49 protein-coding genes and 1 tRNA gene (1 of these 50 only partly in view) are annotated in these 57,671 nt (G+C 67.4%); 25 read left to right on the plus strand and 25 right to left on the minus strand.

Translation table 11 applies throughout. From position 1 onward, the window contains the following. Positions 1–240: 240 nt before the first annotated feature. From cas2e to W5W_RS0114080, 9 genes are all read right to left on the minus strand, one after another. A complete protein-coding gene (cas2e, locus tag W5W_RS0114045) occupies positions 241–633 on the minus strand; it encodes a type I-E CRISPR-associated endoribonuclease Cas2e (RefSeq protein ID WP_017195865.1) in 393 nt (130 codons plus the stop codon). Further along, entirely contained in the window at positions 627–1,565 is a 939-nt protein-coding gene (gene cas1e, locus W5W_RS0114050) for a type I-E CRISPR-associated endonuclease Cas1e (RefSeq protein WP_017195866.1), read from the minus strand. Before cas1e ends, cas2e begins: the two co-directional genes overlap by 7 nt. A 5-nt stretch (positions 1,566–1,570) precedes the next feature. Beyond that, the gene (cas6e, locus tag W5W_RS15885; RefSeq protein WP_081486258.1) at positions 1,571–2,272 is read right to left on the minus strand and encodes a type I-E CRISPR-associated protein Cas6/Cse3/CasE; all 702 of its coding nucleotides are present in this window, start codon (positions 2,270–2,272) and stop codon (positions 1,571–1,573) included. Beyond that, positions 2,263–2,985 (minus strand): type I-E CRISPR-associated protein Cas5/CasD, encoded by a 723-nt coding sequence (cas5e, locus tag W5W_RS0114055; RefSeq protein WP_017195867.1) that lies wholly within the window; start codon positions 2,983–2,985, stop codon positions 2,263–2,265. The genes cas6e and cas5e overlap by 10 nt, the downstream gene beginning before the upstream one ends. Beyond that, positions 2,985–4,112, minus strand: coding sequence for a type I-E CRISPR-associated protein Cas7/Cse4/CasC (gene cas7e, locus W5W_RS0114060; RefSeq protein ID WP_017195868.1), 1,128 nt, complete (start codon positions 4,110–4,112; stop codon positions 2,985–2,987). Before cas7e ends, cas5e begins: the two co-directional genes overlap by 1 nt. A gap of 2 nt (positions 4,113–4,114) precedes the next feature. After that, entirely contained in the window at positions 4,115–4,801 is a 687-nt protein-coding gene (gene casB, locus W5W_RS0114065) for a type I-E CRISPR-associated protein Cse2/CasB (protein ID WP_029574358.1), read from the minus strand. Further along, positions 4,798–6,465, minus strand: a complete 1,668-nt coding sequence (gene casA, locus W5W_RS0114070) for a type I-E CRISPR-associated protein Cse1/CasA (RefSeq protein ID WP_017195870.1) — start codon at positions 6,463–6,465, stop codon at positions 4,798–4,800. The genes casB and casA overlap by 4 nt, the downstream gene beginning before the upstream one ends. Beyond that, positions 6,462–9,413, minus strand: coding sequence for a CRISPR-associated helicase/endonuclease Cas3 (locus W5W_RS0114075; protein WP_017195871.1), 2,952 nt, complete (start codon positions 9,411–9,413; stop codon positions 6,462–6,464). The genes casA and W5W_RS0114075 overlap by 4 nt, the downstream gene beginning before the upstream one ends. Positions 9,414–9,542: 129 nt before the next feature. After that, positions 9,543–10,793 (minus strand): cysteine desulfurase family protein, encoded by a 1,251-nt coding sequence (locus W5W_RS0114080; protein ID WP_017195872.1) that lies wholly within the window; start codon positions 10,791–10,793, stop codon positions 9,543–9,545. Positions 10,794–10,945: 152 nt separating this feature from the next. Here W5W_RS0114080 and nudC point away from each other — a divergent pair, with 152 nt between their 5' ends. Both nudC and W5W_RS0114090 read left to right on the plus strand, forming a co-directional pair. Beyond that, positions 10,946–12,148 carry an NAD(+) diphosphatase gene (nudC, locus tag W5W_RS0114085; protein ID WP_017195873.1) on the plus strand — a complete coding sequence of 401 codons (1,203 nt, stop codon included), beginning with the start codon at positions 10,946–10,948 and terminating at the stop codon, positions 12,146–12,148. A 120-nt stretch (positions 12,149–12,268) separates the two neighbouring features. Further along, a complete protein-coding gene (locus W5W_RS0114090; RefSeq protein ID WP_017195874.1) occupies positions 12,269–14,410 on the plus strand; it encodes an ATP-dependent helicase in 2,142 nt (713 codons plus the stop codon). Here W5W_RS0114090 and W5W_RS0114095 read toward each other — a convergent pair. Both W5W_RS0114095 and W5W_RS0114100 read right to left on the minus strand, forming a co-directional pair. Beyond that, positions 14,407–15,354 carry a thiamine biosynthesis protein ThiF gene (locus tag W5W_RS0114095; RefSeq protein ID WP_008729783.1) on the minus strand — a complete coding sequence of 316 codons (948 nt, stop codon included), beginning with the start codon at positions 15,352–15,354 and terminating at the stop codon, positions 14,407–14,409. The two genes, W5W_RS0114090 and W5W_RS0114095, sit on opposite strands and share 4 nt — an antisense overlap. A 240-nt stretch (positions 15,355–15,594) precedes the next feature. Further along, complete coding sequence (locus W5W_RS0114100; RefSeq protein WP_017195875.1) at positions 15,595–16,869, minus strand: YlbL family protein; 1,275 nt, start codon at positions 16,867–16,869, stop codon at positions 15,595–15,597. Between the two features lie 224 nt (positions 16,870–17,093). Between W5W_RS0114100 and W5W_RS0114105 the strand changes: the two genes are divergently transcribed. After that, positions 17,094–18,533, plus strand: a complete 1,440-nt coding sequence (locus W5W_RS0114105) for a zinc-dependent metalloprotease (protein ID WP_017195876.1) — start codon at positions 17,094–17,096, stop codon at positions 18,531–18,533. A gap of 69 nt (positions 18,534–18,602) precedes the next feature. On the opposite strand, the gene W5W_RS0114110 is transcribed toward W5W_RS0114105, so the two are convergent. Next, a complete protein-coding gene (locus W5W_RS0114110; protein ID WP_017195877.1) occupies positions 18,603–19,187 on the minus strand; it encodes a PPA1309 family protein in 585 nt (194 codons plus the stop codon). A 164-nt stretch (positions 19,188–19,351) separates the two neighbouring features. On the opposite strand from W5W_RS0114110, the gene W5W_RS0114115 reads away from it, so the two are divergent. The 3 genes from W5W_RS0114115 (at position 19,352) to W5W_RS0114125 (ending at position 25,061) form a co-directional block, all read left to right on the plus strand. Continuing rightward, complete coding sequence (locus tag W5W_RS0114115; protein ID WP_017195878.1) at positions 19,352–22,768, plus strand: UPF0182 family membrane protein; 3,417 nt, start codon at positions 19,352–19,354, stop codon at positions 22,766–22,768. Between the two features lie 289 nt (positions 22,769–23,057). Further along, positions 23,058–23,131 (plus strand) — tRNA-Met (locus W5W_RS0114120). Between the two features lie 151 nt (positions 23,132–23,282). Beyond that, positions 23,283–25,061, plus strand: coding sequence for an alpha/beta hydrolase (locus W5W_RS0114125; protein WP_017195879.1), 1,779 nt, complete (start codon positions 23,283–23,285; stop codon positions 25,059–25,061). A 117-nt stretch (positions 25,062–25,178) separates the two neighbouring features. Here the strand turns inward: W5W_RS0114125 and W5W_RS0114130 are convergent, their stop codons facing one another. After that, positions 25,179–26,111: a CPBP family intramembrane glutamic endopeptidase gene (locus tag W5W_RS0114130; protein ID WP_029574360.1), complete on the minus strand. Its 933-nt coding sequence runs from the start codon at positions 26,109–26,111 to the stop codon at positions 25,179–25,181. Positions 26,112–26,229: 118 nt separating this feature from the next. On the opposite strand from W5W_RS0114130, the gene W5W_RS16450 reads away from it, so the two are divergent. From W5W_RS16450 to W5W_RS0114140, 3 genes are read left to right on the plus strand one after another with little or no spacing between them, the layout of a single operon-like run. Then, positions 26,230–26,982, plus strand: coding sequence for a sensor histidine kinase (locus W5W_RS16450; protein WP_202947017.1), 753 nt, complete (start codon positions 26,230–26,232; stop codon positions 26,980–26,982). Beyond that, positions 26,963–27,529, plus strand: a complete 567-nt coding sequence (locus W5W_RS16455) for a sensor histidine kinase (protein ID WP_202947018.1) — start codon at positions 26,963–26,965, stop codon at positions 27,527–27,529. The genes W5W_RS16450 and W5W_RS16455 overlap by 20 nt, the downstream gene beginning before the upstream one ends. Continuing rightward, positions 27,526–28,182: a response regulator gene (locus tag W5W_RS0114140; protein ID WP_017195881.1), complete on the plus strand. Its 657-nt coding sequence runs from the start codon at positions 27,526–27,528 to the stop codon at positions 28,180–28,182. Before W5W_RS16455 ends, W5W_RS0114140 begins: the two co-directional genes overlap by 4 nt. 122 nt (positions 28,183–28,304) lie before the next feature. On the opposite strand, the gene W5W_RS0114145 is transcribed toward W5W_RS0114140, so the two are convergent. Continuing rightward, entirely contained in the window at positions 28,305–28,493 is a 189-nt protein-coding gene (locus W5W_RS0114145; protein ID WP_008729812.1) for a CsbD family protein, read from the minus strand. Positions 28,494–28,610: 117 nt separating this feature from the next. On the opposite strand from W5W_RS0114145, the gene W5W_RS0114150 reads away from it, so the two are divergent. Further along, on the plus strand, positions 28,611–29,633 hold the full coding sequence (locus W5W_RS0114150; protein ID WP_238533369.1) for a LacI family DNA-binding transcriptional regulator: 1,023 nt from the start codon (positions 28,611–28,613) through the stop codon (positions 29,631–29,633). Between the two features lie 30 nt (positions 29,634–29,663). Here W5W_RS0114150 and W5W_RS0114155 read toward each other — a convergent pair whose 3' ends face one another. Then, complete coding sequence (locus W5W_RS0114155; protein ID WP_017195883.1) at positions 29,664–30,341, minus strand: class II aldolase/adducin family protein; 678 nt, start codon at positions 30,339–30,341, stop codon at positions 29,664–29,666. 219 nt (positions 30,342–30,560) lie between these two features. Here W5W_RS0114155 and W5W_RS0114160 point away from each other — a divergent pair, with 219 nt between their 5' ends. The 6 genes from W5W_RS0114160 (at position 30,561) to W5W_RS0114185 (ending at position 38,240) form a co-directional block, all read left to right on the plus strand. Continuing rightward, positions 30,561–32,336, plus strand: coding sequence for an L-fucose isomerase (locus tag W5W_RS0114160; protein WP_008729794.1), 1,776 nt, complete (start codon positions 30,561–30,563; stop codon positions 32,334–32,336). A 10-nt stretch (positions 32,337–32,346) separates the two neighbouring features. Further along, positions 32,347–33,819 (plus strand): rhamnulokinase, encoded by a 1,473-nt coding sequence (locus W5W_RS0114165; protein WP_017195884.1) that lies wholly within the window; start codon positions 32,347–32,349, stop codon positions 33,817–33,819. A 255-nt stretch (positions 33,820–34,074) separates the two neighbouring features. After that, complete coding sequence (locus W5W_RS0114170; protein ID WP_017195885.1) at positions 34,075–34,503, plus strand: RbsD/FucU family protein; 429 nt, start codon at positions 34,075–34,077, stop codon at positions 34,501–34,503. 105 nt (positions 34,504–34,608) lie between these two features. Next, positions 34,609–36,030, plus strand: coding sequence for an L-fucose:H+ symporter permease (gene fucP / locus W5W_RS0114175; protein ID WP_008729798.1), 1,422 nt, complete (start codon positions 34,609–34,611; stop codon positions 36,028–36,030). 251 nt (positions 36,031–36,281) lie between these two features. Further along, positions 36,282–37,718, plus strand: coding sequence for a class II fumarate hydratase (gene fumC / locus W5W_RS0114180; RefSeq protein WP_017195886.1), 1,437 nt, complete (start codon positions 36,282–36,284; stop codon positions 37,716–37,718). A 48-nt stretch (positions 37,719–37,766) separates the two neighbouring features. Continuing rightward, a complete protein-coding gene (locus W5W_RS0114185) occupies positions 37,767–38,240 on the plus strand; it encodes a DUF1304 domain-containing protein (RefSeq protein ID WP_017195887.1) in 474 nt (157 codons plus the stop codon). 115 nt (positions 38,241–38,355) lie between these two features. On the opposite strand, the gene W5W_RS16960 is transcribed toward W5W_RS0114185, so the two are convergent. Next, positions 38,356–38,814: a hypothetical protein gene (locus W5W_RS16960; RefSeq protein ID WP_017195888.1), complete on the minus strand. Its 459-nt coding sequence runs from the start codon at positions 38,812–38,814 to the stop codon at positions 38,356–38,358. A 56-nt stretch (positions 38,815–38,870) separates the two neighbouring features. Between W5W_RS16960 and W5W_RS16965 the strand changes: the two genes are divergently transcribed. From W5W_RS16965 to W5W_RS15160, 3 genes are all read left to right on the plus strand, one after another. Then, complete coding sequence (locus tag W5W_RS16965) at positions 38,871–39,026, plus strand: DUF1345 domain-containing protein (protein WP_017195889.1); 156 nt, start codon at positions 38,871–38,873, stop codon at positions 39,024–39,026. A 512-nt stretch (positions 39,027–39,538) separates the two neighbouring features. Further along, positions 39,539–39,991, plus strand: coding sequence for a VOC family protein (locus W5W_RS0114200; RefSeq protein ID WP_017195890.1), 453 nt, complete (start codon positions 39,539–39,541; stop codon positions 39,989–39,991). Between the two features lie 133 nt (positions 39,992–40,124). Beyond that, the gene (locus tag W5W_RS15160) at positions 40,125–40,952 is read left to right on the plus strand and encodes an SGNH/GDSL hydrolase family protein (RefSeq protein ID WP_017195891.1); all 828 of its coding nucleotides are present in this window, start codon (positions 40,125–40,127) and stop codon (positions 40,950–40,952) included. 39 nt (positions 40,953–40,991) lie between these two features. On the opposite strand, the gene W5W_RS0114210 is transcribed toward W5W_RS15160, so the two are convergent. Continuing rightward, complete coding sequence (locus W5W_RS0114210; RefSeq protein ID WP_008729837.1) at positions 40,992–41,516, minus strand: PadR family transcriptional regulator; 525 nt, start codon at positions 41,514–41,516, stop codon at positions 40,992–40,994. Positions 41,517–41,616: 100 nt separating this feature from the next. Here W5W_RS0114210 and W5W_RS0114215 point away from each other — a divergent pair, with 100 nt between their 5' ends. The 4 genes from W5W_RS0114215 to W5W_RS0114230 are packed head-to-tail and all read left to right on the plus strand — an operon-like array spanning position 41,617 to position 44,787. Further along, positions 41,617–42,540 (plus strand): ABC transporter ATP-binding protein, encoded by a 924-nt coding sequence (locus tag W5W_RS0114215; RefSeq protein WP_008729797.1) that lies wholly within the window; start codon positions 41,617–41,619, stop codon positions 42,538–42,540. Next, entirely contained in the window at positions 42,537–43,205 is a 669-nt protein-coding gene (locus tag W5W_RS0114220) for an ABC transporter permease (RefSeq protein ID WP_017195893.1), read from the plus strand. Before W5W_RS0114215 ends, W5W_RS0114220 begins: the two co-directional genes overlap by 4 nt. Then, positions 43,202–43,876, plus strand: a complete 675-nt coding sequence (locus tag W5W_RS0114225; protein ID WP_008729831.1) for an ABC transporter permease — start codon at positions 43,202–43,204, stop codon at positions 43,874–43,876. The genes W5W_RS0114220 and W5W_RS0114225 overlap by 4 nt, the downstream gene beginning before the upstream one ends. Then, a complete protein-coding gene (locus W5W_RS0114230) occupies positions 43,876–44,787 on the plus strand; it encodes an ABC transporter substrate-binding protein (RefSeq protein WP_017195894.1) in 912 nt (303 codons plus the stop codon). Before W5W_RS0114225 ends, W5W_RS0114230 begins: the two co-directional genes overlap by 1 nt. A gap of 27 nt (positions 44,788–44,814) precedes the next feature. On the opposite strand, the gene W5W_RS0114235 is transcribed toward W5W_RS0114230, so the two are convergent. The 6 genes from W5W_RS0114235 to W5W_RS0114260 all read right to left on the minus strand — a co-directional run bounded on the left by W5W_RS0114235 (position 44,815) and on the right by W5W_RS0114260 (position 49,729). Beyond that, positions 44,815–46,299, minus strand: coding sequence for an MFS transporter (locus W5W_RS0114235; RefSeq protein ID WP_029574363.1), 1,485 nt, complete (start codon positions 46,297–46,299; stop codon positions 44,815–44,817). A gap of 26 nt (positions 46,300–46,325) precedes the next feature. Continuing rightward, positions 46,326–46,958, minus strand: a complete 633-nt coding sequence (locus tag W5W_RS0114240; protein WP_017195896.1) for a dihydrofolate reductase — start codon at positions 46,956–46,958, stop codon at positions 46,326–46,328. 39 nt (positions 46,959–46,997) lie between these two features. Beyond that, complete coding sequence (locus W5W_RS0114245) at positions 46,998–47,852, minus strand: thymidylate synthase (RefSeq protein WP_008729824.1); 855 nt, start codon at positions 47,850–47,852, stop codon at positions 46,998–47,000. Positions 47,853–47,857: 5 nt separating this feature from the next. Then, entirely contained in the window at positions 47,858–48,553 is a 696-nt protein-coding gene (locus tag W5W_RS0114250) for a hypothetical protein (protein ID WP_008729777.1), read from the minus strand. 65 nt (positions 48,554–48,618) lie between these two features. After that, the gene (locus W5W_RS0114255; protein WP_008729842.1) at positions 48,619–49,062 is read right to left on the minus strand and encodes an OsmC family protein; all 444 of its coding nucleotides are present in this window, start codon (positions 49,060–49,062) and stop codon (positions 48,619–48,621) included. Positions 49,063–49,231: 169 nt separating this feature from the next. Then, positions 49,232–49,729, minus strand: a complete 498-nt coding sequence (locus W5W_RS0114260) for a DUF2505 domain-containing protein (protein ID WP_017195897.1) — start codon at positions 49,727–49,729, stop codon at positions 49,232–49,234. A 52-nt stretch (positions 49,730–49,781) separates the two neighbouring features. Here W5W_RS0114260 and W5W_RS0114265 point away from each other — a divergent pair, with 52 nt between their 5' ends. Further along, entirely contained in the window at positions 49,782–51,254 is a 1,473-nt protein-coding gene (locus W5W_RS0114265) for a sensor histidine kinase (RefSeq protein ID WP_017195898.1), read from the plus strand. 97 nt (positions 51,255–51,351) lie between these two features. On the opposite strand, the gene W5W_RS0114270 is transcribed toward W5W_RS0114265, so the two are convergent. Both W5W_RS0114270 and W5W_RS0114275 read right to left on the minus strand, forming a co-directional pair. After that, positions 51,352–51,600: a WhiB family transcriptional regulator gene (locus W5W_RS0114270; RefSeq protein ID WP_008729815.1), complete on the minus strand. Its 249-nt coding sequence runs from the start codon at positions 51,598–51,600 to the stop codon at positions 51,352–51,354. A 222-nt stretch (positions 51,601–51,822) separates the two neighbouring features. Next, complete coding sequence (locus W5W_RS0114275; RefSeq protein WP_238533370.1) at positions 51,823–55,107, minus strand: FtsK/SpoIIIE domain-containing protein; 3,285 nt, start codon at positions 55,105–55,107, stop codon at positions 51,823–51,825. Between the two features lie 255 nt (positions 55,108–55,362). On the opposite strand from W5W_RS0114275, the gene ligA reads away from it, so the two are divergent. Next, positions 55,363–57,671, plus strand: partial view of an NAD-dependent DNA ligase LigA gene (gene ligA / locus W5W_RS0114280; RefSeq protein WP_050980409.1) — the 5' portion only. The gene runs 148 nt beyond the window's last position; only the first 2,309 of its 2,457 coding nucleotides appear in the window; its start codon is at positions 55,363–55,365; the stop codon falls past the right edge of the window.

Below are 57,671 nucleotides of genomic sequence, written 5' to 3' on the forward strand. Positions count from 1 at the left end.
TTTCCTCCAGCTCTTTTACCGGCAGGCCGACAGAGGATCATCCCCGCTTACGCGGGGTTAACCGGCTAATGATGTACAAGTCCGGCACTCCGGCGGGATCATCCCCGCTTACGCGGGGTTAACCGAGGACGCCGGGATCGAGGAGCTGCCGACCCCGGATCATCCCCGCTTACGCGGGGTTAACACTTGGCGATCGTTGGAATCCCAACGATGCCCAACCCTACCAGGTGGGTTCTGCCTTCACTGGTGACCCAGTGCCCGCTCGGAGGCGTTGCGGTAGCGTCGCCGTCGTGCGGCGATCGACCACGACTCCTTCGGGGGCTTGACGGCGCCAGGGATTACCTGTGCTCCCTCAATCTGCCGGTACGGCGTGCGCATCACCAAGCATCCCTCGATATCGACCGGATCGCGATCGTGACCCAGTGATGCAATGGCAAAATGCTGTTCAGAGCGCACCGACCAGATCAATAGAGCGCGACCCTCGCCGATGTACGCACGGACCAGTTCCCACAACTGCTCGCGCACGCGCGCCGAAAGACGGCCGACAAATACGCCAGGGGAGACCTCGAGCAACCATCGAGTCATAGAGCCGCGAAGCGAGGCCGGTGCCGCGGAAAGAATCAGCACTACCATCCGCCAGCATCCTCCCCGGCATAGTTAGAACCGCCGGCTATGGCTTGCTTCTGATAATCCCAGAGCGAGACAACATTGACACCCAGTTCTTCGGAGTTATCTACCTCGAGCAAATGATAAATGTCCTTCACTGTTCGCTCGATGATTTTCAAATCGAAAATCCTATCCCGGACACGTCGCCTGGTCGTCCCAGTCAAATCCTCCATCCCCTCGGCGACAACATCAAAAGCGATCGGGATCGTTGTCTCAGCCTTGTACAGGTCCGCAACGTCATACACGAACGACCGCTCATGCCCTGTATGAACGAAACCGAGGCCCGGAGAGCAGCCAAGGGAAACGATCACGCCGTGAACGACCCCGTACAGTGCCGCGTGCGCAGCCGACAACGCCTGGTTAATCGGATCCGAAGCTTCGAAGTCGTCGGGACGATAATCCCGGCGCGTCCACGGAACCCCGGTCCTCCGCGAATTTTCCCGGTATACCTCACGGATCCGGGCGCCTTCGCGTCCTCTGAGCTGTTGCATGGTCAGTCCGTCCACATCCTCGCCGCTGAATCGCATGCAGTACATGTCGCGTGCCACGCGCAATCGCTTCTGAGGTGAGGAGACCCTGGTCGCCTGCTCCACCAGAAGACGCGTGGAGGTAGCCAGGGAACGACCATGAGCGTAATAGCGCACACCGCGCTCACCGACCCAGACTGCCGTCGTTCCGCATTCGCCGAGAAGGCTCATCGCCTGGTGGCTGACGGACGTCCCTGGCCCGAGAAAGACCGCAACCAAAGACGCCGCAGGGACATGGATGGTGCCCTGATCGTTGCGGGCAGTCAGAGCACCATCCTGACGATGGACAACGCTGTGTTCTAGGTACAGGAAAGACATCCGGTCCTGCACAGGGGGCAGCGCCGTCACAGGGACCGGCAGCATCTTGGCCATGCTTTTCAGCTCCGACCTATCCTGACGAGTGTCATGAGCCCGCAACCGTAGGCTTTGGAACGACCGATGCCCGATACGAGTACATGGCGCAGCCTCTCCGCATCGGTGATGCTCAGCACGCCCTCATAGACGGTTCGATTGATGGTGACCTGATCTCGAGTTTTACCGTCCGGTCGTTGCCGGCCGAAAACCGGACGCTCTCTGCGCACCACAACTACAGAGTCTGTGGCGTCTGCACCATCATCGAGCCTCTCGCCGGTGGATAGGAGCTCAAAACCATAACCTGCGGTGCGAGTTATCAGCCATTCCCGCTGCTGCTCGGCGGTGACATGCCCGACTCTCTTACCGCGGATACCTTTCCCTTGAGATGCCGAGTACGAAGGATTTGCTGCGAGGCGGAAAAACCACTGCTGCCCGGCCTCAAGCTGCTCCAAAAATGGCGAATAGTCGAGGGTGCGCGCCAGCACCCCGGCTGTGCCCGCTTCGTGGACGATCTGGGAGCAGTCGGGTTCAGACGGCGAGAGCACGTACAGCGATGCCGTTGTGCTCTGCGCTGCTCTGTCGACCCTCCACAGGACGCGACCGGAGCCGCCCCCGTCATGGCCCGCGGTTGCTTTCATGACGACGGCGTGCATCACTTGAGGCGAACCCAGGTACTTACGAGCGAGTCGTCGAGTCGGATCGATTTCGATTTTGGTCAAGAACACCGGATTGCCTCCTCCACGTCGGCCATGGGGTCGTGTGCATCGGCGGTGTCAGCGCCAGATGCATGCACAGGGACCATGAGTCGCTCGACTTCCCGGAAGCTGTAGTCACGTCGCCGGGAGTCGAAGGACAGCGGGACGTCTCTGCTTCCTCGCACGTCACCCAGCCGTTCCTCGACGGGCACAGCACCCTGATCAACGAGGATCTCCGCGGTGAAACCAGGATGCTCTCGGCGGAACCAGTCTGAGGCGAGCCATGGCTCATCCTGGAGTGCGTCGAGCAGCGTTGTCTTCCGCAGCCCCAGGGATACCGGATGCGTCGGAGGGCAGGAGCGTCGCCCCAGGTACAGAGGAAAGGCTGGATATCGAAGTGCCTCGCCAATTCCCTCCAAAAGCGCTTGGTCGCCTTCTATGCCGGTGAGGAATACGGCGTCAGCGAGGTAGTAGCGGTTTGATAGGGGCATGGGTTTGCGGCTGTCGGTGGGCACGGCAGTGTGGAAGTCGCGAATGACGGTGCCAGGCTGGTCCTTGCGCACTCCGAAACGGAGGGTGAGGAGATCCTCGATCGGGTCTGTCCTGCGCCTCCCTGTGGCCGCTGCCAGCATGCCGATGACACCGCTCTTGGTCGGCGCGAGCTCGGTGGCACGCACTGTGAACCGTGACTTCACCCCCCATGCCTGCATCGGGCCCGCGAGTCGCAGTAGGAGGACCGTCATCAGACCTGCTCCTGGCCAGGTAGGCGGGGAGCCACGACGCTGCGCACTTGTTCTGGCAGGTCTTTGAAGGACACACGCTCCCCGAGCGAGGCGATGACGTCGTTGTTCGCGAGGGCGACGACGAGGCTGCGCAGCGGCGTCAGGCCGTAGTTATTCTCGATCGTCGCAGCGTGTCGGGCCAGTGCCTTGATCGACCGGTCGACGTAGCCGTGGGTTCCCTCCGCGGGGACAGCCTCCTCGAAGGCCCCCACGAGGGAGACGGGCTGGTCCTCTCGCACAGTAACAAGAATGCTCTCCGGCACGGTGCGGTTGGCGAAGGTGTTCTGCTTACCGGTGGGCATGGACAGGCAGAAGCCCCTGATGAAGACCTCCAGTGCCTTCAGCGTGGCCTCGCTGTCACCGAGGTTGTGTCGCAGCAGGTCCACGTTGATGGTGGCATACCGGTACATGGTGGCCGAGGAGAACTCGACGGTACCCATCATGCCGGCGCCGGCATCCTCCTCCTCGGAGCGGCTCTTCTCATCATCCACAGCGGTGAAGAAGTCGTACTCGTTCTCTGCGGCATGCGTGGAAATGGCATGGGCTACCTGGCAGGCGGCATCAATATTGAGATCGGTGTCGTCGGCGACCATTCGGCCGAACAGAGCGATATCGACGGCGTGCGCCTCCTTGACGATTTTCTTGACCGTCTTGGCATCGAGTGCTTCCCCGCTGTGCGCGGAGGCGATGGCGAGCTCCGCCAAGCGCGCGATCTGGCTGGTGGACAGGAAGAGGAGATAGCCGGACTCCTGGGGTGCATTTTTCTTGCCACGTGGGGGAGAGAGCTTGATCTTGGCGGCCTTGAATACCCCTTCGGCAAGGGATAGCGCGTTCTCTGTGAGGTCAGGAGCCTCTTCGGCGATCCGTGAGGCGAGCAGCTCGACGACTCGCTTGGTACGCACACCGACGTCGGAGGCATCCAGGAGATCGTTGAAGTACAGGCGGGCGGCCCGTTTCCAGGACTGACTGGAGACCCGCAGGCGCCTCACACCCCCGTAGACGGCGGACTTCGGGGAGCCTGAATCATCACGGTTGACACAGGAGGGCGGCAGGTTCTGGATGACATGGATGTCGACGTAGGTGCTCATTGTTAGTTCTCCGATTCCGGTGCGGTGGTGGTGCAGTCGGCGCGGGGCGCCGTCTTGGTGTCGCTTGTTGTAGAAAGGAAGTGGTATTGGCGTGCCCAGGTGAGGCGGACCTTCTTCGCTCCGCCCGGGCGCTGGAAGCGGGCGATGTCGTCAACGAGCATGGCGTGATCCAGGGTGATGTCGCGGGCGCGCAGCAGCGAGATGAAGTTCCGCAGGTGATGGCGCAGTTCGGTGATGGTGGTCGAGGTGACGAGGGTATTGAAGCGCTTTCGGGCGGAGTCGTTGTCCTCCTCCCACCCCACGAGCTCCCGAGCGGCATGGCCCAGCCCCCTACCGGGACGGAACATGCGTGTGGTTCGGGACTGCTGATGTACGGCATATAGCGTCATAGCGGTGTGGACGGCCACCTCCTCCCACGTGGGGGCGTCGTCCGTATTGTCTGGGACCTCCACTTGAGTGAGTTCCCAGATCTCGGGAATCTCGCCGGGCTCCTTGGTAGCTGCGCCGCGCAACGCCGCCATCTCACCGCGAGCCCGCGCTTCATTGCGGAGGTAGCGGTTCTGCAAACCGTTATCGCCGTTAAGGCGGCTATCCACGAGGCGTCCGATGTCCCCCAGGTGGCGGGCTCGTTGGGGCACAGGTGGTGTATCTGCCGCATCAGGCAGTGTGCCGGTATCTGGTGTCTTCATGCCGTTGTCCTTTCTCCGTCCTCGATTGGTGCGTTCTGCGGTTCGAATGGTGGTACCGCCTTGTTAAGGGCGGTGCGGAAGTAGGACAGAGCACGGCCGACGTCCATGCGCCCCTTGCCCTCACCACGTCCTGCGAAGGCTGTGTCGGGCACAGCGGAAGCGAGCGCCTCTTGTTGTTTCCGGGCTTCGCTGCGCAGCAGGGATCGCCACTTATCGCGGGCCTCGGCGGGATCGGCGCCGTCGAGGGAGGCCAGCCAGCGCGGAAAGCGCTCATCAATGAGCTGATAGAAGGCGGCTCCAGCGTGATCGCGCGCGGCCGAGGCGGTGTCCGGGCTCCCACCGCGAGCCTTGTCCAGGTTCGCGGCCAGGTTCCGCAGTGCGAAGGCGACTCCTTCCGTCTCCTCCATGGCGTCATGAACAACACCGAGCAGACGCGCGCTGCTCCGATCGAGCAGGCCGGCCGGAAGTGAAAGAACATCGTTAACAAGCTCAGTGACGACTGCCTCCTGAGCCCCGTACTCAATACCGACGGCGTGCAGAGGAATGAGGCCGCTCAACGGCACAATGCGGTTCATCATGAGTTCCTGGTAGAAGGAGATGACCCCGGGGGAGCGGTACCGAGTCACCATTCCGGCGCCCTTGACCGTGATCGACGGACTCAATTGAGCGACCAGAGTGGACAGGCCTCGCCAGAAGGCCCGGTCCGTCGGCAGCTTGCGTGGCATGTAAACGGTTGCCTTGAGCTTCTTGGTCTGGGGCTCGGAGTAGCGCCACGCGGTCATGGGCTCGACCAGGTAGCGGTTCTGAGGCGTCGCCTTGTCCCCATTGCCGAGGAACAGGCCGGTGACGCGGGCGTCGTCGCCGTGGAGGAGGACACGGCGCGTCTGCCACGTGTAGCAGGACACCGGCCCGGTGGGCTCCAGGGTGAGCGAACCTGCGGGGCCATCCGGATCGCGTTCCCATGGCGGGATATCTTCAGCCGGATCGACATCGTGCAGCCCGTCAACCTTCTCGCATACCACGGTGTTGAGCAGCAGTGTTCGCTCTAAGTTCTCCCCATCCACGGTCACGACGCCGATCTGCCCCGTCCAGCCCGGACCAATCGGATAGCCCTTGCCATTCTTGGCTTGCGGATCGTCTACGGCGCCAGAACGGATGCCGGACGGGTCGAAGGCATGAACATGCACCAGCCAGCGGGCCGCCTCAGACCAGCTGATGTACTCCAAGCCCTGCGCGATCCTCGTGGTGAAGAAGGGGTCCCCGTTGGGAACATCCACAATGAGGGACTCCAGACCGGAGGTCTTTCCCGAAGCGGCATGGATTCCCGCCACCTGGAAGAAGGGGTGCTCCGGGTGGCGCAGGTAGAAGCGGTCTCGATATCCCTCCAGGTAGGCGGCGGCGTCGCGTCCGAGCTTGCCCGGGTCATCCCAGTACTCCTCCCAGACATCCATCTCCTCCGGCCCGCCCATGGCGCGGTGGCAGATGGCCAGGAGCAGGCGCTGGATGGCGACATCCTGACTGGCGATCTCCCCGTGGATCCCGGAGATGTCCGTCGCTTCGCGAAAGACGGTGAGGAGCGAGACCTCGTCGGAGGTGCCGTCGAGTCGGATGACCCGTATCCAGGGCTCATCGAGAAGATTGAAGCTCGGTGCGATCGGTGTCATTGGGAACGGACCTCCTTGAGTCCAGTGGAGGGGGAGTACTCGAGCGTGGTGCCGGCCAGCTGCGCCCGACCGTCCTCCAGGAGGAGGAACAGCTGCCCTTGAAGATCGCGATCATCCTGCCAAGCGGGTACGACACGAATTTCGAGCTCTTGGATGACCTGGTCGATGACTCGCTCGTTGGACAGGCTCGGGGGCAGCCTTACTGCGGACATCATCATGGTGCGCACGACCTTCGGATCCGGGACGAGATTGGTGGGGATGATGTGCCCCGGATCGCCGGGCTTTTGCGGCAGTGTGCGCAGTTCCTCCTGACCACCCACCCGATGAAGCTCCAGGAGGATGACCTCCAAGGAGTCCTCGCCGTCGCGCACCTGGGCGCGTCCCTTCTCCTCGTTGTCGGAGGCGGTCGTGTGCAGCCAGTCCACGAGCGATGTGCTCGTCCCCGCCTTGTTCGGCTCGCAGAGGAGGAATCCCTTTGCTGCATTGTGCTTCTTCTGCTGCTCCGCCTCATAGACCTCTCGGGCTCTGGCTATCGGGTCCCGCCAGTGCGGCGGTACCGGAGCGTCAGTTCCGTAGACGGCCTCGATGAGGTCGTGAACATCATCGGGTACGGTCACCACTCCCGAGCCACTGATGACCCGGTCCAGAGCGGCCGCACTCATGAGCATGTCCTGCTCTCCGTAGATCGTCTTGGCGCCGGGCTCCACAGCCGGGTTGTCGGAGGCGGTGGAGGGCAGCCAGTCGATGTAGCAGGTCGGGCTGGTGAGCTGGGCAGGACGCGGCCGCTCGTGGCGATGCAGGCGCCCCATGCGCTGGAGGATCAGATCAATGGGAGCCAGATCCGTCACCAGCAGGTCGAAGTCGATGTCGAGGGACTGCTCGACCACCTGCGTGGCGACGACAATTGCTCGGTGGGGTCGCTGCGGATCGTTCCGCGGTGGTCCGAAGCGGTGGAGGAGATCGGCGTCTTTGGCCAGTCGGTCGCGGATGGTGAAGCGCGCATGGTTGAGACTCACATCCTCCCCGAAGGTCTCACGCAGTAGTTCGTAGGTCTCCTGCGCCCGCCGTACCGTGTTGCGGACGACGAGTGCGCACCCGCCGTCGGCCAGTTTCTCTTCCAGAAGCGGCGCTAAGGCATCCTTGGAAAGCCTCTTGATGCGCACCGTGCTGCGGCGCTCTGTTGAGGAGGTTGGGACGACCTCGGTTCGCTCGCGGCCCGCGGTGATGAGGCAGGGGAAGGGCGTGCGCACAATCTCAGGGGAAGGGCGCTTGGGAACTCGTTTACCTGCGGCCAAGCGCAGTCCCCGCCGGTAGGCGTCCACCAGGGCCGTGCACCGCGCCTCGGACAGAGTGGCCGACAACAGCACCACCGGCACCCCGTAGGAGGCGAGCCAGGTCAGGGTCCTGTCCAGGTAGACGTTCATGTAGGTCGAGTAGGAATGCACCTCATCGATAACGACTACCTTGCGGCTCAGGCCCAGGTGGCGCATGGCCAGGTGCGGGGAGCACAACGCCCCGAAAAGCAAGTGATCCACCGTGGTAACGACGAAGTCGGAGAGCATCGCCTTCTTCCGCCCGTTGAACCAGGCCAGAATGGCCACGTCGGCCTGGCGCTGAGCCGCGGCGCTGACCGCACGCCCTCTTCTGATCTCCTCCTCATCCGGGCTGATGCAGGTCGGCGCGGGAAAGTCGTCGGCCTCGCCGCCGAGTCCTCCGAGGAGCCGGTCATGGATCTCATAGCCGCGGCGTCGCAGTAATCGGGCCTCCTGGTTGAGCCGTGAGCGACCGTGCAGGAGTTGGACGGCGAAGTCCGACGGCGCCCCGTCCTCGGCGTAAGCCCCCTCGATGTTCTCCAGCCAGGACAGTTCGCGGGAGAACATGGCGTCCGTGGTCGCCTGGGTGGGCAGGGCGAAAAGCGTTCCGGCCCGACCGGTCCTGGCAGCGAGAATCTCTGCAGCCATGAAGGCCGCCTCGGTCTTGCCGCCTCCTGTGGACTCCTCGACGATGAGCAGGCCCGGCAAGTCCATGGTTCGGGCCGCTGTCAGGGTGCGTGCCTGCACGTTGGTGGCACGGGCCTCGTCGGGCAGATCGAAGCGCTGGGCGAGCAGTGAGTCGGCGTCGGCACCGTCGTCTCGGGGGCACCACGGCGAGGGGATCTCCAGGCGGGCCAGACCCGTGGCGACACGCGTGGCATGGGCGTCGGGGGCGAACAGACGCGCGCCGTCGTCGTCGAGTGAGAGGAGCTCGAAGTACTTCTCCGTGGAGGCGATCCAGTCCGCCACGATGACCAGGCCCGACAGCTCCACGAGGAAGGGCTGAGACCAGCGGTGCCGCGCCCAGTGTGGCAGCAGGGGTTCTGCGCCCGTGCGAGTGGTGACGAGGTCGAGGAGTTCGCGCTGGGTGGCGGCCCATTCCTCACTGCCAAGGAGATGCTCGTGTCCGGAATAGTCGGTGGTCAGGGCGGCCTTCGTGGGAGGGATGCCGTGGTGAGCGCCGACGACGGAGGCCAGCGCCATGGCGGGACCGTGTCTCCAGCCGTGTCCATCCTCTAACCAGGGCTCCAGAATCAACTGGCCCGCCAGAGCGTGAGGGACATTGCGACGCTCAAGCGGATCGACTTGCTCGTGCGGCAGGCCCGCCTCCTTCATCCGGTCGTCCAGTTTCCCGACCTGGCAGGAGAAGGCCGGCGTGCACTTGCCGATGTCATGAACTCCCGTGATCCAGGATGCGAGAAGGCAGAACTCCTCCGTCGGTGTCAGGCCCGACGTCGATCCCGCGAACTCGCGTTCAATGAGGTCTCCGGCCGTGGGGGCCAGCCAGCGCTCGGCGAGATGCTCGGCGACTGCGGAGCTGTCGAGCAGATGCAGCCAGAGCGGGAGCCACTGATCGCTCTCGGGGTTGTAACCGAACTTCGCCCAGACGGACCGTGCACGTTCCGAGAGTGTCATCAGAGCTCCTCCTTTGGAGTTTCTGTGAGCAGGGACCGAGCAAGACTATTACCCAGGTCACAAATACATGCTTCCTGTGATCGAATCGTTACCGGCGATGCGGCGTCCCCGGCGCCGCACTGCTCACCGTTAGGCTCGTCCGGCCCGTCCGGCCGAGTAGGCCCTCCGCGCACTCTCCAGCGCCGCGGGCAGGGCTGCGAGCAGCCGCTCGACGTCGTCGGCGCTGGTGCCCCGCCCCATGGAGCAGCGCAGCGTTGCGCGCGCGGGACCCTCATCGAAGCCCATGGACAGCAGCACGTGGCTCGGCTGCGTCACTCCGGCGTGGCAGGCGGAGCCCGCCGACACATCAATACCGGCCATATCCAAGGCCATGAGCAGCGCCTCGGTGTCGCCGTCCTCGAACCACAGGTGCGCCGTGGAGGGCACGTGCGCCACGCTCCGGGAACCCTCGGGAAGCGTTGCGTGCACACCCGGCAAAGCCGTCGCCCCCTCCAGTACGCGCCTGCGCAGCGCCTCTAGCCTGCCGGACTCCTCGGCCCGCTCCGCCACCGCCAGCTCGACCGCCAGCGCCAGAGCCCGCGCCCCGACAACATCCTGACTGCCCGAACGCACCCCCCGCTCCTGGCGGCCCCCACCGGTCGGCGTTACCAACACCAAGTCGCGCCTGGCGACGAACGCCCCGATACCGATCGGCGTCCCGAGCTTATGACCTGTCACCGTCATGGCGTCCAGCCCCCAGGCGCGGAAATCGACCGGAGTCTTGCCCAAGGCCGCCACGGCATCGGAATGCACCGGCACATAGCCGGAATCCGCCGGCCGTCGCGCCCCACTCGCCTCGCGAACCGTCTCGACCAAGCCGGCCATGTCCTGCACGACGCCCGTCTCGTTATTGGCCGCCATAATGCTCACCAGTGCGGTTCCCGGCCCCGCCGTCACCGCCGCGCGCAGACTCGCCGGATCGACCAGTCCGGCCCCGTCCACGCCGACCTCGACGTGCTCGGCCCCCAGGTGGCCGGCCGCAGTGCGCGCCGAGTCCAGCACCGCCGGATGCTCAAGGGGGGAGGTGACCACCCGAGGGGCCGACACCCCTGCAGCCCGCGCCGCCAGGGCGCGGCCGGCGACCACTAGCGCGTCGGCCTCGGTGCCGCCGGAGGTGAACAGCACCTCGTGCGGGTCGACGTCCAGGGCCGCCGCCAGGCGGGCACGCGCCTGGGCCAGCATCGCCCCGACGCGCCGCCCCGAGGCGTGCTGGGCTGCCGGATTCGCCCACCCGCCCAGACCCTCGCTCAGGTCCGCGGCCACCTGAGCGGCGACCTCGGGTCGCACGGGCGTGGTCGCGGCATGGTCGAGGTAGGTGCGGGGGACTGCGCTGATGCTCACGCGCCCACTCTAGGGACGGCGCCCGCTTCCCGGGCATGAGGCCGCTCGCCATCCGTTGCTGCTCGGAGACTGCTGGACCTCGCAGTGAAGTGAGCAGAGTGAACCGATGGCGGCCGCCACCCCCGCCCTGCCCCGGGCCTAGGCTTGACGTCATGAGCACGTCTCGAACCCGGCCCATCCGCTCTGCCGCCCCGCTCAAGAACGAGCGAGATGAGGAGGACGGATACGGTCGCCGCTCCCTGTCCCGCTCCACCACCGACCGCGACGCCTCCCGTCGTGAGGAGCCGGAGCTGCTGGCGAGGCTTGCGGCCGATCCCGCCACTTGCCTGGTGGTCGTGGACGCGCGCGGGCGCATCGCCCTGGACGCCCCCGCCATGCACCCCGACCTGCCCGAGGATGGCCTGACCCCTCCGGCGCCCTCAGACCGCGACCGCGACGTGTGGGACAAGGACGACCCGGCAGCACCCCGCCCCCGCCTCGCCCCGCTGACTGCCGCCGACCTGGGCGCCGGAGCCCCGCCGAGCTCGCCGCTCCCGTCGGTGCCAGAGGCCTCGGGCGTGCCGGCGGCTCTCGCCGGCCTGACGACCATCTACCTCGGCCGCGAAAGCGGCACCGGCACCGGGGACGCCGCCGGGGAGTCCTGGCTGGCCGTCGTCGTCCCCGATGCGTCCGCCGCGGACCCGGCCGACGCCGAGGGCGCTGATCGCGCCCATCGTGAGCTGACCGTTCTTCTGGAGCGATATCCGCTGTCCGCCCTGCGCGCCGTCGGCCACACTCTGAGCGCGCACGACGCCGGGCTGGCCACATCCGCGGTCGCCCTGGCCGCCTGGCACGCGCGGACGCGCTTCTGCGTCGTCTGCGGCGGGCGCACCACGGCCGACCAGGCCGGGTGGGTGCGCCGCTGCACCGCCTGCGGCGCTCTCGACTTCCCGCGCGCCGATCCGGCCGTCATCATGGCCGTCACCGACGACGCCGACCGCATCGTTCTGGTTCACGGCGCCCGCTGGGAGGCCGGGCGCTACTCCACGGTCGCCGGCTATGTGGAGGCGGGGGAGTCCTGCGAGGCCGCCGTCGTGCGCGAGGTCGCCGAGGAAACCGGGTTGCGCGTGGCCTCGGCCGAACTCGTCGCCTCCCAGCCCTGGCCCTTCCCGCGCTCCCTCATGCTCGGCTACCGCGCCCGCCTCGCACCGGGCGAGCATCTGGCCCGCCCCGATGGCGAGGAGGTCACCGACGCCCTCGTGCTCTCGCGCACCGAACTGGACGAGGCCCTGGCGGCCGGAACCGTGGTCCTGCCCGGGCCCACATCCATCGCCCGCATGCTCATTGAGGACTGGTACGGCGGGCCGATTCGTTGAGAGTCTCGGTGAGAATCGCAGATAGTCCCGCAGACTCCGACTGCGGTCGCCCGGCGCCCTACTGCTCGCTCATCAGCACGCGTCAGTACATGTCGGCGGCTCGTGGCAGGCTGATCCGTGATGAGTGAGCCCCCCCCGCGCCCCGCCGCCCCGGCTCGGCCGAAGCCCCGTGAAGCGGCCCTGCCCAGCCCCGCCGCGCTGCTCGATGCCCTGGACCCCGACCAGCGCCAGGTCGCCGAGCACCTTGAAGGGGCCCTGTGCGTCCTCGCGGGTGCGGGCACGGGAAAGACCCGGGCCATCACCTATCGCATTGCTCATGGAGTCGCCGTCGGCGCCTACCAGCCCGCCCAGGTCCTGGCCGTCACCTTCACGGCCCGCGCCGCCGGAGAGATGCGCTCGCGCTTGGCCGATCTGGGTGTGATCGGCACCCAGGCGCGCACCTTCCACTCCGCCGCTCTGCGTCAGTTGACATACTTCTGGCCCACGGCGATCGGCGGGCGCCGCCCCGAGATCGAGAAGTTCAAGGGCCGCCTCGTCGGCACCGCCGCCCACCGCCTCGGCCTGTCCACCGACCGCGCCCTCATCCGCGACCTGTCGGCCGAGGTCGAGTGGGCGAAGGTCACCATGACCCTGCCCGAGGACTACGCCCAGAAGGCCGCCGCCCTGCGCCGCGATCCCCCCGGGGGTCTGGAGCTCGCCACCGTCGCTCAAGTGCTGGCGACTTACGAGGAGGCCAAGACCGAGCGCGGAGTCATCGATTTCGAGGATGTCCTGCTCCTGATGGTCGGCATCCTCCTGGACCGCGAGGACATCGCCGATCAAGTGCGCGGCCAGTACAAGCACTTTGTGGTCGACGAGTACCAGGATGTCTCCCCGCTCCAGCAGCGCCTCCTGGACCTGTGGCTGGGCAGGCGCCGCCAGCTGTGCGTCGTCGGGGACGTCTCCCAGACGATCTACTCCTTCACCGGCGCCACCCCCGACTTCCTGACCGGTTTCGCATCCCGCTACTCCGGTGCCCGCACGGTCAGGCTGAGCCGCGACTACCGCTCCACCCCGCAGATCGTGTCGCTGGCCAACCGGGTGCTGTCGCGCTCGCGCCGCGGAGGCGGGGCGCTGGTGCTGCCCGCCGGCGCCGTTGAGCTTGTCGCGCAGCGCCCCGGCGGGCCCGCCGTGCACTTCAAGGACTATGAGGACGACGTCGCCGAGGCCGCGGGTGTGGTCGAGCAGGTCGGCCGGTTGCGCTCCAGTGGTGTGCCGCTCAGTGAGATCGCCGTCCTGTACCGCACCAACTCCCAGTCCGAGGCGATCGAGCGGGCCCTGTCCGATGCCGGTATCGGCTACCTGGTGCGCGGCGGTGAGCGCTTCTTCGAGAGGGACGAGGTCAAACGCGCCGTTGTCATGCTGCGCGCCGCCGCCCGCACCGAGCGGGCAAACCTCACCGGCGATGTCGGCGCCGATGCCCGGATGGTGCTGGGGCGTGAGGGCTGGAGTGAGCAGCCCCCGGCTCCCCGCGGTGCCGTGCGCGAACGGTGGGACTCCTTGAACGCCATCGTCGAGCTGGCCGATGAGCTCGGTTCCAAGCGCGGCGCCGACTTGGACGGGCTGGTCGCCGAGCTCGGTGAGCGCGCCGCCGCCCAGAACGCGCCGACGGTTGAGGGTGTCACCCTGTCCTCCCTGCACGCCGCCAAGGGCCTGGAGTGGGATGCCGTCCTGCTCGTGGGCGTCAGTGAGGGCCTGCTGCCGATCTCCCTGGCCGAGGGGCCCGCTGCTATCGAGGAGGAGCGGCGACTGCTGTACGTGGGGGTGACGCGCGCCCGCGAGCACCTGGTCATCTCCTACGCCCGCGCGCGCAACTCCGGGGGGCGCGCCTCGCGCAAGCCCTCTCGTTTCCTGGACGGCATCTGGCCCGCTGATGGCGGGCCGGACCGTCTGCGCCCTCGTTCCGCGTCCTCCCGTCAGACTCCCAAGGAGCGCGCCAAGCAGACCGCGGCCGAATTCGAGGCGGACAACGATCCGGCCACCATCGCCCTGTTCGAGTCGCTACGGGCCTGGCGGGCCAAGGTCGCCAAGGAGCGCTCCAGGCCCGCCTACACGGTCTTCGCCGACACGACCCTGCGCTCCATCGCGGTGGTCAAGCCCGGCACTTTGCCCCAGCTCTCTCTCATTCACGGAGTCGGCGCAGTCAAGCTCCAGGAGTACGGGGCCGATGTGCTCTACGTGGTTCGGGAGTTCCAGGGCGGGGGAGCGGGGGCCGACCATTAAGATGACGAGGGCGCTGCGGTCCCGGAATCCTCCGCCGCATCCAGTGAGCTGCACAGGCACTCGGGGTGAGACGCCCAGAGCCGTTCCACGCCCACGGCCTCGACTCCCGAGATCTCGACGCTGCGCCCGGCCCATTGTTGCCCGCGTCCGGACAGCACCTCTGTGACTGCGCGCGCCGCCAGAGTCGCCGCCTGATGCAGCAGCAGTGTCTCGGTCGGTGGCGGGGCCAGCAGGCGCAGCTGGGTCGCCACCGCCGGCCACTGCGGGTCGGCGTCGCGCTCCCGCAGATCCAGACACGTGGCGCAGGGCGGGGAGCCGGGCGCCAGGAGCGGGCCCACCCGCACGCTCACCTCCCGCACGACCACCGGCAGGTGAGCGACCCCGGCTACGGACAGTCCCCGGGCCCGCACCGGCTCGATCAGGTGCCCCTCGACGGTGACGACCAGATCGGGGAGTGTCCCCAGGGGCATGCGTGTGCGCACGGGCGGGTCGAGGGCGTCCGTCCATGCGCACAGCTCCTCGTCCTCCGGCAGCAGCGCGCCCACCCCGGATTCGGCGAGCAGGGCGACGAGTTCGTGAGCCAGCCGACCGCCGCCGATGATGCCGACGACGCCGCGGCGCAGCGCTTGCGTGCGCACGCGCGGATTGTCGGAGACGCGTTCCCAGTAGACCTCATCCTCGCTCGCGGGCGTCGAGGCATCGCGAGTCAGGACGCCGGCCTCGTCAAGGACGGACATGAGTTCGCGGGCGCGAGCGATCGGCACCTCGCTCCACCTCGCCACCTGGTAGACGTCGCCGGGCGACATGCTCGTCGGCAGACGGTCGAGGAGCTGCTGCTCCTGGTAGCTCAGCCCATCGACGACGACGGCGTGGCCCGGTTCGGCGCCGATCTGCGACTGGCCGAGGCATCGCCACAGTATGGGGGACTGTCCTCTGACTCGCATGGGTGCTCCAGACGGCGCCCGGTTCGGGAAGACTGCAGGGTGACTAGGACGACTGCCGCGGACGCTCTAGCCGCACAGTGGCACGGCGCGGCTGTCGTGCGCCACGATTCGGGTACCCTGTGGAAAACCGCGATTGCGCGGTAGCGGTCCGAGAACGGACCGCACCCGCCACGCACCGGGTTTCTCAGGGCTTCTCAATACGACTCGGTGCGTCTGTCGCTGCGTCTCAGTCTCGCTGTCTCACTGCTGGGCCAGCACCGCCTCGCAGGTGGATGCTCCCGAGGTGTCCTCGGCGGCGATGGCTTCGACGGTGGTGACGGCCTCGTGCAGTGTTGAGACTGCATAGACCTCCAGTCCGTCGGGGACATTCCCCACGACGTCCGCGCAGTTCGAGGCCGGGGCCAGGAAGTATCCGGAGCCGTCGGTCTTGGCGCCGGCCATCTTCTGCTCGATGCCGCCGATGGGCCCTATGGAACCGTCGAGGGCGATCGTGCCGGTTCCGGCGATGTCCTTGCCACCGGTCAGGTCGCCGGGGGTGAGCTCATCGACGATGCCCAGGGCGAACATGCTGCCGGCGCTGGGGCCACCGACCTTGGACAGCCCGAAGGTCGCCTCGATGTCCGAGTCGGCCTCGGCCGACAGGTACACGCCCAACAGGGAGCCCTCGGAGTCCGGTGAGCCGTCGGAGTTCGCATCCGGGGGCGTGATCGTGGTCAACGAGACGGTCATCGGCTCGCCGTCGCGCTCGATGCCCAGCTCGACTGCCGTCCCCGCAGGGATGGTCGTCAGCAGTTCGCGCAGCGCCGTGTAGGTCGTCGTCGGCGTCGCCTGTCCCCCGGCCGGGGTGATGGAGGTCAGGACGTCCCCCTTCTGGAGGAGGCCCTCGGTCTGGTCCGGCCCGGTGCCCTCAACGGTGAGCACCATGCGGGTGGCCATCCCGGTCTCCATGAGCGCGGCGACCACGGCGGTGTTCTGGGAACTGGTCATCTGGGCCTGGTTGGTCTCCTCGACGTCCTGCTGGGACAGGGACGGCGGGCAGACCTGATCGCGTTCCAGGATCGTCTTGTTGGGCGAGAGCCAGGCGCCCACGACGTCGAAGAGGGTGACCGGGTAGCCGGGGCACCCCGAAACCGACACCGTGGTCATGCGCAGCGCTCCTTCGGCGGGGTAGGTCTGCGCGCCGGTGACCGTGATGACGCTCTGGTCCGAGTCGTCGCCGGGAACCGCGGCCAGCACGTTCCAAGTCGGGCCGGGCGCCTCAATGACCTTGTTGACCCGCACGGTCGCCCCTGCGACGACGAGGCCCACTGCCAGCAGCAGTGCGCCGATCCCGATCATGAGCCGCTTGGACCGCAAGCGCCTGAGTCCACGGATCCCCGTTCTAGAGCCGGAATCGTCGCCGGCTTCCATGCCCGGTTCCACGCCGGAGCCCGGATCGGCCTCGGAGCCGGCGGCGGGTTCGACCTCGCTGCTGGATGTCGCGTTGGACTGCGTCTCGTGGTGCTGTTCGTCCATCACGCCCCCATCATGCGTCCTCATGGGGCACCGGGTCTCACTGATTCGGCCGATCGAGCGGCAGGTGTCGCCATTGCCACTCCATTTGCGGCGGCCGGATGGGGCCGGTTCACGGTTCGCGCACAGGAATGGGTGGCATGCTCATGGTGTTGCGTCTGAGGCGGCTTTAATTCAACCTGGAATCAACCGCACGGCATGACGCTCGCACCACCGGGAGGAATCACATGAGCGAGGACCCCTTCGACGACATCGAGCAGATGCTTTCCGCCCTCTTCGGCGCCGAGGTCGCCGGGGACGCCGTTGCCGCTCTGCGCTCCTCCGGCGTCGATCCCGCTCAGTTCGCCCAGATGAGCGGGGTGGACATGTCTCAGATCAGTCCCGGGCAGATGATGGCGATGCGCGCCCAGATGCAGCAGATGATGGCCGGTGCGCAGGATGGTCCGGTCAACTGGACCATGGGGCGCACCCTCGCCCTCCAGGAGGCCGGCAAGGGCGGTGATCCGTCTATCACTGCCGCCGAGGCCGATGCGACCCGCCAGGCGCTGCGGGTGGCCGACCTGTGGCTGGACACGGCCACCGATCTCATGCCGGCGCCCGGGGCGCGCGAGGCGTGGTCCCGCTCGGAGTGGGTCGAGCAGACGCTGCCGGTGTGGAAGGACGTGTGCGCCCCGGTCGCCGAGGCCGCTACCGCTGCTCTCGCCACTGCCCTGGAGAGCCAGGCGGAGGACCTGGCCGCCGCCAATCCCGAGCAGGGGGACGCCGCTCGCCAGGTCGGCGCCCTGACCCAGATCATGCGGTCGATGGCGGGCACCGCCTTCGGCCTCCAGGTCGGCCATGCCGTCGGCGAGCTCGCGGGTCAGGCCGTGGCCGCCACCGACGTCGGGCTGCCGCTGAAGCGAGAGCCCGGTACCGCGCTTGTGCCCGCCAATGTCACGGCCTTCGCCGAGGGCCTGGAGGCCGATGCCGAGCAGGTCCGCATGTTCTTGGCAGTGCGTGAGGCTGCCGCCTCACGTCTGTACGCCCACGTCCCATGGCTGCGCAGCCAGCTGCTGGGTGCTGTCGAGACCTACGCGCGTGAGATCCGGATCGATACCGGCGCCATTGAGGAGGCCGTCTCTCAGGTCGACCCCTCCGATCCTGAGGCGATCCGCTCGGCGCTGGAGTCGGGCATGTTCGCCCCGCAGGAGACGCCTGCCCAGGTCGAGTCGCTGGAGAAGCTGGAGACGCTGCTGGCGCTCGTGGAGGGCTGGGTCGAGGTCGTCACTGCGCAGGCCACCGCTCCGCATCTGCCGCATGCGATACCGCTGCGGGAGATGGTGCGTCGCCGCCGGATTCAGGGCGGCCCCGCCGAGAAGGTCTTCGCCCGCCTCATCGGTCTGGAGTTCCGGCCCCGCCGTGTGCGGGAGGCGGCGCACCTGTGGGAGTTGCTGGGCGGTGAGGTCGGCGACGGCGAGCGCGACGCGTTCTGGCAGCATCCCGACGTCATGCCGACGGCCTCCGAGCTGGCCGCTCCCGAGGACTTCCTGACCATGCGCCGGGCGGCCCAGGATATGGAGGCCGAGGTGGATGCGGACCTCGCCTCATTGCTGGACGGCACGCTGGGCTATGCCGATGGCGTTCGCGACGCCGACGAGAACCGCTCCGAAGGCTCGGGAGACGACTGATCCGCGGATCTGCGCCGAGATCGGTCGTACTCCGCGCCGAGATCGGTCGTACTCCGGGCCGAGATCGGTTCACACGAGTGTCGATCCCAGGGCCTCGATGAGTCCCGGTACGAGGGCGTCGCCGCTCACCACTCGATCGGCCGAGTCCTGCGCCCTGGAGCGGACCGCGCACCAGGACTCACCGGTGCGCAGTACCCCGACCACTATCCGCACGTCCTCGCGGTCAGATCGTGAGCTCAGGAAGGCCAGGCGCTCCTGAGCATCGTGAATCTTGGCGGCCTCCTGCTCGGCCTCGGGCGGCAGCACCACTCGCTCCACGGTGAGCGCCGCCCCGTCGACGGCCTGCGGCCAGGCGAGCTGGCCCAGCAGGTCTTCCAGGTCCGCGGCGGCCGGCAGGTTCTCCTGCTCGATCATGGTCAGCGCCTGCGGGTCGCGTCGCGCCTCGGCCAGCGCCGCGTCATCGAGAACCTCGGCCAGCTCGGGGTCCTGTGCCAGAGCCGCGGCAGTGCGCACCAGTGCGAAAACCGTGACCGGGGCGTCCCAGCCGCGTTGAGCGACATGCTCCTCGAGCTCGACGACGGCGCGGGCCAGGGCAGCCTGTCCCGCAGTGGCGGGCGTTGAAGCGGGCTGACGGTCAGGTGTTTGCTCAGTCATGTCAGTCATGCGTTGAGCCTACGGCTCACGCGAGTGGCGCAATGGGTTTTGTGGGCTCAGCGTGACCTGTGGAACGATTGCGGTAACCGGCGTCACCGGCGTCGGAGTCCGTACGTGCGCATTCGCGCGCATTTCGCAACACCGCAACAACACGGAGCGTGACCGTGAGCACCAGGCCTGACGACGATTCCGACGACAAGCCCGAGCGTCCTGCGCCCGACGACTCCTCCCCGTCCAGCCGGGAGGATCGTGTGCGCGGCGGTTTCTTCCAATCCGATGATGCCGGTGCCGACGGCGCCTCTGACAAGGGCTCTCGCAAGGACCCCCGCAAGCATTCGGCCGGCGGCGCGTCCGAGGGCTCCGGTGACAGCGGTGAGGACGGCGAGAGCTCCCAGCGCGGCTTCGACCCGGCGTCTTTCCTGTTCGGCGCCGCCGCTCCGTTCGGCTCGCGACGCCCGGACGACTCGGATGACGAGGGCGGTTCCGGACGGAAAGGCTCGAGCGGATCGGGCGGGCCTCGACGCCCCTCGCGTCCCACACCCGGGGCCGCGGACGGACCACGTCGCCCGGGCCCGTTGGCCTGGACCCTGGGAATCCTCGCCGCGTTGGCCGCGGTCGTCATCTTCCTGTCGCGCACGTGGACCGAGGTGCTCTGGTTCGACCAGCTCGGCTTCGCGCGCGTGGTGTGGACCCAGTGGATTGCGGCCGGCGTCATGTTCGTCGTTGGTTTCCTCATGATGTTCGGCGCTGTGTTCGCCGCCATCACCAGGGCGTATCGCTCGCGCGAGATCGGTCTTCCGCACGATGAGGCGACCCGTAACCTCGAGGCTTATCGCACCGCGGTGGAGCCGATGCGCCGGGCACTGACCTGGGGCGTGCCCGGGGTGTTGGCGCTGCTCGCCTCGGCGTGGGAGCTCGCCCCGCACTGGCAGGAGGCGCTGCTGGCCATTCACTCGCACTCTTTCGGCGTCACCGATCCGCAGTTCGGCCTGGACATCTCGTTCTACGTATTCATCCTGCCGGTGCTGGAGATCGTGGTCTCCTTCCTATCGCGCGTGGTCGTGATCGCCGGCATCGCCAGTGTCGTCGTCCACTACCTGTACGGCGGAGTCTCGGTGGCCCGCAAGCCCCACTTCACGAGGGCCGCGCGTCTTCACCTGACCGTTTTCCTCGCCCTGTTCTCCGTGCTTCACGGTGCGGGCTACTGGCTCGGCCGCTACTCCTCGCTGTACGCCTCGAATACGAAGTTCGACGGCGCCGGTTACACCGATGTCCACGCCTCCATTCCGGCTCAGGCGATCCTGGCCGCCATCAGCGTTGCGGTGGCGGTGCTGTTCGTCGCCTCGGCGCGCACCAGTTCGTGGCGGCTGCCGGTCACGGGTGTGACCGTCATGGTCATCTCGGCGCTGATCGTGGGTGTCGCCTACCCGGTGGTCATTCAGAAGTTCGTCGTGGATCCCAACGCCCAGCGCGAGGAGTCCGAGTACATCGACCGCAACATCAAGGCCACTCTGAGTGCTTACGGCCTGGGCGATGTGGAGGCCTCCGCCTACAACGCCAAGACCACTGCCGAGGCGGGCCAGCTCATGGATGATGCCGAGTCGACGACCTCGATCCGCTTGCTGGATCCGAACCTCGTCTCTCCGGCCTTCAAGCAGCGTCAGCAGAACAAGCAGTACTACTCGTTCGACTCCCAGCTCAACGTTGACCGCTACGGGGTGTCGGGCGAATCCCGCGATACGGTGATCGCGGTTCGCGAGTTGAGCCAGGAGGGTCTGGAGAACGGGCAGCGCACGTGGATCAATGACCACACCGTTTACACCCATGGCTACGGCGTGGTCACCGCGTACGGGAACACGGCCAGCTCCGACGGCTCACCCGCGTTCTGGGAGGGCGGAATCCCCTCCGAGGGGGAGCTGGGCGACTACGAGCCGCGCATCTACTTCGGCAAGTCCACGCCCTCCTACTCGATCGTGGGCGGGGACGACGGCGGGAATCCGCGCGAGCTCGACTACCCTGATGACTCGGCTCCTTCTGGCCAGATCAACACCACCTTCTCCGGCAGCGGGGGGCCGAACGTCTCCAACCCGTTCAACCGGCTCCTGTATGCGACGAAGTTCGCCGAGATGAACATCCTGTTCTCCCAGGAGGTCCGCTCCGGCTCTCAGATCCTCTACGACCGCGACCCGGCCAAGCGGGTCGCCAAGGTCGCCCCGTGGCTGACCCTCGACGGCAATCCCTATCCGGCTGTCATTGATGACGACGATGATCCGAGCACGCCCAAGCGCGTCAAGTGGATCCTCGACGGCTACACCACGACTAACAACTACCCCTACTCCCAGCACGAGTCCCTGGAGGACTCCATGAGCGATGCGACGACGGGGCAGGCGTCCCTGCTCGGCGCCCCCAAGGAGTCCAACTACGTGCGCAACTCCGTCAAGGCCGTCGTCGATGCCTATGACGGCAGCGTCAAGCTGTACGAGTGGGATGAGCAGGACCCGCTCCTGGACGCCTGGCAGTCCGTCTTCCCGGGCACCGTCACGCCGATGAGCGAGATGAGCGCCGACCTCATGGCTCATATGCGTTACCCGGAGGACCTGTTCAAGGTCCAGCGCACGGTGATGGCTACCTACCATGTCACCGATCCGGAAGACTTCTACTCGGGCGGCGACTTCTGGAAGGTCCCCGATGACCCCACGAAGGAGGGGGACTCCCCGCAGGCGCCCTACTACCTGACCCTGAAGATGCCGGACCAGGACGAGGCGTCCTTCTCCCTGTCGAGCGTCTACATCATCGGCGGGAACACGGATCGCAATGTGCTGACCGGATTCCTCGCGGTGGACTCCGAGACGGCCAGCGGCGAACCGGGCGTGAGGAACCCCGATTACGGCAAGCTGCGATTGCTCGAGCTGCCGAGATCCTCCAATGTGTCGGGCCCCGGGCAGGTGCAGAACAACTTCAACTCCTATGGCAATGCCAGTCCGGTCCTCAACCTGTTGAGTCAGCAGGGCTCGCAGGTCATCAAGGGCAACCTGTTGACTTTGCCGGTGGGCGGCGGTCTGCTCTACGTCCAGCCCGTGTACGTCCAGTCCTCCTCGGGGACGCAGTACCCGCTGCTGCGCAAGGTGCTGGTCTCCTTCGGCGACAAGATCGGCTTCGCCGACACGCTGCAGGAGGCTCTCGATCAGGTCTTCGGAGGGGACTCGGGGGCGACGACGGGTCAGGAGGTCGTCGACGGCGACTCCGCCGCGGCCAACGACACGTCCTCGAGCACCGATCCGTCCGCCGATTCGGGGACGGAGCCCACGGCTGATCCGAGTGCGGCGGCATCCGCCAGCGCCCAGCCGCCGACGGCGAGCGCGCAGCCCTCGGCATCGGCCTCGGCTAGCGGGAGTGCCTCGGCATCCATTGGCGATCCTCAGACGGATCTCGATACCGCCCTCGCGGATGCGAAGTCCGCTATGGATGACTCCAACAAGGCGATGCAATCGGGGGACTGGACGGCCTACGGTGAGGCGCAGACCAGGCTCAACAACGCCCTCAACCGGGCCGTCGAGGCCCAGAAGAAGCTGGGCGGCTGATAACCGGGCTGATGGTGATGCGCTGACGGCCTGGCATCTGCCGGTATCACAGCGGTTCGGGCCGGTTCGGGCTTGGTGCGTCCGCGGGAGTCTCCTGCGGGCGCACCACCATTCTTCTCGGCCGTTTTCGGTTGTTCTCGGCTGTTTCAGTCATGCTCGGATGCGGCTCCAGTGCTGAAGGCTTGTGGATGCCTTGACGCGCCCGGCACTCCGAGGCGTGTGGGTGAGCAAGGGCACGTGTCAGCCGATTGTGTTCCGCAGGCGCGGCTACTAATCTTCCTCATGCCGCCGCGGGGTGGAGCAGTTCGGTAGCTCGCCGGGCTCATAACCCGGAGGTCGCAGGTTCGAATCCTGCCCCCGCTACGAAGCACCGCAAGGTGGCAAATGACTCCGACCCCTGTCATTGAACAGGGGTCGGAGTCTTTTTTGTTGTCCAAACCGAGATTCGGATTCGGTGATTGGTCGGCGATTGCGGGCATATTGTTCATGCGTATCAGAATTCTTGGAAGGTTCAGTGTCCCCTCTATCTGAGACGAGCGTCGTATCGACGGGATTTGTCATTGGATTCGCCGCCGTCACCGTCCTTGCGCTGGCTGCGACGGTTCTCCTGCTGTGCTGGCTCCTGAGTCGTCAGCGCTCTGCGCATGAGGCCGGGGATATCACCGGGCATGCCGCTAAGCATGCGAAGAGCGCGTCCGCGGGCTCCGCCTTGCTCCGCCATCGTCTCCTGCTGGCGGCGCTGCCCGCGGTCCTGGCCTGTCAGCTTCTCGTGACTGGCCTGGCGACGGCGCGGATCAATACGACGCTGCGGTTCGCCAACACGCTCGGACAGGTCGTCGAGCTGGCGTCCGGCTCCGGCCATGCCTCGGGGCCGACCGAGCTCGCACCGGTCGCCGGCCCGCAGCCGACTGGTGATGCTGATGGCGCCGACAGCACCCCCACGAGCGCAGGATCGGAGATGCCGCCCACTCCCGATCCGGCCTATGTCGCTTCCCTGGAGGCGACGTCAGAAGGCGGGAACACCTTCAAGACGACCTTCCACGGACCCGCCAGCGGCATCACGGACGAGGTCTGGTTCTGGACGCCGCGCGGGTATTCCGCCACGGATGGGAAGTCCTACAACGTTCTGACCCTTCTGCACGGCGTGCCCGGCACAGCTGACGGCATTGTCCCGGGACTGGACCTCGGCACTCAGCTGCAGGCCGCCATCGACGACGGGCGTCTGCCCCCGACCATCGTCGCCGTGCCCTCGCTCAACGCTGATGCCGCCCAGCGCTCCTCGCCCGACTGCGCGGACATCATCGGGCGCGCCAAGGTGGGCACCTGGATCCAGGAGGACGTGCCGAGGATGATCCGGGCCACCTTCCCGGGAGTCCGTGAGGAACGCCAGGCATGGGCCCTGGGCGGGGTCTCCTCCGGCGGCTACTGCGCGGTGTGGACCACCATTGTGCGCTCGGACGTCTATGCGGCCGCGGGCTCCTTGTCCGGCTACGACGTCCCCGCTGAAGGTGGACTGGCCTCGCCCGAGCTCCGTGACGCCAATACCTTGAGCGCTCTGGTGGCGGGCCGCCAGCACCCGCCGATCAGCCTGTGGCTCCTGGGCGCGCAGGACGATCCACTGGCCGCCGGGACGGTCACCGACCTGCCGGCCGCCGTCACCGGTGAGGACGCCGTTGAGGTGGTCAGGCCCCCTGAAGGTGGACACTCCTGGGCTCTGTGGAAGGAGCAGACCTCGGCGTTCCTCACCTGGTGGGCGCAGCGCCCGGATGTCAACCCGGATGGGGCCGTGCTACCGACTCCGTCTCCTACTCCGTCACCGACGCCGACTCTCGATGCAGCAGTCTCCGACGTATCCGAAGAGGCGCCGGCCGCCGAGGCGCCCCCGGCTCCGGCTACGCAGGAGGGGAGTCTCGGACTGGCTGGCCGCCTGGTGCGGTCTTTCACCCAGATCCGGGGCACGGGTGTCATCACCATGGTCTTCCTGCTGACGCTCGCGGCGACTCTGGCGTGCCTGGTCGCCCCGGCCCGGGCGGCTGCGCGCGATGAAGCTGGGGACGGCGGGGACAGTGAGAACGACACCGGGGCGGCAGAGGCGAGCACCGGCCCCAGCACCTGGGTCGGTGCGGCTCGCGGCTGGGGAAGGATCGTGGTCCACGTGGCCGGCAGGACGCTGCTCCTGATCAGCGCGTGTGCTCTGGCCGCAATCCTGGTCGGTCTGATCGGCAACAGGATCGGCGCCTTCTACCCGACCTGGGGGTTGGCCTGGGCGGACATCGGCCCGGCCCTGTGGTGACAGGCGGTTGGTGGTGAGTTGTGCCCCGCCCCGATCCGGGGCGGGGCACAACTCGCTAGTTGGGAGCTGACAGCGGCTGAGGGCGCCGTTCAGCCGCCGGCTGGTCAGTGCGGCTTTTCAGTGGCCGTCCGGCAATGCGTAGGGTCCGCGTGCGGCGACCTCCGTCCAGCGCTGCTTGCTGATCCGGGAGGCCAGCAGCGCAGCGATGGTGCAGAAGGCCAGGCCGGTCGCGATCCACGTGAGCCGATTTTCTGGGAGGCCCACGCCCATGAAACCGATGAGCTTGTCGCCGAGGTGGGAGCCGCCGTGGATTCCGACGGCGGCCCAGGCGCTGCGCATTCTCAACGCGAGGTAGGCGGCGGCCAGCGCGAATCCGAAAGGAGTGGCGAGGTAGAGGATGTGATCCAGGGCGTTCTGCTGGCCGCCGCTGGAGATCAGGTGCGGGATGGTGAAGACGATTGCCGAGATCCAGACGGCGCGCTTGGGGTGATCGGAGAGGCTCTGCAGGAGATAGCCGCGCATCACGGCCTCCTCTCCAATGCCTTGGTAGATGTAGCAGAACACGATGATATGTACGACCATGAACCAAACCGGCAGTATGGCCGACCCACTCCACGCCTCCTCCGGGGCCCGGATTCCGATGCCGAGAAGGAGGAAGATTGCGGTGAGCCCGCCGATGACGGCGACAGAGATCCCGGTTCCGGCCAGCAGGCCGAGCAGCGCGCGGCGGTTAATGGTCAGGCCGGTGACGCGCATGGGTCGGCGGTCCACGTACCGGGTGAGCAGGAAGGTGAACAGGAGATACAAGGGAAGAGGAACTAACCAGACGAGAATTTCCGCCTCCATACGGAGCAGGGGATCACTCGAGTTGAGCGCTTCACTCAGCGGGGTGACGAAATACATCATTGCCAGGACGAACGGCATATGAGCGATGAATGCGACAAGCGCCAGGAGGGCGCGCGCCCAGCCTGGCAGACGAGGACGGTGCTGCTGCGGCTCGGTACTCTTCGGCTCGGGGTCTGGACGTCGTGTGGTGTGTGGTTGGGTCATGTTTCGACGCTATGAGCTCGCCCGAGGAGGTCTCGCGTGACCGAAGACAGGATTCCTGGCGCATATTCGTGACCCCGGTCACGGGACTGCCAAGTGCCGGCCGGTTTACGGTGAGCGGATGAGCACCCAGCAGCAAGACGTCATTGGCCGGCCGGATCGGTCGAAGGATGCTTTGCCGACGGGTGCTGCTCTTCTACCCGTCCTGCAGATCCTCGCACTGATGTGCCTGACGCTCTTCTGGTGGTCGCTTGTCGAGTCCGTAGGAGTCTCGGAGTTCACCGGGGCCGAGATGGCGGCTCTGTGCTACATCCTGGCCGTGACCGGCGTGATCGGCGCCGTGTGGACGCTACGACGACGGCTCGCGCCCGGTCGCGGACGCGCGGCCTGCTCGGTGGTCGTACTGCTTCTCCTGATCGGGCCGACCCTGCTGGGTAGGGTCAGCTTCTCCATGCCGGCTGTCATGCTGGCCACCGCGCTACTGGTCGTTGACATCGGTGTGCGCACGAGCCTGGCCGGCGATGTGCTCGTATCCGCTGTGTGCCTGCCGTTACTGTCCCTGAGCCTCGGAAACTCATGGGCGGAGACCCTGCCCGATGTCCTCTCCATCATGACCCTCATGCTGGTGGGCACTGTTCTGGGAATGGTTCTGTCGAGGTACGACGCCGCCCTGGCCGCCCAACACCGTGCGATCACCGAGCGCGACGCGGCCCTGGAGAACGTCCGTCGGGAGGCCGCGCTGGAGAAGGAGCTCATGCTTGCCCAGGAGCGTGCGCGGGCCGCGCACGAGCTGCACGACGGGCTGGGACACCGGCTGACGCAGATCGGGGATGAGCCTGGAGTTCGCGAGCCGTGTGCGTTCATACAATCCTGATAAGGCCTGGAACGAGGTGGCGGTGGCGGAGCGCACGAGCCGCGAGGCGGTCGGCGAGATGCGCACCTGGGTGCGGGCCCTGAGCCCTGTGCGCGCCGAGAACGGCCGGGGCGTCGCGGGCCTGGAGGCCGTTGCGGCGTCGTTCCGCGGGACGGGGCTGGAAGTGAGGGTCCGCGACGAGCTCGGCCCGTACGAGCTCGCCGAGGCCGCCGAGCTCCTCATGTACCGCACCGTGCAGGAGGGGCTGACCAACGCCCTCAGACACTCCCGGGCGCGCACGGTGGACATCCTGGCGGCTGCCAGCAGCGACGGCCTCCTCATCTCGGTGGCCAACGACATCCCCGCTGACCGCCGGCAGGCGGTTCCGCAGGCACTGGTGGGGGAGGATGACGGCGCTTCCGCCGGGTTCGGCGTCAGCGGCCTGTCCGAGCGCGCTGCCGAGATGGGAGGCAGAGTGACGGCTGGCAGGATCGGCGACTCCTTCCTGCTCACCCTGATGCTTCCGTATCGGCAGCTCGCGACCCCACTTCGTCCGGAGGCGTCATGAACGCTGCGATTCGGGTACTTGTGGTTGACGATCAGCAGCTCCTGCGTCGGGGACTGATGATGCTCTTCAGCACTGTTAACGACATCGACGTGGCGGCCCAGGCCGCCCACGGAGCCGAGGCCCTGGCGGTGCTGCGCGCCGAGGAGGTCGACGTCGTCCTAGCGGACGCGAAGATGCCGGTGATGGACGGGATCGAGCTCGTGCGGCAGTGCTCCCGGGCGCACCCGGATCTGCCGGTCCTGGTGCTGACCACCTTCGACGATCCCGACGTCGTCCAAGGTGCAGTTGCAGCTGGGGCGGCCGGGTTCCTGCTGAAGGACACCTCGATCGAGTCCTTGGCCGAGGCGGTCCGCGCTGTGGCGGCGGGTGGCCTGGTCATTGACCCGCGTGTGGCTAGGCTCGCCCTTGCTGCACCGCAGGACAAGAAGACAGAGTCGTCCGCCGTACTGGCGATCCTGACCCCGACCGAGCGCGAGGTTGCGGCGCTGGTAGCCGAGGGGCTGACGAACCAGGAGATCGCCGCTCGCATGGTGCTCGCCGAGGGCACGGTCAAGAATCATGTCTCCGCCCTGCTGCGCAAGCTGCAGGCCACCGACCGCACCGTGCTGGCACTGACCCTGTACAAGGCCTTTCACGCTGACTCCGGCTCGTGAAGGAGCGGCTACCGGTTCGCGCATTGATCGCGCGCCTGAGCCCGGACGCCGGCTCCGAGGGTGGCACGCCGCCTGCGATGCATTGATGGGGAGCCCGGTGAGCTCCCCATCAGCTGCATCAGCTACTTGTCGTTCTTGAGGCGGTCCACGGCCCCCTCGACCACGCCCCTGGCGTCATCGACGGCGCTCTTGACCCTGCCCTCGGCCTGCTGAAGCCTGCCCTCGGTCTCGGTCTCCTTATCGTCCGTGACCTTCCCGGCGACCTCCTTGGCCTTGCCGGACAGTCTGTCGTAGGCCCCGTTGTCGTTCATAATGAATCCTTCCTTTTGGGTGCTAAGAACATAACATTTTCCGTCTGGAATGGGTCTTGGTGTTGCCTGTGAGGCACCTATTACCGACGACTATTATCATGGTGCTGGGATCAATGAATGAGTGGTCGCAAGGAAGGTGAGGTGCGCGTGCGCCCGGTGGTGATGAGTGATGTCGCCCGTGAGGCGGGCGTCTCTCAGCAAACGGTCTCGCGTGTCCTGCACGACCATCCCTCGGTGCGCCCCGAGACCCGTGCCCGTGTCAACGCCGCCATCGAGCGTCTCGGCTACCGGCCCAATCTTGCGGCGCGGTTGCTGGCGGCCGGTCGCAGTCGCACGGTGGGCGTGTTGCTCACCTCGCAGCTCAGTCATGGTACGGCGGCCATCTTCGCGGCGATTGCGGACTCCGCTCGGCAGGAGGGGTACCAGCTCGTCGTGGTCTCGGCCCGGGACGACTCCTCGGTCTCGGTCGCCATGGCTCTCGACGAGCTCGCCGGCTATAGGGTGGAGGTCTCCATCATTCTGGCGCGGCGCATCGCGGCCCTGGATGAGCTCGGGGCCAAGCCGGCGAGCAGGCCCCGGATTCTTGTGGCCGGTCAGGGCGGGATCGCAGGGGTGACCACGGTCGCCATCGATCAGACATCCGGTGCCATTGCCGCGACGGAGCACCTGTTGCGCACCGGGCGCAGACGACTGGTTCACGTTGCCGGAGACCTCAGCAATGTCGATGCTGTTGCTCGCCGTGACGCATTCGTGCGCACCTGCGCCGATGCCGGGGTGGAGGCCGTCGTCGTCGACTCAGGCGCCTGGTCGGCGGAGGCCGGGGCCCGTGCCGGGGCCGAGGCTCTGGGGGCCTCTCCCGATGGGGTGTTCGCGGCCAACGACGACTTGGCCCTGGGGGTGATGCGGGCGCTGCACGACGCCGGGTATCGCGTGCCCGATCATGTGGGCCTGATCGGTTTCGACGATGTGCCGTCCAGCCGCATGCTCGTTCCCTCGCTGACGACGGTGGTTCAGGACTTCCGCGCTCTGGGTCGCGCCGTCATGGCGCAGGTCGTCGCGGTGGCCGACGGCGAGGAGCCCGAGGATGTGCTGCTGCCGGCGCGGCTCGTCATCCGGGAGTCGACCCGGCCTGCGACCTGATGCCGCTCCCGGTGCCTTTCGGCTGCAGCTCTAGTGAGCCGGGTGGGTGTCCTGGGCCTTGGGTGCCTTCTGGCCGTATGTCTTGATCTTGGAGATGACGGTGGCGATCTCGGAATCGTCGAGGATCTTCGGGGTTCCGGCGCTGAGCGTGCGCAGGTAGAGCTCGCACACCCATTCCAGCTCCTGGACCAGAACGTAGGTCTCCGCCAGGGTGGGGCCGGCGACGACCGATCCGTGATTGCTCATGAGGGCGGCGGTGCGCCCCTGCAGCGCGCGCTCTACGTTGCGGGCGAGTTCGGGCGACCCGTACGTGGCGTAGTCGGCCACGCGCACATCGGGACCGCCGAACATGGAGATGTAGTAGTGCACCGCCGGCAGGGCCTTGACGCCCTCCAGGCTGGCCACGGCGGTGGCGGCGTAGGAATGGGTGTGGATCACTGCCGGCAGGCCGGTCGTGCGCAGCGTCGTCAAGTGCAGATCCAGCTCACTGGCGGGCTTGAGCGGGCCCTCGACCTGCTCGCCCGATTCGTAGTCCACGACGGCCACGAGATCGGGGCGAAGATCCCTGTAGGGCAGGCCGCTCGGGGTGATGGCGACGAGGTCGCCCTCGCGAATGGACAGGTTCCCCGCGGTGCCGACGATGAGTCGATCGGGGGCGAGGCTCTGGCAGGCGGCTGTGATCTCGGTACGGGCGTGCTCCAGGAGCATGGGTCTCTCTTTCCTCCGGGCGGCGTCTCGGCGCGCCTCTTTGCGCATGACGTGACGCGAGCAGTCTGGTTTGAGAGCGCTCTCATGTCAAGACCATTGATTTTCAAAAAGCATCTTGACGGCTAAGAGAGGTGGTGCCAGGATCAATGTGTGCGCTCACATCAGTGAGGCGCTGGTCACCGACGCCCAGCAAGAGAGGTACTCACCGTGTCTAACCACGTGTCTGCTCACAGTTATCCCGCCATCGGGATCCGCCCGCTCATCGACGGCCGCCGCCACGGTGTCCGCGAATCCCTTGAGGACAAGACCACGCAACTGGCCAAGGATGTGGCCGAGCTGATCTCCTCGTCCCTGAACTACCCCGACGGCTCACCGGTCAGGTGCGTCATCGCCGAGACCAACATCGGCGGTGTCAGTGAGGCCGTCGCCTGCAAGGAGCAGTTCCGCACCGAGAACGTCGGTGCTGAGCTCACCGTAACGGCCTCCTGGAACTACATCACCGAGGTCCTCGACCTCGATCCCTCCATCCCGCACGCCATCTGGGGCTTCAACGGCACCGAGCGCCCCGGGGCCGTGACCCTGGCCGCGGCCGCCGCCGCCTACAACCAGCTCGGGATCCCCTGCTTCGGCATCTACGGGCACGACGTCCAGGATGCCGGCGACTCCGGCCTGACCGACGACGTCGTCGAGGACATCCTGCGCTTCGCCCGTGCGGCCCTCGGGGTCTCCCTCATCAAGGGCAAGAGCTACCTCGCCATGGGCACGGTCTCCATGGGGATCGCCGGGTGCCGGCCCCCGGAGCAGTTCCTGGCCGACTACCTGGGCATGCGCACCGAGTACATCGACATGATCGAGATCGACCGTCGCATTGAGAACGGCATCTACGACACCGCCGAGTACGACAAGGCCATCTCCTGGGCGCGCGAGCACCTGACCATCGGCGAGAACCGCAACCTGCCGGCCAACACCCGCACCCAGGAGGAGTACGACCGTCAGTTCGAGTACTCCATCAAGATGGTCCTCGTCGCCCGCGACCTCATGGAGGGCAACCCGCGCCTGGCCGAGCTCGGCTTCGTCGAGGAGGCCGGCGGCCACAACGCCATCGCCGCGGGCTTCCAGGGCCAGCGCCAGTGGACGGACTACAAGCCCAACGGTGACATCATGGAGACCCTCCTGAACACCACCTTCGACTGGAACGGCAAGCGCCAGGAGGTCGTCTTCGCCACCGAGGGAGACGCCTGCAACGGATTGGCGATGCTGTTCAACTCCGTCCTGACCAACCGCCCCCAGCTCTTCAGCGACGTGCGCACCTACTGGAGCCCCGACGCCGTCAAGCGCGTCACCGGCTACGAGCTGGAGGGCGTGGCCGCCGAGGGCTTCATCGACCTGCGCAACTCCGGCGCCACCACCCTCAACGCCACCGGCCAGGAGAAGGACGCCGAGGGCAACCCGGTCATCAAGCCCTGGTGGGAGATCACCGAGGAGGAGATCGCGGCCGACCTGAAGGCCACCACCTTCCACGCCGCCAACGCCGAGTACTTCCCCGGCGGTGGATTCTCCACCCACTTCGTCACCGCCGGGGGCATGCCGGTAACGGCCTCACGGCTCAACTTCGTCGCGGGCCTCGGGCCGGCGCTGCAGATCTCGGAGGGCTGGACCATCGAGCTGCCCGATGAGGTGCGCGACATCATCGAGGGCCGTACCGACCCGCTGTGGCCCACGACCTTCTTCGTGCCGCGGCTGACCGGCAAGGGCGCCCACGCCTCGGTCTACGACTGGATGGCCAACTGGGGAGCCAACCACACGGCCACCGGCTACGGGCACTTCGGGGCCGACCTCATCACGCTGGCCTCCATGCTGCGCATCCCGGTCTACATGCACAACGTGCCCACCGAGCGGATCATGCGCCCCAAGGCGTGGATCCCCTTCGGCACGGCGGACCTGGAGAGCGCCGACTTCCGCGCCTGCTCCACCTTCGGCCCGATCTACCGGTAAGGGGACGACCATGAGCCAGACCGGTTCCCACGGCGCCGTCGCACTCGACCTCGGCTCCAGCTCCGCCCGCGCCATCCTGGGGGTGCTGTCCCATGGCGTGCTCACGATGAGGGAGGTCCACCGGTTCCCGCATCAGGCCCAGCGGCAGGAAGGAGCGCTGTGCTGGGACATCGAGGCCCTGACCGGCGCCGTGAGGACCGGTCTGGCCCGGGGCCGGGAGGCCCTGGGCGCCGAGCCTGACAGCATCGGCATCGACACCTGGGGAGTCGACTACGGGCTGCTGGATCACGAGGGGCGACTCCTGCGTCCGCCGCGGGCCTACCGCGACGAGCGCATGTCGCGCCATGCCGCCGGGCTCGATGCCCGCATCAGCCGGGAGGAGGCGTGGCGGGCCACCGGGATCGCCCCGCTGGAGATCAACACCGCCTACCAGGTCTACGCCGATCTCCAGGAGGATCCCGGACTGCATGATCAGGTCGGCCTGCTCCTGCCGCTTCCGGACCTGCTCGCCTACAGCCTTGGAGCCCCGGCGTCTGTGGGGCGGGCCATCGCCAGCACCACCCAGATGGCCGCCCCCGGGGCCCGGGAATGGTCGGCTCCCATGGTGGAGGCGGTGGGCCTGCCCCCGAGGTGGCTGCCGCCCCTGGTGGACGACGCCACCGTCGCCGGCCGGGTCGAGGGCACGGGCACCTCGATCGTGCGCCCCGGTGGGCACGACACCGCCTGCGCCGTGCACGCCTTGGGATTGGAGCCGCAGGAGACGGCCCTGTTCATCTCCTGCGGCTCCTGGAGCCTCATCGGGGCAACGCTGCCCGAGCCCCTGTTGGAACGGCAGGTGCTCGAGGCCGGTTTGACCAACGAGGTCCGCACCGACGGCGGCGTGCGTCTTCTGCGCAACCTCACCGGGCTCTGGCTGCTGCAGGAATGCCAGCGGGCCTGGAACGACGACGATGTCGCCTCCCTGGTCCGGGCCGCCGGCGAGCAGCCCTCACTGGGCGTCGTTGTCGACCCGGACGACGAGGTCTTCGCCCGTCCCGGCGATATGCCGGGCAAGTTGGCCCGGTGGTGCCAGGAGCACTACGGAACAGCACCGGAAGGCCGGGCCCAGACCGTGCGGCTCATCCTGGAGTCCCTGGCCTGCGCCCACGCGGCCTACGCCGAGCAACTCGCCTCGCTGGCGGGATCCCGCTTGGAGGCGTCCGCTCCCATCCACCTCATCGGGGGCGGTGCGCGCAACCGCCTCCTGGCCCAGATGACGGCCACCGCCTGCGGGCGCGAGGTGATCGTGGGAGCCGTGGAGGCCAGTGCCACCGGCAACCTCCTGGCCCAGTTCGAGGCCCTGGGCGTCACCCGCCCCGAGGACCGCGGTCAGATCCTGAGCGATTCCTGCCCCCGCACGGTGCTGGCACCGCAGGACGACCAGGACGACACCGCGGCCTTCACCGCCATGCGCAACCGCCTCGCCGAGGCCAAGCGCCAGTAATACCAGCAATACCAGCACCGATCACAGCGGCCCGCCCGAGAGATGGGGGCCCGGGCGGGCCGCACCGCACGCATCAGCGATGCACCGCTATGACGATGCAGCGTTGTCGGGTTGCCGTGTTGTCGCATTGCCGTCGTGCCGCCTTACTGCGTTGGCAGCGGCTCGCCTTGGCGTCCCTTGAGCGCCGGCGCATTTCAGATCCCGGCACGGACCCCACTGCCACTCCTCAGCCAATCCTCAACGGAAGGAACCATCATGCTCCGCAACATCCCCGCCAATCTGTCGCCCGAACTGGTCCGCATCCTCATGGAGATGGGGCACGGCGACGAGATCCTCCTGGCCGACGCCAACTTCCCCGGACACCACCTCCACCCGCGCACCGTGCGCGCCGATGGCCTGATGATCCCCGACCTGCTGCGCTCGATCCTCACCCTCATGCCCCTGGACCGCTACTCCGACTACCAGGTGGCGCTCATGGAGACGGTGGGGGACGACCCCAGGCCGCCCGTGTGGGACGTCTACGAGCAGATCTGGACCGAGGCCGAGGCCGCTGCCGGGCCGGTGACGGCCCGGACCATCGAGCGCATGGCCTTCTACGAGCACACCCCCAGCGTCTACGCCGTCGTACTGACCGGCGAGACCGCGCTGTACGGGAACCTCATCCTCAAGAAGGGGGTCCTGTGACCGCGGTGGTGCGCTCTGCCCGCGCCACGGTCCCGCCCCTCCTCGCCACCTCTTCAATGCCCCGTCCGCATTCGTAATCCGTCCACCTGCAATGGAGCAGAGCTCATGACCTCCACATCCGCATCCATATCGTCCATGTCAGCCATGTCCCGTCAACAATCGCATTCCGCCGGCGAGGATACGGCGGGGCCTCCGGCCGCCGGCGGTTCCGGTGCGCCCGATGCGCTTGATCCCGATGCGTCCTCCAAGGGCCGGCCCCGCTTCGTCTATGCGGGCATGGGACTGCCCTTCGCGCTGCTGGTGACCTGCTTCGCCTCATGGGGCTTGTCCACGGACCTGACGGCCCCACTGGTGAAGGTCTTCCGCTCCATCTTCTCCATGAGCAATGTGCAGTCCTCGCTGGTGCAGTCTGCGTACTACGGTGCGTACTTCTGCCTGGCGATCCCGGCCTCCTTCATCAACAGCCGCCTGGGGTACAAGGGCGGAGTCGTCATCGGTCTGGGGCTGGCCTCCACCGGCGCGCTGCTGTTCATCCCCGCGGCCCACGTCATGACATACTCGCTGTTCCTGGCGGCCCTGTTCACCCTGGCATCGGGGCTGTCGATCCTGGAGACCAGCGCCAACCCCTTCGTCATCGCCATGGGCCCCGAGGAGAACGGGACGCGCAGGCTCAATTTCGCCCAGGCCTTCAACCCGATCGGCTCCAACCTCGGCGTGCTCATCGCAGCCGTCCTCATCCTGCCCCACATCAACACCACCACTGCCGCTGAGCGCGCTGCCATGTCCCAGCAGGAGCTGGTGGCCACCCGCAGCTCCGAGCTCCAGGCCGTCATGGGCCCCTACGTGGCCCTGGGCATCCTCTACCTCCTGCTGGCGGTCTCGATCGGCTTCGTCAAGGTGCGCAAGGAGCGCAAGGAGGAGCCCATTGCGGCCTCCGAGGGAGGCAGGTTCATGCGACTGCTGAAGAACAAGCGCTACAGCTTCGGCGTGGTGGCGCAGTACTTCAACATCGCCGCGCAGACCTGCATCTGGACCTACACCCTCCACTACGTCACCGACGCACTGGGCGTCAGTGATGCGGTCGCCGGGTACTGGCTCCAGGCCAGCCTCATCATCTTCCTCGTGGCCCGCTTCGCCATGGTGGGGCTCATGGGCTGGCTCGATGCGCGCAAGCTCATGCTCATCATGTGCTGCCTGGGCGTCGGCCTGTCGCTCTTCGCCATGTCGAGCGTCAACCTGGTCGGCTGCATCGCCGTGGTCTCGCTATCGGCCTGCATCTCCCTGCTCTTCCCCACGATCTACGGGGAGGCCCTCAAAGGTCTGGGCGCTGACACCAAGTTCGGGGCCGCAGGACTGGTGATGGCCATCATCGGCGGTGCGACCATGCCGCTGGTGCAGAGCTGGGTCATCGACCACTCCAATGCTGCGCTGTCCTACGGAGTCGTCGCAGTGTGCATGGCGGTTCCCGCCGCCTACGCCGTCTACACGCTGCGCCTGAAAGACCCTGAGAAGAGCAGCGAGGCGTGACGCCGCCCGGGTCCTGTATCGTGCCATTGGGCTATGAGCCCAATGGCACGATACAGGACCCCGCTCTGCGCTCTCCGCGGTTCTCCGAGCAGCCGGGCGGGCAGCCGTGCATGTGTTGATATGTTCATGTGCTGCAGTCCTGCTCCAGCTGCTCGGAGAACCGGCTCGAGGATGAGGATTGAAGCGGGCGAAACGCGCTTCACCGTGCTTGTCCGCGCACTGCGGGAACGCCGAGCGCATAGCCTTGTCTCATGACAACTGATGCAACGACGCCCGACCAGGCTGTCACCACGCGCACCGAGTCCGACTCCATGGGCACCGTCGAGGTCGCCTCCGACCGCTACTGGGGCGCGCAGACTCAGCGCTCCTTGACCAACTTCGACATCGGCCGCGAGACCTTCGTCCTGACCCGCCCGCTCATCAAGGCCCTGGGCGTGCTCAAGAAATCCGCCGCCCTGGCCAACGCCGAGCTCGGCGAACTGCCTGAGGACATTGCGCAGTACATCGCCTCCGCCGCGGACGAGGTCATCTCCGGTGAGCTGGACTCCCACTTCCCGCTGGTCGTCTTCCAGACCGGCAGCGGAACCCAGTCCAACATGAACGCCAATGAGGTCATCTCCAACCGGGCCATCGAGCTCGCCGGTGGCCGGATGGGCTCCAAGACCCCGGTCCACCCCAACGACCACGTCAACCGTGGCCAGTCCTCCAACGACACCTTCCCCACGGCCATGCACATCGCCGTCGTCGATGAGCTCGCCCGCATGTACCCGCGCATCGAGCAGCTGCGCAACACCCTGAACGCCAAGGCGGGGGAGTACGACGACGTCGTCATGGTCGGCCGCACCCACCTCCAGGACGCCACCCCGATCCGTCTGGGGCAGGTCATCTCCGGCTGGGTGGCCCAGATCGACCTCGCCCTGGACGGCATCCGCTACGCCGACTCCCGTGCCCGCGAGCTCGCGATCGGCGGTACTGCGGTCGGCACGGGGCTGAACGCCCATCCGAAGTTCGGGGCGCTGACCGCCGAGAAGATCAGTGAGGAGACCGGCATCGAGTTCGCTCAGGCCGGCAACCTCTTCGCGGCCCTGGGGGCCCACGACGCCCTCGTCCTGGTCTCCGGCGCCCTGCGGGTCCTGGGAGATGCCCTGATGAAGATCGCCAATGACGTGCGCTGGTACGCCTCCGGACCGCGCAACGGCATCGGCGAGCTCATCATCCCGGAGAACGAGCCCGGCAGCTCGATCATGCCCGGCAAGGTCAACCCGACCCAGTGCGAGGCCATGACCATGGTCGCCACCAAGGTCTTCGGCAACGATGCGACCGTCGGATTCGCCGGCTCCCAGGGCAACTTCCAGCTCAACGTCTTCAAGCCCGTCATGGCCTGGTGCGTGCTCGAATCCATCCAGCTGCTCGGGGACGCCTGCGTGTCCTTCGACGAGCACTGCGCTTACGGCATCGAGCCCAACCGCGCCAAGATCGAGCACAACCTCGAGACCAACCTCATGCAGGTCACGGCCCTGAACCGCCACATCGGCTACGACAAGGCCTCCAAGATCGCCAAGAACGCCCACCACAAGGGGCTCTCCCTGCGCGAGTCCGCTCTGGAGCTCGGATTCGTCACCGCCGAGGAATTCGATGCCTGGGTGGTGCCTGCCGACATGACCCACCCCAGCGCTGCTGAGGGCTGATCCCGGCCCGCCCAGCAGGAGGCGGATCGGTTACGACGGCGCCCCGGCATGCGAGGGGGCCGGGGCGCCGTCGTCGCTCTGGCCGGTCAGGAGCCGGTTAGGATAGGCGCCCGCATCGATCCCGAGGAGCTCATCTTGCTCGTTGCTGCTGCCGTTCTGGCCGTCATGGCCGCCGAGGTCCATATCCTCATCTTCTACATGGAGTCGATCGCCTGGGAGGGGGCTCTGGCCCGCAAGACCTTCGGTGGTACACCTGAGGAGGCCCGCCCTCACGCCTTCTACGCCTACAACCAAGGTTTTTACAACCTCTTCCTGGCCATCCAGACGGTGGTCGGCGTGGTGCTCATGCGCTTGGGGGTCACTCACGCCGGTGCGGCCCTGATCCTGGCCGGGACAGGTTCGATGCTGGCGGCGGCACTGGTGCTCTTCACGGTCTCTCCCCAGCACCGTGCCGCGGCGCTCAAGCAGGGCGCCTTCCCGCTTCTGGCGATCATCTGCCTGGTGACCGCACTGGTGCTATGAGCCGTGACGTCTTGGACTCCGTCGAATAGCTCCGCGATTCTCGGGGCTCGAATCGATGCGGTGCCGCAGCCGTATGCGGGCGCCAGGGGATGGCAGACTGCCCTTCGTGACGCGTTCAAGCACTTTGGGGCTTCTCGTGGAAGTTCTGCTCGTCCTCCTGGGCCTGGGGACGATCCTGGGGGGAGTCTCCGTATTCGCGACCTGCTGCATAGTGGCCTGGATCGTTCTGGCGCTGATCTACGTGGCCATCATCCTGTGGTTCGCCTGGTGCGTCCGACTGGTTCCGGATCAGACCGACACTCAGGAGACTGCACTGGTGCTGCCATCCTGGTTGGTCTTCCTCCTGGGCTGGACTCCGGTGATCGCCGCTTTCATGGGGCTGACCGGCGGACTTACTGAGCAGGTCAGCCCCGACCAGATCGCTGATCAGATCACCCAGTTGCTCACCACTGACCGGGACACCGCGTTGCGAATCGCCGGGGTCGCCATCGATGCGGTCACGGTCCTCATGGCGGTCCTGGGCTGGTCGCTCCTCCATCTGGGATACGCCCGTCACTACGAGCGCCTCGACCACCTGTACGGCTCCGCTATCGAATTCCCGGGGACAAGGATGCCGAGCTCACCGACTACATGTACTTCGCCATCACCATCGGCACCACCTTCGCCACCTCCGACGTCAACGTGGTGTCGCGCCGCCTGCGCTGGACAGTGGCGACGCATTCGGTGCTGGCCTTCTTCTACAACGCCATCGTCATGGCGATCGCCTTCAAGATCCTTACTGACTGAACTGGTTGAACTGGCTGGGCAGTCCCTCGGCCGTTCATGTTCTCTCGGCCATGGGGGTGACGCCTCTGGCGCCCATTAGCAATAGGACTCCTGGAAGCCTGTTCATGGGCCCCGAGTGCCCCGCCCAGGGCCGCCTCGCTGCGGGGATGGCCCTGCTTTGGTGTCGGCACGGCGCAGTGAGCGCGCCAGGTGTCCAAAACGGAGGAGATCAACCCGGGCACCATGCAGCGCGACACCGAAGCCCACTGAAAACACGCCGAAAACACCAGGCAATCGCACGGTTTCTTGAAGACACCCAGGCCAGCGAGGCTTTAATCCCCTCCGTTTTGGACACACTCAGCCCAACAAGCCCATCAACCGACCCCCATAGGCACGCCGGCCCCACCGACACGACCGCCCCCCCGGGGACGACACTTAGAGACCCACGCATAAGCCTCGAGGACTCCGCCGGCGGGCACACTGCTATTTTTGATTTTTCTGCTTTTTCTTCTTCTGAGGAGTGAGGCTGAGACATGCCCCGTATCGATCATGCTGCTCTATGGGTATCCGACCTCGCCGGTGCGCGCGACTTCTATGTCAGCTGGTTCGCCGGACGGTCCAACGGCGAGTACCACAATCCTGCGACTGGCCTGCGCACCTTCATCATCACCTTCGAGCCCGATCATGCCGGTGAGGCTTCCAATGGGCGCTCCGCCCGGCTCGAACTCATGAGCCGTCCCGATATCGCCGCCTCCACCGGTGCCGACACACTCGGCTGGGCCCATGTCTCCTTCGCCCTGCCCGGCCGCGCCGATGTCGACGATCTGGCCGCCCGAGCGCGCGCAGCGGGCGTGCCCGTGGTCGACGGCCCACGACGCACCGGTGACGGTTACTACGAGGCCGTTCTCCTCGACCCCGAGGGCAACCGCGTTGAGATCGTCGCCGGTGACTATACCGACGAGATCGCTCTGCGCCCCGAGGCGTGAGCCACCGGCTAGCAAGGGTTAGCAAGGACTCGTGACACCTCGAGCTCGAGGCGTCTGCGGGACTCTGCTCGCCCTCGTCGGTGTGCGCGATCCCGCATATCGTCGGGATCGCGCGGCCGTAGACTCGCGCCACGTGAGTACCTTCGCCGCATCCGGACGCAGTATCCGCCGGGCACTGCGCCGCCCCCTCGCCATTGCCGAGGCTGCCATCGCCCGTCGTACTGTGCGCCTCGCCCCTGAGCCGCCGGGAGAGCGCGAGGGCGTTGTCACGCCTGACGGAGCGCATGCCCCCGCCGGCACCGGGATCATCCGCGGCGGCGGTGCGCCGCTGCGGCTGGCTGCTGTGGGGGATTCGCTCATCGCCGGCTCGGGTGTCCAGGCTCAAGAGCAGACCCTTGTGCCGCGTATCGCCCGCATTGTCGCCGCCGGCACTGGACGCGACGTCGAATGGGTCACGCACGCCAAGCTGGGTGCCACCATGCGACGTGTGCGCTACCGCTTCCTGCCCGAGGTGGCCGACGCCGACGTGCTCTTCGTGTGCGCCGGTTCCAACGACCTCATGGCCCGTCGCAGCCTTGACGAGTGGACTGATGACCTCGCCGCCGTCCTCGACGACGCTGCGCGGCGCGGCCGGCACATCGTCACCTGCAGCGCCGGCCAGCTCTACCGCAGCCCCGCCCTCATGCCGGCCCTGCGCTCCGTTCTGCGCGAGTGGACCGACGCTCAGACCGAGGCCTCGGCCGTCGTCTGCGCCGAGCGGGGCATTCCCTTCGTCGACGTCGCCCACTGCGACCTCGACGACGGCTTCTGGGCCGATGACGGGTTCCATCCCTCCGCCGCCGGCTATGAGATGGCCGCGGGCATGGTTGCGCGAGTCGTGCTCACCCGGCTCGAGGACTGCGATGCGCGCGATGACGGCCTTTGCTCCGCCGTTGCTTCGACCGGGCAGTTGGCCTCGTAGCGCGGCTGGCCCGGTTTCCGCGTGCTGTACTCAGGGCCCTCAGCGCTCGTCGAGCATCCCGCGCAACCAGTCGATCTCGGCTCGGCGTGCGGCGCCCGCCACGCGCACCATGCCCCGGCGGTAGGGGTCGGGCTCACGGGCAGCGCGGCGGGGCGTGCCGTCGGTGTCGTAGAAGAAGGCCGGTGACGGAGCCTGGAGGATGGCCAGTCGGCGGCGAAGTACGGCTTGACGCTCGGCGGCCGAGGGCAGGTGCGACAGGAAGGCGAGCACGGTCAGGAAGCGCGGCATGGAGGTCATCGCCGCCTCGTCCGGATGGCGCAGCAGTGCATGTAGGCGCTCGCGGCCTGCCGTGGTGATCTCAACGCGGCGGCGCATGCGGCCCCGCCCTCCGGGCTCCTCCGTGCGGACCAGGTAGCCGGCTTTCTCCAGGCGGGCCAGTGCGGGGTAGAGGGCCCCGTCGGACAAGTGGCTTCCGGGGCCGTCGAGCTCGACGATGCGGCGGCGCAGCTCGTAGCCGTGGAGAGGCCCGTCGTCGAGGAACCCGAGGATCTTGAGGGTGAGCACGAAGCTCAAGATACATCGAATCGACATAAATGAATTGAGACTGTACGGTGGTTGTGCGTGCCGGACCGTTGTGCGTGCACGCGGAAGGGAGACTCTAGGCGTGAGTTCTCACGAGGCCCCCGGCGTGGCCCATACAGCCAGCACCATTGAGTTCGACGCTGTGACCAAGCGCTATCCCGCTCTCGCCGGTGGGCGCCGTGACGCCCCGCCGGCTGTGGAGTCCTTCTCCGCCCGCTTGCCCGCGGGCACGGTCACGGTCCTGCTCGGCTCCTCCGGATGCGGCAAGACCACGCTGCTGCGCATGGTCAATCGCATGGTCGATCCCACCGAGGGCCGTATCCTGCTCGACGGCGAGGACGTGCGCGATCGCGATCCCGTCGCGCTCAGGCGCTCCATCGGCTACGTCATGCAGAATGCGGGCCTGCTCCCGCATCGTCGTGTCATCGACAACATCACCCTCGTGCCCCGCCTCGGCGGGGTCGATCGCGGAAGAGCCCGTGATCGTGCTCTGGAACTGATCGACATGCTGGGCCTGGATCGTGACCTCGCTCAGCGATATCCCCACCAGCTCTCCGGCGGACAGGCCCAGCGCGTCGGGGTGGCCAGGGCGCTGGCCGCCGACCCCGGTGTTCTGCTGATGGATGAGCCTTTCGGCGCAGTCGACCCGCTCGTGCGCCGTGAGCTTCAGCGCGAGCTCATCCGCATCCAAGCGGATCTGGCCAAGACCATCGTTTTCGTCACTCACGACGTCGATGAGGCCCTGCTGCTCGGTGACGAGATCATCCTGCTGAGCGAGGGCGCCCGCATTGCGCAGAGGGGCACTGGCGCCGAGCTCGTCGCCGACCCCGCCGATGATTTCGTCGCGCGCTTCCTCGGCCTGGATGATTCCGAGCGTGCGCTGCGCCTGCATGAGATCGCCGGACGACATGTGGTTCAGGATGCGGTTGGACGAACACTGGGCGTTCTGGATGCCGCGGAGGATGCGCTGGCCGCCGCTCACCCCCACGAGGCGGTCGGCACGTGAACTGGGTGCTCACCAATGCCCCGCTGGTGGAGACCTATGTGGTCGCCCACCTCCTGCAGGTGATCCCAGCGATCCTGGCCACCCTCGTCCTGTCCCTGCCCCTGGCGCGCCTGGCGCAGCGAGTGGCGCCCCTGAGGGTGTTCATCGTCTCCGGCTCCTCCCTGATGTACGCCATCCCCTCCCTGGCGCTGTTCGTCATCCTCCCGCTCATCCTGGGCACGGGGATCCGCGATGTCGCCAATGTCGTGGTTGCCCTGACGCTCTACGGCATGGCCCTGCTCGTGCCGGCCACCGTCGAGGCGCTCGAGGCCGTCGATGATCGGGTGCGCGATGCCGCCACTGCCGTGGGCATGGGAGCGGTGCGGCGCTTCCTCACCGTCGAGCTGCCACTGGCCGGTCCTGCGATCCTGGCAGGACTTCGGGTCGTGACCGTTTCCACGGTCTCCTTGACGACGGTCGGAGCGGTGCTGGGCGTGCCCAGCCTGGGATGGCTCTTCACCAATGGCTTCCAGCGCGGACTGACCGCAGAGATACTCACGGGCCTGGTCGTCACGGTGCTGCTGGCCGTCGTTCTCGACGGGCTGGTCGTCCTGGCCGGGAGACTGCTCATGCCCTGGACCCGCCGAGAGCGGGCCACAGCCCGGGCCGACCGAGAGGGCGTATGAACTACCTTCAGAGCACCATCGATTATGTCCTGAACGCCGAGAACTGGACCGGTGCCATGGGCCTCGGCGCTCTTATGACCCAGCACGTGGGCTACTCCCTGCTGGGAGTGGGTGTCTCCGCGCTCATCGGCGTGCCGCTGGGATGGTGGGTCGGTCACACCGGCAAGGGGCGAGGTATGGCCGTGACCGTCTCCGGGGCTGTGCGCGCCCTGCCGACGCTGGGCCTGATCACTTTGTTCGGGCTGGCCCTGGGCATCGGTCTGCGTGCGCCGCTGCTCGCACTTGTCGTCCTGGCCCTGCCCAGTGTCCTTGCGGGTGCCTACACCGGCATTGAGGCTGCAGATCGTCTCGCCGTCGATGGTGCTCGTGCCAGCGGCATGAGCGAGGCCCAAGTGCTCACACGTGTCGAGATCCCCCTCGGAGCGCCTCAGCTCGTCGGCGGACTGCGGTCGGCCAGCCTCCAGGTCATCGCCACCGCCACGCTGGCGGCCTACACCGGTGCAGGAGGACTCGGCAGACTCATGTTCCTCGGCCTCAAGACCCAGGACTACACCAGCATGCTTGTGGCATCTTTCCTGGTGGTTGTCCTGGCCCTGGGCTCCGAAGCCGTCTTCAGTCTTATTCAGCGGGCCGTCGCACCGGCTGGCACGCGCCACAGGAAGGACTCCTGATGCTCCCCACCACCCGCCGTCGCCTCCTCGCAGGAGCCGGCCTGACTGCTCTGACGGGCGCCCTCGGCGCCTGCGGGCTCGGCAAGGATCCTTTCGCCTCCGGAGATTCTGACGACTCGGCATCCGGTCCCATCGTCATGGGCAGCCAGCAGTACTACTCCAACGAGATCATCGCCGAGATCTACGCCCAAGCCCTGGAGAGCGCAGGCTACGAGGTCACGCGCGTCTACCAGATCGGACAGCGCGAGGTCTATCTGCCTCAGCTCGAATCGGGCGATATCACCGTCATTCCCGAATATGGAGGCAATCTCCTCCAGTACTACGCCAAGGAGCCGGAGGCCACCGACGCCGATTCCGTGCGCGCTGAACTCTTCACGGTTCTGCCCCAGGACCTGACGATCCTGGAATCGGCCGAGGCCACCGACCAGGACTCCTATACGGTCACTCGTGCAACGGCCGACGCCTACGGCCTGGCCTCCATCGCGGATCTGTCCCAGCTGGGGGATCCCGTGAAGGTCGCCGCGAACTCCGAGTTCGAGACTCGCCCCTACGGTCCCAAGGGGGTGCTGTCCACCTACGGCGTGAACATCGAGATCGATCCCGTGGAGGACACCGGAGGTGCGCTAACCGTCAAGGCCCTGACAGACGGCACTGTGGAAGCGGCCAATATCCCCACCGCCAGCACGACCCTCGTGGACAACGACCTCGTCCTGTTGGATGACCCGAAGAATCTCATCCTTCCGGAGCACGTCACCCCGCTGGTGCGCAAGAGCCTCCCAATTGGCGCCGCCCAGGCCCTTGATGCGGTGTCGGCGCGCTTGACCGCCGAGGAACTGCGCGCCCTCAACGCCCGCTCCACCAAGGAGCAGCTCGAATCCGCCGCAATCGCTTCCGACTGGCTCGCCAAATAGGAAGATGCGGGAGGCGGTGGTCTCGATCTATTTCAAGGGATCGCGTCTCCGATCCTGCTCGGGACCGGCGCCCGAGTGTCCAAGGGCCGGGGCGGCCCAGGCTGCGATAATGCTCGCGCTGAGCACACAGAGCGCCAGGATGAAAGGTGCGAGCGGGTGCCAGCCGTACAGCACGGTGGCCGTCGCGGGCGCGAGGATCCACGTCATGGCGCCTGTGGCATTGAGGATCCCGGCTGCCCCGCCCTGCTCCGCGGGGCTGACGGCGAGGGAGCCGCCGGCGGTGAAGCCCGGTCCGACCAGACCACTGGACATCCCGATGGTGAAGGTCGCTGCTGCCATGAGCCATAGAGCCGGGGCCAGGGCGAGGACGGCGAGTGCCACTGCCGCCATGGTCACCCCGGTGCGCACAAGGCGGCCGGGCCGCCACCCCAAGCGCGGCACGATGAGCAGTTGGGTGAGCATGGCCCCGGTCGCATTCGCCAGCAGCATGACGGCGGTCAGGCTGATGGCGCGCTCGGGTGCCAGGTGCAAGCGGTCTTGGACGATGAACCCGGCGATGATCTGGACGACGCCGGCGGTGAAGAACATGCCGAAGGCCGCCCCAATCCATGGCAGGAGCCTGGCATCGGACCATGAAACTCGAGGAGGCAGCGGCGCGCCGCGACTATGACGCTCGAAGTCTTCGGCACCCCGAGCCGCAGTACGGGCGCGATCCTCTGTCTTCCGGATGGATGTCGTCTGCTGTTCGGGGTGTGCGGTGCCCGCTGCAGCGTTGGTCGTCCTCATGACGCTGCGATGGGTCGTTCCCCGCGGACGGTGCGCAGCGGAGCGCCGTCCTTCGGGGATGGCGACGGCCGCGATTCCCAGCGCCACCAGGATGAACAAGGGGGTGGCGTGCACTGGGGCGTAGATCGACCATGCGCCCAGCGCACTGGAGAGCAGCGATCCGATGACGATGCTCAACTGCACTGAGCCGGAGAAGGCCGCCATGCCTCGCACGCGAGAGGCTTCATCCGTGGTCAGCTCGGCGATGAGGGCCTGTCCGGTCGGCGGAATCGCCGCGGTCGCGGATCCGAAGAACGGGCCCCGCGCGGCCACTATGCCGATTCCGGCGGCCGTGGCTCCTAGGTGACCGAAGACGCGTAGGCCGACGGTGGCGCTGAAGAGGCATCCCGCGCTGAGGGCCAGGCACAGGGAGATGAGCAGGACGCGCCGTCGGCCCCAGGAGATGGACCGCCTGCCCCAGAACTGGGACAAGAGCGTCACAGCGAGCGCGGCGGTCGATACCGCCAGTCCGACGACCCATTCGCGTAGCCCCAGGGCGCGCGCCAGCGGTGCGATCGAGGTATTGAGCATGTTCTGCGCGACGTATGTGAACAAGCAGATGGCCAGCAGGGCGCGCAGTGTCGCATGGGCGTGGGGAAGCGCCGAGAGAGGCGACGAAGGGGAATGAACACGCCCGTGGGATTCGGGGAGAGCACTGTGAGACGTGGGGCGGCCGGACGCGAGCACCGCGCAATTCTACCGCTTGCAGATGTCTACAAGTGACGCCAGACCTCCACGCGCCAGCGGGCATCTCCGGATACGGGGCGCCAGGTGCCCGGGGCGTCGGAGCGTTCAGGGTCGATGCGCCACTCCTCGGTGGAGATCGCCGGCGCCCGTACCAGGGCGGATTCCGGCAGGCCCCGGTCGCGGGCGCGCTGTGCGGCGTCCAGGCCCAGGACGCTGACCACGAGCACATCGGGCAGTCCTGCGGCCATGGCCTGCGCGTAGACGTTCCCGCCGCCGATCACCCACAGCCTGGGCAGCCCGGCCGCCTCATCGGTGCGGGAGTCCTCTCCGAACTCGGCGGACAGCCCTCGGGCGGCCAGTGATAGTCCCTCGTTCAGGCGAGAGGCGGACAGTGCTCCGGGTGCCCGCCACTGACGGTCGCGAGTGAGCACCACATTGCGCCTTCCGCGCAGGGCGCCCCCCAGCGAATCCCACGTGACGCGCCCCATCACCAGGCCGCAGCCCATCGTCATGGCCTTGAAGTGCTGAAAGTCCGCGGGCACGCGCCAGAGCATTCCGCCGTGCGCACCGAGAACCCCGGTGACGTCCTGCGCCCAGATCATGCCCAGGCCGCCGACGGGCGGTACCGGGACCGTTCTGGGCAGATCCCCCTCATCCATACGGGCCTCGCTCTCGGCGCGCACTCACACCGCCCGCACTCACACCGCTACCGGCGCTTTAATCGCGGGGTGATGCGCGTAGCCCTGCGAAGCATCGATGTCCTCCATGGCGTAGGCATCGATCGACTCGGCTGGTGCGAGGCGGAGCGTGGGGAACGGGTACGCGGCGGGCACTCGAGAGAGCTGCTCTCGCACCTGATCGACATGGTTGTCGTAGATGTGGCAGTCGCCCCCGGTCCATATCAGTTCGCCGACTTCCAAGTCCGCCTGCTGAGCGAGCATATGGGTCAATAGGGCGTAGGACGCGATATTGAAGGGAACGCCCAGGAACAGGTCGGCGCTGCGCTGATAGATCTGCAGGCTCAGGCGCCCCTGCGCCGTGTAGCACTGGAAGAAGGCATGACAGGGAGCCAGCGCCATGGCATCCAGGTCCCCCACGTTCCAGGCTGACACGATCATGCGTCGCGAATCCGGATCCTTCCGCAGAGTGCTGATCAGATCCTTGACCTGATCGATCGCCTCGCCGGAGCGAGTGGGCCAGCTGCGCCACTGCGAGCCGTACACAGGCCCGAGTTCGCCGTCGGCATCGGCCCATTCATCCCAGATGGTGATTCCCCGCTCCTGGAGCCAGTGCACGTTGGTGGCTCCCTGGAGGAACCACAGCAGCTCGCCCTTGACGGCTTTCATGGCTACGAACTTGGTGGTGATGCGAGGAAATCCGACGCTCAGGTCGTAGCGCAGTTGACGGGCGAAGACCGAGCGCGTGCCTGTCCCGGTGCGGTCGCCCTTGGGGACGCCGTGGGTGAGGACCTCGGCGAGGAGCTCCTCATAGGCGACATCGACGCCGTCGGGTGCTTCCAGGCCCAGAGCGGCCAGAGCGGGATAGCGATCCATCGGGCTCACGCGTCGATCACTTCGGCATGGTCGGCATGGTCGGCGAGCTGGGCGGCCGGGCCGAGGGCGGAGCGGGCGCCCTCGATGACCTGGTTGGCCAGGGCCCTGCCTCCGGTCCAGCCGATGGCCGCGCCGATTCCGAAGGGGATGAGGCGCCCCAGCGCCAGGGCCCCGCTCTTGGTGGCCATCCGCTTGGCCATTCGCCGCGTGAGCTCCTTGTTGATGGTCTTGACCGTCGGCAGCGGCATCTGTGCCAGGTACTGCGCCGCCCAGAACAGGGTGGTCAGTCCCAGCGATCCCTGGATCGCCTCGGAGCCCTCGCGTCCGAGCAGCGCGGACATCACCAGGGCGCGGCGCTTGTCCGTGTCGATGACGCGCAGCCCCTGCAGTTCGGCGACGGTGAGTACGTAGGTGACCGCCGACGCCAGGAACACCGCGGTCTGACCGATGGTCAGCGCCGTGGCCGTGCCCGCGCCCACCGCTGGGAACGCGGCTGAGGCTCCGACGGCGCCTGACGACAGGCCGGCCTCGGTCCGGAACCGTGAGGCGGCCATCTCGACGAGTTCGGCATTGTCGGCGCCCGGACGGTCGTGTCGCATACGGGCTATCCGCTCCTCAATGCGGGCGGCGGGGATGTCCAGCGCCTTGTCGAGCGCGCGTTCGAGGGCCGAGCGACTGGCGACGTTCTTCGATGCGGCCATGGGGTACCTCCTGGAGTGGTGCCAACGGGGCAACGGCTACTGGAGCCGGATCCTGATCCGGGCTTCTAGTCCTGGTCGTCGAGCAGGTGCAGGCGCACTCCGGCGCCCTTCTCGATGGTGTGGCCGACTGTGCAGGCGCGCTCGATGGCGGCCTCGACCCGGCCGGTGAGGATGTCTCGCTGCTCGGGGGATAGAGCGGCGAGGTCGGCGATGACCTGGACGTCGAAGTCGGTGTAGCGCTCTTCCTCCTCATTCTTCAAAGTTGCCACGATGACGTTGGCCTCGAAGTCATCGCCCAGGGCCTTCGCCAGGCGGTGATCCGCTGACAGGGTGTTGCAGGTGCCCAGGGCGAGCTTGATGAGTTCGCCGGGGGAGAACTCGCCGGGGCCCATGCCCACGCGCACCTGCGCGCCACGGGCGTTGTGACCCAGATACTGACGGGTTCCGGTGCGCTCGGCCCACACGGAGTTGGTCTCGGTCGGTGTGATGACCTCGGGGTGCTCACTCATGGCGCGATCGTGTCACGTCGCGGGCAAGATGAGCTGAAGGCACGCGCGTGGCGGAATGCGCTCAATCGCATCGAGCCCGCTGGGGCGACGGCGAGCAAGATGCTCAGCCTCACCCCAGCGGGCTCGACGGTTCTGTTTCAATGGGACGTGTGGCCGCCCTGGGCAAGCATCAGTGCGCGGCCAGCCAAGCGGCAGCGCGCGCCTCCTCATCGGCGACGGCGCGGTCGGTCATGGACATCGCCTTCTCCTCGATCTTGTGTCCCACCAGCGGGACACTGACGTTCAGATCGACCTCAATGGTGACCTCAGTGGCATTCTCGCCGGCAGGGCGCATCGCGGTGGTGGCTCCGGCGTTGACCGGCGCGCCCTTGAGAGTGATGTCGATGTCTCCGGTGCGGGCGCCGTCATCAGCGGGCTCGCCCCAGGACTCCGCCAGGGTGAAGGAGATGGTGGAGCGCACGAAGCGCTTGGCGGCGGCGGGGAGACGGCTGGGCGGAACGGACCCGGCGATGGTGGCCACAAAACCCTGGCCGCGGGCGGCCACGTCCACGGTGGCGTCCTCAAGCCCGAAGCGGTCGATACGGCCGCGCTGGTAGTCGGAGTCGGAGAGCATGGTGGCAACGCGCTGGGGATCGGCTGGGTAGGTCATGGAGATGGTTTTCTTCATGGGAGGATCCTGCCATGAGGACCGGCCGCCGCGCCGCCGGTAACATCGGGTTGTGCCCAACCTCCTGTCTCCCTCGACCCGCGGCTCCATCGACCTCCCTGCTGCAGATCTCGACTGGCTCCACCAGCTCATCGCCGATTGGCAGGTCATCGCCGATCTGTCGGTGTCCGACCTGATGCTGTGGATTCGCACCGACACCGGCCGTTTCGTCGCCGCAGCGCATTGCCGGCCCGCCACCGGGGCCACCGTCCACCTCGAGGACGTCATCGGTCGGCGCATGCCCGTTGCTCGCGAGGCCGTGGCGCTGGAGACGCTCACGAGCGTGCAGGTCGTCGTGGCCGCGGATCCGGAGTGGACTGGCACGACTGCTGTGCGGGAGGAGTACGTGCCGGTGGTGCGCGACAGCGAGCCGATCGCCGTCGTCACCCGGGAGACCTCCGTCGGGGTCATGCGCGGCGGGCGAATCGTCCATCAGGCCCAGGAGGACCTCGCCGATGCCCTGTGCCTCATGATCGCCCAGGGCGCCTTTCCGATTCGCGGTGCGGCCACCGGGGTGCGTCATGGCACGCCGCGCGTAGGAGACGGCGTCGTTCGCCTGGATGATGACGGCACCGTGGTGTACGCCTCGCCCAACGCGCGTTCCTGCTTCTACCGTCTGGGACTGACCGACGATATCGACGGGCGCGTGCTCGCTGAGGCCGTCACCGCGATCATCCCCGAGCGCACGCCCGTGGAGGAGACGATGGCGGTTGTGCTCATGGGACGCCAGGCCTGGCTGGCCGAGGTCGAGGCCAGCGGCGTCTTCCTGTCGATTCGCTCCATACCCCTGCGCCGCGACGGCGAGCGCACCGGGGCGCTGCTGCTGGTGCGGGATGTCTCGGAGATCCGACGCCGCGAGCAGGCGCTGCTCAACAAGGACGCCACCATCCGTGAGATCCACCATCGCGTCAAGAACAACCTGCAGACGGTCTCCGCGCTGCTGCGCCTCCAGGGACGCCGCGCCACCAACGATGAGACGCGCGAGGCGCTGGCCGAGGCTGAGCGCCGTGTGGCCACCATTGCCACGGTGCACGCCGCCCTGAGCCAGAACGTGGACGAGACCGTCGACTTCGATGAGGTCTTCGCCTCGGTGCTGCGCGGTGCTGCGGCCGTGGCGACCGCCGGCGGTCGTGTGACCACGCACATCGAGGGCACCTTCGGCGTGGTGCAGGCCGACGCCGCTCAGGCGCTGGCCACTGTGCTCGCCGAGCTGGTGACCAACGCCGTCGAGCACGGGCTCGAGGACTGCGATGGGACCGTGACCGTTACCGCCGAGCGCGACGGTGATGATCTGACCGTCCATGTGATCGACGATGGGGTCGGCTTCGAACCTGGTACAGCGATGACGGGGCTGGGAACCCGGATCGTGAGCACCCTGGTGCACGGTGAGTTGCGCGGCATCATCGACTGGCAGCCCGTGACCGATCCGGCGCGGGGCGGGCACGGCACCGATGTCGTGGTGCGGGCTCGGCTCGCCCCCTCATGATCGCGACGATAGGTGATAGCGACTTGCTCCCATACGAGACGCCCGTCGGATCATCAGAGGCGACGGGCGTAGCGGCTGCGCGAGGGCGGGTGAGGCGTCAGGAGGAGCGGCGGGCACGAGCTGCCCGGCGCTTGAGGGAGCGGCGCTCATCCTCGCTCATGCCTCCCCACACACCAGCGTCCTGACCGTTCTCCAGGGCCCATTTCAAACAGGTGTCGACGACCTCGCAGCGGGCGCACACCTCTTTAGCCTCGGCGATCTGGGCGATGGCCGGGCCGGTGTTGCCGACGGGGAAGAAGAGCTCCGGGTCAACCGTGAGACATGCTGCCTGGCTGCGCCAGTCCATGAGGGCTCCCTTCGAGGCTACGTACCGCGACCGCTCTGCGCCCGTTGTCTCGAGTCATGTGTGAGGATGAGCAACAGGCCGTCGCTTCCTGAGGAAACTTTCACACGCGTGCGCAGGTGTGGCAAGAGTTCAACAGTGAGAGGTGCGTCGACAGCCTGTCATCATGCTCACAGGCGCGAACCTTTGATTCTGAGCGCTTCGAGACCATGGCGCGGCTCGATCTCAGTCAGCGGCCTTACTGGCGTCATTGGTGACCTGAAGCGGAAGCGCACTCGTTCTGGAGATCAGGACTCCTCGCCCCGGGGCCGTCAGCGCCCGCGGATCGACCATCGGCCTCAGGGAGCGCCCCGCCGCTTGTGAGGCCGGGCCGATTCCGGGCCACAGCACAACCAGGTCGCCGCGCTCGCGCAGAGTGGCCAGCGGGCCTCGATAGGTTCCCACGGCACGATCAGTGCTTGCCGAGGCCAGGACCGAGCGCCCGGCCCGCAGGGCCTCCTCCACCTGGGCATGCACGGCCGCCTCGGCCATGTCGAGGTCGTCGACCACCAGGATTTCCTCGTCCGATATCTCACGTAACTCGCGGCGACAGCGCTGTAGCGCACGCAGAGTTGTCGTACGGCCCGACCCCGGCGGCCCGATCACGAGCACGCATCCGCGGGGGACCGGCAGGGGCAGCGCGTCGTCCCCGCCCACTGCCCATGTTCCGGGAGCGGGCGGCACCGCACGGGGGATCGTGGCCAGCCGATGCGTCGGGCGCGCCGGAGCCCTCCTGGGCGCGCGCGGAATAACGACCTGGGCGGTCAGGGCGTGCTCCGCATCGGTGGCTCCGTCGAGGATCACGCCCCGTCCGGGGCTCGAACCCGTCACCACTCCGCGCGGCAGACCCGCGACTGCGGCCTGAGCGGGCTGCGGCGCTCCGAGCACCAGGTGCAGTCCGATCCGGGCTGCCCACCTCGCTCCGGCCATGGCCAGCGGAGCGGTCAGGACCAGCCCTGTGCGCGTTGCGGGGGCCGTGCGCACAACGATCTCGAGCAGGGCCTGCCCCTCACCCGGGCCCAGCACCTCGTCCACGGCGGACGTCATCGCGTCGACATCGTCGATGACGAGCAGTTCGCCGGCCAGCTCCCCGGACACCGCGAGCGACCACAGTCGCGCCAGACGCCGCGGATCCTCCGGTCCGACAACAGTGCCCAGGCCAGGACCGGTGATCGCCGCCAGTTGAGGGGGCATCGCCCCTGCCACGCACAGCGATACCGCTAGGTTCGTCTCCAGAGCCGAGGTCACCACTGTGAGCGCCGTTGTCGTGCGCCCCGAGCCCGGTGAGCCGAAGACTCCTAGGGGCCGGTCCACGGACCAGCGCCAGTGCCCCAGCCGTTGCTCCCGGGGGTGGTCGGTGGCGGCCAGAATCGGACCGTCGGCAGGGCTCGTGGCCGGGCCCAGTGCCGCCGCTTCTTCCGCACTGATGGACGTCGGCAGGGGCGGAGCCCAGGGGCGCCACGGCGGGGAGGAGTTCTTGGTGGCGGCACGCACCTCGGCCACGAGCGCCTCCAGGTGCGACGTGCTCCCGCACCAGGGGGCTTGAGCCGGTCCGCCCTCATCGGCGGGATCCGAGCCCACGACCAGGACACGCCCGGGATGCGGCTCGAGGGCTGCGGCGCCGTCGTGGCCCAGGACGTCACGCGAGTCCCCGGCATCAAGGACTCTTAGGCATACGCGCAGCGTCGTATTGGCACGAATGACCGGTGAAACTGCTCCTGCGGGCCGCTGTGTGGCCAGGATCAGGTGGATTCCCAGGCTGCGGCCCTGGGCGGCCACACGCACGAGGGAATCCAGGATATCGGGATGCTGACTCGCGAGCGTGGCGAACTCGTCGACCACCACGACGAGTCTGGGTGGTGCCTGGACCGAGGATGTCGAGCCCCTTGTCGAGCCCTTCGCCGGGCCCATTGTTGAGCTCAGCGCCGTCACGTCCTTCGCGCCGGCCCGGGCCAGAAGCCGCTCACGGCGCTGCACTTCAGCCTCCAGGGAGGCGAGTGCCCGGGCGGTCGCCGCCGGATCGAGGTCGGTGAGCACCCCAGCGGTGTGAGGCAGATCGGCCAGCGGCCCGAACGCGGCCCCTCCCTTGTAATCGACCAGAATCAGGGCGAGGCGCGAGGGCGGCAGATCGAGGGCGAGCTGGAACAGCCAGGCGATCAGCAGCTCGGACTTGCCCGATCCGGTTGTGCCCGCCACGAGCGCATGCGGGCCGTCACTGACCAGATCGGCGCGCACCGCCCCCTCGCCGCGGATTTGGTGCATTCGGCGCATTCCGAGCACTGCCGGGAGCGCGTCGGGCCCACCGCGGGACTGCTTGAGGCGCCAGTGCGCCCCGATCCCGTCACGATCCACCCTTCCGGTGACGTCCTCCAGAACGACGTCGTCAGGTAGCGCGCTGTCATCGAGAGCGCTTTCCGCGGTGATCCCGATGAGCTCGCATGCCGCCTCCCACCAGCGATCGCTCAGGATCGGAAGGTTCGCCGGGGCGGCGCGCACGGTGCCGGCTCGCCCCGGCGGGGCTCCGGAAGCGACCAGTAGCTCCGCGCCGTGCACGGCCGCCTCACGACCCCAGACGAGGCGATATCCCTGGTCGGTCACGGTGATGCGCGCTTGTCTCCTGGCTGCAAGCTGGGCGATCCACCACCGCGCCGCGGTCTGTGCGCCTGGGCCGGTCAGCGCCGTGCGCTGGCCGGGGGACAGGTCGAGCAGCTCAGTGCGTCTACGGTGCCATAGCCAGGCGGAGCGCGGACCCTCGGCTGCGGCGCTACCCGCCCGGTCATCAGAGTGCACGGCCAGCGACAACAGCAGGGAGGCCGGGTCGGGTGTCCGCTTGTGCCAGCCTGTTCCTCTTGTCCTCCTGCTGCGGCCGTGATCGCCGCCGGGGAGCATCGACCCCAATCGCATCACGGCCATCAACACCATGGGCGCCATGGCCAGTAACCCGTATGCGCCCCGCCCCGTCATGCGCATGGCGGCAACCGCCACGATGAGGAGTATGAGCATGCCGGGAATCATCGCCATGCGCATCCAGCGGTTCCGGGAGCGCTTGGCGGGGGCTGGGACCGTGAGGTTGCGGGGTCGGCGTCGCAGCTCCAGGACGGTGTCGCCCACCAGGATGAGCGCGCCTTCACGGCAACGGGCTGGGCGGGCTCCCAGCCCCCGCCACCAGAACCGCCGGCGTACACGGGTGCCGTTGGCCGATCCGGCATCGTTGATGCGTACCGCCCGGGCTTCGACAGTGACCGTCAGGTGGCGCCGCGATACGGCGGGGTCGGTCAGGACCTCGCCACGGCCGAGCGCACCTTTCGTCGGCACCGGCAGGATCAGTCCCGCATCCGGTCCCGCGAGTACTGCCAGATGCCAGAGTCGCGATAAAGCATCTTTGGCAGCCCGAGTGCTCGCATGCGGCACCTCGGCCGCCGATTCGCGCACGGGGCTGTGAGTGAGGGCGGCGGGGGAGGACGGGGGCATGACATGAGAGTGACCCAGCCGGTGCACTGCGCGCAGAGGGGTTGTGATCGGGGGAGCCCTGCTTATGCACGAACATGGCTTGTGGAGCCCGGTGCGCGGATGCCGCCGTCATCATCCGGCCCTCGAGTTCCACCGGGCTCTCCGGCGGCTCCGATGACCCACGATTACGACTGCTGATGCCGTTGTCCTGAGCGTGCCACGGATGAGCCCTTCACTGATGGGTGCGCAATCCACATCGGGTTGGGATGAGAGATGATGTGCCTCATGACTGATGATCCCGCCGGACAGGTGCGCGACGATGCCCCCGCTCTGAACTCCGTTCCCGTGGCTGCCCGCACCCGTTGGACTGAGCTCGTGCGCGAGATCGAGCGCGCCCGAGACGCCTACTACGTCGCCGTAGACGCCCAGAGTCCTTGGTCAGATGCCGAATACGACGCGATGTACCGCGAACTGGAGGCCCTTGAGGCCGCGCACCCGGCACTGGTCCTGCCCGATTCCCCGACACGGACAGTGGGCGGACGCGCCGCCACCGACTTCGCCGAGGTCCAGCACCACGAGCACCTTTACTCCCTGCAGGATGTCTTCAGCCTCGAAGAGGTCGAGAAATGGGTCGAGCGCATCGTGGCGACGACTGAGCTGCCCGATTCTGAGCTGCCCATGACCGCCGAGGTCAAGATCGACGGCCTGGCAGTGGCACTGACCTATGAGCACGGCGTGCTGACCCGTGCTGCAACGCGCGGTGACGGAATCGTGGGCGAGGACGTCACCGGTAACGTGCGCACCATCGATTCGGTGCCGCTGATCCTGGCGGGGGAGTCTCACCCCACGCTGCTGGAGGTCCGCGGCGAGGTCTACTTCCCGGTAGAGGAATTCAACGCTTTCAACGAGAAGCGCCGCACGGAGAATCTTGAGCGGCAGGCCCAGGGACTCCCGTTGCTGCAAGTCTTCGCCAATCCCCGCAATGCTGCGGCCGGCTCGCTTCGGCAGAAGAATCCTGCGGTGACGGCCTCGCGCCCTCTGGCCATGATCGCTCACGGTATCGGTGCCTTCATCTCCGGCCCGGGGGAGGAGCCGCCGGTCGAGCAGCATGAGTGGTACGACCTGCTGTCCCGTTGGGGACTGCCTGTATCCCGCTACAACAGGGTCGTGCGCGGGCGCGCCGAGCGGGAGGCCTACATCGCGCATTACTCGGACCATCGCCATGATCTCATCCATGAGATCGACGGGATCGTCTTCAAGCTCGATTCGCGCTCTCTCCAGGCCGATCTCGGATACACATCCCGCGTTCCCCGGTGGGCGACCGCATACAAGTACCCGCCCGAGGAGGTGCGCACGCGCCTGCTCGACATCGACGTCCAGGTCGGGCGTACCGGGCGCGTCACCCCTTTCGGAATCATGGAGCCGGTGCTCGTTGCCGGGTCCACCGTCTCGCGCGCCACGCTTCATAACGCCACCGAGGTGGTGCGCAAGGGAGTGCGCATCGGCGACCTCGTCGTGCTGCGCAAGGCCGGCGATGTCATTCCCGAGATCGTCGGGCCCGTCACTGAGGCGCGTGACGGCACTGAGAGGGCTTTCGTCATGCCCGAGCACTGCCCTTCATGTGGCACTTCGCTCGCTCCGGCCAAGGAGGGCGATGTCGACCTGCGCTGCCCCAATACGCGCTCCTGCCCGGCCCAGTTGACCGAGCGGGTGGTTCACATCGGTTCGCGCGGGGCGCTTGACGTCGAGGGTTTGGGCGATGAGGCCGCTGCCGCTCTGACCCAGCCCGATGCAGGGCGCGAGGAGGCCCTGGCGGCTCTAGCCGCCGGGCATTTCTTGGAGACTGAGAGAGGCAGATTGCGCATTCCCGATGCTGAGATAGAGGCGCTGCCGCCCTCGGAGCGGATCGATGCGGCGCGTCGACTCCTGGAGAGCGCGGGTGTGCAGGAGCAGTCCCCAGTGCTCACCGGAGAGGGAGGCCTGTTCGACGTGGTGGTTGACGATCTGCGCGAGGTGATGGTCTACCGCCGGATCGCCAGGCGGGGGAAGCCCACGGAAGACTGGCGTCTGTCTCGTTTCTTCTGGTCCAAGCAGAGCTACAACCAGGATGGGAGTGTGAAGAAGCCGACCGCTGCCGGCAAGAACGCCACCACGATGCTCGCTCAACTGGCCGCAGCGAGGTCACGGCCGTTGTGGCGTGTCCTGGTGGCGTTGTCGGTACGGCACGTGGGGCCGACGGCGGCGCGAGCCCTCGCCGATTGCTTCGGCTCGCTGGAGGCGCTTCGCGAGGCCAGCACGGAGGACCTGTCCCAGGTTGACGGGGTCGGGCCGACCATCGCCGCTTCCTGGGAGCAGTGGCTCGCCGTGGATTGGCATCGACAGCTTCTGGAACGTTGGGCCGCAGCAGGCGTGCGCACCGCTGATGGATCCGCCCAGGCGGATTCTGGACAGGCGCATACGCTGTCGGGACTGACCATTGTCGTGACCGGCACTTTGGAACGCTTCACCCGCGATGGCGCCAAGGAGGCGATCGTCTCGCGTGGTGGCAAGGCCGCCGGGAGCGTGTCGAAGCGTACGAGCTTCGT

The organism is Actinomyces massiliensis 4401292 (assembly GCF_000269805.1).
Classification (GTDB): domain Bacteria; phylum Actinomycetota; class Actinomycetes; order Actinomycetales; family Actinomycetaceae; genus Actinomyces; species Actinomyces massiliensis.

What these genes read in the sequence shown, in the direction of transcription:
- W5W_RS0114075 (WP_017195871.1), bottom strand. Translation starts at nt 9,413, where the DNA reads ATGACACTCTCGGAACGTGCACGGTCCGTCTGGGCGAAGTTCGGTTAC.
- W5W_RS0114110 (WP_017195877.1), bottom strand. Translation starts at nt 19,187, where the DNA reads ATGACTGAGCAAACACCTGACCGTCAGCCCGCTTCAACGCCCGCCACT.
- cas7e (WP_017195868.1), bottom strand. Translation starts at nt 4,112, where the DNA reads ATGAGCACCTACGTCGACATCCATGTCATCCAGAACCTGCCGCCCTCC.
- casB (WP_029574358.1), bottom strand. Translation starts at nt 4,801, where the DNA reads ATGAAGACACCAGATACCGGCACACTGCCTGATGCGGCAGATACACCA.
- fucP (WP_008729798.1), top strand. Translation starts at nt 34,609, where the DNA reads ATGACCTCCACATCCGCATCCATATCGTCCATGTCAGCCATGTCCCGT.
- W5W_RS0114200 (WP_017195890.1), top strand. Translation starts at nt 39,539, where the DNA reads ATGCCCCGTATCGATCATGCTGCTCTATGGGTATCCGACCTCGCCGGT.
- cas1e (WP_017195866.1), bottom strand. Translation starts at nt 1,565, where the DNA reads ATGGCCAAGATGCTGCCGGTCCCTGTGACGGCGCTGCCCCCTGTGCAG.
- cas5e (WP_017195867.1), bottom strand. Translation starts at nt 2,985, where the DNA reads ATGACGGTCCTCCTACTGCGACTCGCGGGCCCGATGCAGGCATGGGGG.
- W5W_RS0114100 (WP_017195875.1), bottom strand. Translation starts at nt 16,869, where the DNA reads ATGGACGAACAGCACCACGAGACGCAGTCCAACGCGACATCCAGCAGC.
- W5W_RS0114105 (WP_017195876.1), top strand. Translation starts at nt 17,094, where the DNA reads ATGAGCGAGGACCCCTTCGACGACATCGAGCAGATGCTTTCCGCCCTC.
- W5W_RS16450 (WP_202947017.1), top strand. Translation starts at nt 26,230, where the DNA reads ATGAGCACCCAGCAGCAAGACGTCATTGGCCGGCCGGATCGGTCGAAG.
- W5W_RS0114255 (WP_008729842.1), bottom strand. Translation starts at nt 49,062, where the DNA reads ATGAGTGAGCACCCCGAGGTCATCACACCGACCGAGACCAACTCCGTG.
- W5W_RS16965 (WP_017195889.1), top strand. Translation starts at nt 38,871, where the DNA reads ATGTACTTCGCCATCACCATCGGCACCACCTTCGCCACCTCCGACGTC.
- W5W_RS0114130 (WP_029574360.1), bottom strand. Translation starts at nt 26,111, where the DNA reads ATGACCCAACCACACACCACACGACGTCCAGACCCCGAGCCGAAGAGT.
- nudC (WP_017195873.1), top strand. Translation starts at nt 10,946, where the DNA reads ATGAGCACGTCTCGAACCCGGCCCATCCGCTCTGCCGCCCCGCTCAAG.
- fumC (WP_017195886.1), top strand. Translation starts at nt 36,282, where the DNA reads ATGACAACTGATGCAACGACGCCCGACCAGGCTGTCACCACGCGCACC.
- W5W_RS0114230 (WP_017195894.1), top strand. Translation starts at nt 43,876, where the DNA reads ATGCTCCCCACCACCCGCCGTCGCCTCCTCGCAGGAGCCGGCCTGACT.
- W5W_RS0114140 (WP_017195881.1), top strand. Translation starts at nt 27,526, where the DNA reads ATGAACGCTGCGATTCGGGTACTTGTGGTTGACGATCAGCAGCTCCTG.
- W5W_RS0114095 (WP_008729783.1), bottom strand. Translation starts at nt 15,354, where the DNA reads ATGCGAGTCAGAGGACAGTCCCCCATACTGTGGCGATGCCTCGGCCAG.
- W5W_RS0114090 (WP_017195874.1), top strand. Translation starts at nt 12,269, where the DNA reads ATGAGTGAGCCCCCCCCGCGCCCCGCCGCCCCGGCTCGGCCGAAGCCC.
- W5W_RS0114165 (WP_017195884.1), top strand. Translation starts at nt 32,347, where the DNA reads ATGAGCCAGACCGGTTCCCACGGCGCCGTCGCACTCGACCTCGGCTCC.
- casA (WP_017195870.1), bottom strand. Translation starts at nt 6,465, where the DNA reads ATGACACCGATCGCACCGAGCTTCAATCTTCTCGATGAGCCCTGGATA.
- W5W_RS0114245 (WP_008729824.1), bottom strand. Translation starts at nt 47,852, where the DNA reads ATGGATCGCTATCCCGCTCTGGCCGCTCTGGGCCTGGAAGCACCCGAC.
- W5W_RS0114170 (WP_017195885.1), top strand. Translation starts at nt 34,075, where the DNA reads ATGCTCCGCAACATCCCCGCCAATCTGTCGCCCGAACTGGTCCGCATC.
- W5W_RS0114185 (WP_017195887.1), top strand. Translation starts at nt 37,767, where the DNA reads ATGCGAGGGGGCCGGGGCGCCGTCGTCGCTCTGGCCGGTCAGGAGCCG.
- W5W_RS0114260 (WP_017195897.1), bottom strand. Translation starts at nt 49,729, where the DNA reads ATGAAGAAAACCATCTCCATGACCTACCCAGCCGATCCCCAGCGCGTT.
- W5W_RS0114145 (WP_008729812.1), bottom strand. Translation starts at nt 28,493, where the DNA reads ATGAACGACAACGGGGCCTACGACAGACTGTCCGGCAAGGCCAAGGAG.
- W5W_RS0114155 (WP_017195883.1), bottom strand. Translation starts at nt 30,341, where the DNA reads ATGCTCCTGGAGCACGCCCGTACCGAGATCACAGCCGCCTGCCAGAGC.
- W5W_RS0114270 (WP_008729815.1), bottom strand. Translation starts at nt 51,600, where the DNA reads ATGGACTGGCGCAGCCAGGCAGCATGTCTCACGGTTGACCCGGAGCTC.
- W5W_RS0114240 (WP_017195896.1), bottom strand. Translation starts at nt 46,958, where the DNA reads ATGGATGAGGGGGATCTGCCCAGAACGGTCCCGGTACCGCCCGTCGGC.
- W5W_RS0114250 (WP_008729777.1), bottom strand. Translation starts at nt 48,553, where the DNA reads ATGGCCGCATCGAAGAACGTCGCCAGTCGCTCGGCCCTCGAACGCGCG.
- W5W_RS0114275 (WP_238533370.1), bottom strand. Translation starts at nt 55,107, where the DNA reads ATGCCCCCGTCCTCCCCCGCCGCCCTCACTCACAGCCCCGTGCGCGAA.
- cas2e (WP_017195865.1), bottom strand. Translation starts at nt 633, where the DNA reads ATGGTAGTGCTGATTCTTTCCGCGGCACCGGCCTCGCTTCGCGGCTCT.
- W5W_RS0114150 (WP_238533369.1), top strand. Translation starts at nt 28,611, where the DNA reads ATGAGTGGTCGCAAGGAAGGTGAGGTGCGCGTGCGCCCGGTGGTGATG.
- W5W_RS0114225 (WP_008729831.1), top strand. Translation starts at nt 43,202, where the DNA reads ATGAACTACCTTCAGAGCACCATCGATTATGTCCTGAACGCCGAGAAC.